This window comes from Rhodococcus sp. 14-2483-1-2 (genome assembly GCF_002259405.1).
In the GTDB taxonomy this organism is placed as follows: domain Bacteria; phylum Actinomycetota; class Actinomycetes; order Mycobacteriales; family Mycobacteriaceae; genus Rhodococcoides.
In genome coordinates, this window is the sequence record NZ_NPFW01000023.1 from 1 (window position 1) to 56,728 (window position 56,728).

General features: G+C 61.8%; 57 protein-coding genes and 1 pseudogene. 26 read left to right on the top strand and 32 right to left on the bottom strand.

The window, feature by feature from the left end:
- Positions 1-1,032 precede the first annotated feature (1,032 nt).
- The 4 genes from CH295_RS25395 to CH295_RS25410 all read left to right on the top strand — a co-directional run bounded on the left by CH295_RS25395 (position 1,033) and on the right by CH295_RS25410 (position 3,273).
- Entirely contained in the window at positions 1,033-1,290 is a 258-nt protein-coding gene (locus CH295_RS25395) for a hypothetical protein (RefSeq protein ID WP_094742244.1), read from the top strand.
- 107 nt (positions 1,291-1,397) lie between these two features.
- Positions 1,398-1,970 (top strand): hypothetical protein, encoded by a 573-nt coding sequence (locus tag CH295_RS25400; RefSeq protein ID WP_094742245.1) that lies wholly within the window; start codon positions 1,398-1,400, stop codon positions 1,968-1,970.
- Between the two features lie 234 nt (positions 1,971-2,204).
- Complete coding sequence (locus tag CH295_RS25405; protein WP_094742246.1) at positions 2,205-3,080, top strand: RNA polymerase sigma factor; 876 nt, start codon at positions 2,205-2,207, stop codon at positions 3,078-3,080.
- Positions 3,070-3,273 (top strand): hypothetical protein, encoded by a 204-nt coding sequence (locus tag CH295_RS25410; protein WP_094742247.1) that lies wholly within the window; start codon positions 3,070-3,072, stop codon positions 3,271-3,273. Before CH295_RS25405 ends, CH295_RS25410 begins: the two co-directional genes overlap by 11 nt.
- 65 nt (positions 3,274-3,338) lie before the next feature.
- On the opposite strand, the gene CH295_RS27955 is transcribed toward CH295_RS25410, so the two are convergent.
- Positions 3,339-3,494 carry a hypothetical protein gene (locus CH295_RS27955; RefSeq protein WP_170946073.1) on the bottom strand — a complete coding sequence of 52 codons (156 nt, stop codon included), beginning with the start codon at positions 3,492-3,494 and terminating at the stop codon, positions 3,339-3,341.
- A gap of 119 nt (positions 3,495-3,613) precedes the next feature.
- On the opposite strand from CH295_RS27955, the gene CH295_RS25415 reads away from it, so the two are divergent.
- From CH295_RS25415 to CH295_RS25425, 3 genes are all read left to right on the top strand, one after another.
- Positions 3,614-4,492, top strand: a complete 879-nt coding sequence (locus CH295_RS25415; protein WP_141217079.1) for a PTS sugar transporter subunit IIC — start codon at positions 3,614-3,616, stop codon at positions 4,490-4,492.
- A 178-nt stretch (positions 4,493-4,670) separates the two neighbouring features.
- The gene (locus CH295_RS25420) at positions 4,671-6,053 is read left to right on the top strand and encodes a hypothetical protein (RefSeq protein WP_141217080.1); all 1,383 of its coding nucleotides are present in this window, start codon (positions 4,671-4,673) and stop codon (positions 6,051-6,053) included.
- A 156-nt stretch (positions 6,054-6,209) separates the two neighbouring features.
- A complete protein-coding gene (locus tag CH295_RS25425; protein WP_094742250.1) occupies positions 6,210-9,104 on the top strand; it encodes an NACHT domain-containing protein in 2,895 nt (964 codons plus the stop codon).
- Positions 9,105-9,523: 419 nt separating this feature from the next.
- Here the strand turns inward: CH295_RS25425 and CH295_RS25430 are convergent, their stop codons facing one another.
- Positions 9,524-10,693, bottom strand: a complete 1,170-nt coding sequence (locus tag CH295_RS25430; protein ID WP_094742251.1) for a hypothetical protein — start codon at positions 10,691-10,693, stop codon at positions 9,524-9,526.
- 703 nt (positions 10,694-11,396) lie between these two features.
- Here CH295_RS25430 and CH295_RS25435 point away from each other — a divergent pair.
- The 4 genes from CH295_RS25435 (at position 11,397) to CH295_RS25450 (ending at position 14,959) form a co-directional block, all read left to right on the top strand.
- Positions 11,397-12,089 (top strand): TauD/TfdA family dioxygenase, encoded by a 693-nt coding sequence (locus CH295_RS25435; RefSeq protein ID WP_170946074.1) that lies wholly within the window; start codon positions 11,397-11,399, stop codon positions 12,087-12,089.
- A gap of 216 nt (positions 12,090-12,305) precedes the next feature.
- The gene (locus CH295_RS25440; RefSeq protein WP_094742253.1) at positions 12,306-13,058 is read left to right on the top strand and encodes an 8-oxoguanine DNA glycosylase OGG fold protein; all 753 of its coding nucleotides are present in this window, start codon (positions 12,306-12,308) and stop codon (positions 13,056-13,058) included.
- On the top strand, positions 13,055-13,810 hold the full coding sequence (locus CH295_RS25445) for a DUF2510 domain-containing protein (protein WP_094742254.1): 756 nt from the start codon (positions 13,055-13,057) through the stop codon (positions 13,808-13,810). Before CH295_RS25440 ends, CH295_RS25445 begins: the two co-directional genes overlap by 4 nt.
- 207 nt (positions 13,811-14,017) lie before the next feature.
- On the top strand, positions 14,018-14,959 hold the full coding sequence (locus CH295_RS25450; protein ID WP_094742255.1) for a DUF6615 family protein: 942 nt from the start codon (positions 14,018-14,020) through the stop codon (positions 14,957-14,959).
- 56 nt (positions 14,960-15,015) lie between these two features.
- Here CH295_RS25450 and CH295_RS25455 read toward each other — a convergent pair whose 3' ends face one another.
- Together CH295_RS25455 and imuA' are read right to left on the bottom strand one after the other, a co-directional pair.
- On the bottom strand, positions 15,016-15,357 hold the full coding sequence (locus CH295_RS25455) for a hypothetical protein (protein WP_094742256.1): 342 nt from the start codon (positions 15,355-15,357) through the stop codon (positions 15,016-15,018).
- Between the two features lie 576 nt (positions 15,358-15,933).
- Positions 15,934-16,398 carry a DnaE2-dependent mutagenesis accessory factor ImuA' gene (imuA', locus tag CH295_RS25465; protein ID WP_252342181.1) on the bottom strand — a complete coding sequence of 155 codons (465 nt, stop codon included), beginning with the start codon at positions 16,396-16,398 and terminating at the stop codon, positions 15,934-15,936.
- Between the two features lie 340 nt (positions 16,399-16,738).
- Here imuA' and CH295_RS25470 point away from each other — a divergent pair, with 340 nt between their 5' ends.
- A complete protein-coding gene (locus CH295_RS25470) occupies positions 16,739-18,394 on the top strand; it encodes an ABC-F family ATP-binding cassette domain-containing protein (RefSeq protein ID WP_094742258.1) in 1,656 nt (551 codons plus the stop codon).
- The gene (locus CH295_RS25475) at positions 18,391-19,653 is read left to right on the top strand and encodes an MFS transporter (protein ID WP_094742259.1); all 1,263 of its coding nucleotides are present in this window, start codon (positions 18,391-18,393) and stop codon (positions 19,651-19,653) included. The genes CH295_RS25470 and CH295_RS25475 overlap by 4 nt, the downstream gene beginning before the upstream one ends.
- A gap of 201 nt (positions 19,654-19,854) precedes the next feature.
- Here CH295_RS25475 and CH295_RS25480 read toward each other — a convergent pair whose 3' ends face one another.
- The 3 genes from CH295_RS25480 to CH295_RS25485 form a co-directional block, all read right to left on the bottom strand.
- A complete protein-coding gene (locus CH295_RS25480; RefSeq protein WP_170946075.1) occupies positions 19,855-20,709 on the bottom strand; it encodes a class I SAM-dependent methyltransferase in 855 nt (284 codons plus the stop codon).
- Positions 20,706-21,155, bottom strand: coding sequence for a hypothetical protein (locus tag CH295_RS27960; RefSeq protein WP_170946076.1), 450 nt, complete (start codon positions 21,153-21,155; stop codon positions 20,706-20,708). Before CH295_RS27960 ends, CH295_RS25480 begins: the two co-directional genes overlap by 4 nt.
- Positions 21,156-21,372: 217 nt before the next feature.
- Entirely contained in the window at positions 21,373-21,510 is a 138-nt protein-coding gene (locus CH295_RS25485; protein WP_094742261.1) for a plantazolicin family TOMM peptide, read from the bottom strand.
- Positions 21,511-21,816: 306 nt separating this feature from the next.
- Here CH295_RS25485 and CH295_RS27965 point away from each other — a divergent pair, with 306 nt between their 5' ends.
- Genes CH295_RS27965 through CH295_RS25505 form a run of 5 tightly spaced genes read left to right on the top strand, consistent with a single transcriptional unit; the run spans position 21,817 to position 26,462 of the window.
- Positions 21,817-22,578, top strand: coding sequence for an SDR family oxidoreductase (locus CH295_RS27965; protein ID WP_170946077.1), 762 nt, complete (start codon positions 21,817-21,819; stop codon positions 22,576-22,578).
- Positions 22,575-23,564, top strand: coding sequence for a TOMM precursor leader peptide-binding protein (locus CH295_RS25490; protein WP_170946078.1), 990 nt, complete (start codon positions 22,575-22,577; stop codon positions 23,562-23,564). Before CH295_RS27965 ends, CH295_RS25490 begins: the two co-directional genes overlap by 4 nt.
- Complete coding sequence (locus tag CH295_RS25495; protein WP_141217081.1) at positions 23,564-24,913, top strand: YcaO-like family protein; 1,350 nt, start codon at positions 23,564-23,566, stop codon at positions 24,911-24,913. The genes CH295_RS25490 and CH295_RS25495 overlap by 1 nt, the downstream gene beginning before the upstream one ends.
- Positions 24,914-24,927: 14 nt before the next feature.
- Positions 24,928-25,773, top strand: a complete 846-nt coding sequence (locus CH295_RS25500; protein ID WP_252342182.1) for a SagB/ThcOx family dehydrogenase — start codon at positions 24,928-24,930, stop codon at positions 25,771-25,773.
- Positions 25,770-26,462 (top strand): CPBP family glutamic-type intramembrane protease, encoded by a 693-nt coding sequence (locus tag CH295_RS25505; protein ID WP_094742264.1) that lies wholly within the window; start codon positions 25,770-25,772, stop codon positions 26,460-26,462. The genes CH295_RS25500 and CH295_RS25505 overlap by 4 nt, the downstream gene beginning before the upstream one ends.
- 223 nt (positions 26,463-26,685) lie before the next feature.
- Here the strand turns inward: CH295_RS25505 and CH295_RS25510 are convergent, their stop codons facing one another.
- The 3 genes from CH295_RS25510 to CH295_RS25520 form a co-directional block, all read right to left on the bottom strand.
- Entirely contained in the window at positions 26,686-27,120 is a 435-nt protein-coding gene (locus CH295_RS25510; RefSeq protein WP_252342183.1) for a hypothetical protein, read from the bottom strand.
- A gap of 87 nt (positions 27,121-27,207) precedes the next feature.
- On the bottom strand, positions 27,208-29,715 hold the full coding sequence (locus tag CH295_RS28325) for a tyrosine-type recombinase/integrase (RefSeq protein ID WP_252342184.1): 2,508 nt from the start codon (positions 29,713-29,715) through the stop codon (positions 27,208-27,210).
- Positions 29,712-30,461, bottom strand: coding sequence for a tyrosine-type recombinase/integrase (locus CH295_RS25520; protein ID WP_094742266.1), 750 nt, complete (start codon positions 30,459-30,461; stop codon positions 29,712-29,714). Before CH295_RS25520 ends, CH295_RS28325 begins: the two co-directional genes overlap by 4 nt.
- Before the next feature lie 487 nt (positions 30,462-30,948).
- On the opposite strand from CH295_RS25520, the gene CH295_RS25525 reads away from it, so the two are divergent.
- The gene (locus tag CH295_RS25525; RefSeq protein WP_094742550.1) at positions 30,949-31,317 is read left to right on the top strand and encodes a histone-like nucleoid-structuring protein Lsr2; all 369 of its coding nucleotides are present in this window, start codon (positions 30,949-30,951) and stop codon (positions 31,315-31,317) included.
- 211 nt (positions 31,318-31,528) lie between these two features.
- Here the strand turns inward: CH295_RS25525 and CH295_RS27970 are convergent, their stop codons facing one another.
- Complete coding sequence (locus CH295_RS27970; protein WP_170946079.1) at positions 31,529-31,666, bottom strand: hypothetical protein; 138 nt, start codon at positions 31,664-31,666, stop codon at positions 31,529-31,531.
- Positions 31,667-32,058: 392 nt separating this feature from the next.
- Here CH295_RS27970 and CH295_RS25535 point away from each other — a divergent pair, with 392 nt between their 5' ends.
- Complete coding sequence (locus CH295_RS25535) at positions 32,059-32,427, top strand: hypothetical protein (protein WP_141217082.1); 369 nt, start codon at positions 32,059-32,061, stop codon at positions 32,425-32,427.
- Positions 32,428-32,466: 39 nt separating this feature from the next.
- On the opposite strand, the gene CH295_RS25540 is transcribed toward CH295_RS25535, so the two are convergent.
- The 4 genes from CH295_RS25540 to CH295_RS25555 form a co-directional block, all read right to left on the bottom strand.
- Complete coding sequence (locus tag CH295_RS25540) at positions 32,467-33,120, bottom strand: DUF1109 domain-containing protein (protein ID WP_094742269.1); 654 nt, start codon at positions 33,118-33,120, stop codon at positions 32,467-32,469.
- Positions 33,121-33,356: 236 nt separating this feature from the next.
- The gene (locus tag CH295_RS25545; protein WP_094742270.1) at positions 33,357-34,574 is read right to left on the bottom strand and encodes an IS110 family RNA-guided transposase; all 1,218 of its coding nucleotides are present in this window, start codon (positions 34,572-34,574) and stop codon (positions 33,357-33,359) included.
- 276 nt (positions 34,575-34,850) lie between these two features.
- The gene (locus CH295_RS25550; protein WP_094742271.1) at positions 34,851-36,560 is read right to left on the bottom strand and encodes a ParB/RepB/Spo0J family partition protein; all 1,710 of its coding nucleotides are present in this window, start codon (positions 36,558-36,560) and stop codon (positions 34,851-34,853) included.
- A 100-nt stretch (positions 36,561-36,660) separates the two neighbouring features.
- On the bottom strand, positions 36,661-36,948 hold the full coding sequence (locus CH295_RS25555) for a hypothetical protein (protein ID WP_094742272.1): 288 nt from the start codon (positions 36,946-36,948) through the stop codon (positions 36,661-36,663).
- Between the two features lie 508 nt (positions 36,949-37,456).
- Between CH295_RS25555 and CH295_RS25560 the strand changes: the two genes are divergently transcribed.
- On the top strand, positions 37,457-38,221 hold the full coding sequence (locus CH295_RS25560) for a DUF4145 domain-containing protein (protein ID WP_094742273.1): 765 nt from the start codon (positions 37,457-37,459) through the stop codon (positions 38,219-38,221).
- 396 nt (positions 38,222-38,617) lie between these two features.
- On the opposite strand, the gene CH295_RS27975 is transcribed toward CH295_RS25560, so the two are convergent.
- From CH295_RS27975 to CH295_RS27980, 10 genes are all read right to left on the bottom strand, one after another.
- Positions 38,618-38,779, bottom strand: coding sequence for a hypothetical protein (locus CH295_RS27975; protein WP_170946080.1), 162 nt, complete (start codon positions 38,777-38,779; stop codon positions 38,618-38,620).
- Positions 38,776-39,108: a hypothetical protein gene (locus CH295_RS25565; protein WP_008720911.1), complete on the bottom strand. Its 333-nt coding sequence runs from the start codon at positions 39,106-39,108 to the stop codon at positions 38,776-38,778. Before CH295_RS25565 ends, CH295_RS27975 begins: the two co-directional genes overlap by 4 nt.
- A 34-nt stretch (positions 39,109-39,142) precedes the next feature.
- Positions 39,143-39,448 (bottom strand): hypothetical protein, encoded by a 306-nt coding sequence (locus CH295_RS25570; RefSeq protein ID WP_094742274.1) that lies wholly within the window; start codon positions 39,446-39,448, stop codon positions 39,143-39,145.
- A gap of 180 nt (positions 39,449-39,628) precedes the next feature.
- Positions 39,629-40,192, bottom strand: a complete 564-nt coding sequence (locus CH295_RS25575; RefSeq protein WP_008720913.1) for a hypothetical protein — start codon at positions 40,190-40,192, stop codon at positions 39,629-39,631.
- 360 nt (positions 40,193-40,552) lie between these two features.
- Positions 40,553-40,840, bottom strand: coding sequence for a hypothetical protein (locus CH295_RS25580; RefSeq protein ID WP_353955492.1), 288 nt, complete (start codon positions 40,838-40,840; stop codon positions 40,553-40,555).
- 154 nt (positions 40,841-40,994) lie between these two features.
- Entirely contained in the window at positions 40,995-41,792 is a 798-nt protein-coding gene (locus tag CH295_RS25585) for an adenylate/guanylate cyclase domain-containing protein (RefSeq protein WP_094742275.1), read from the bottom strand.
- A 154-nt stretch (positions 41,793-41,946) separates the two neighbouring features.
- Positions 41,947-44,034, bottom strand: a complete 2,088-nt coding sequence (locus CH295_RS25590) for a tyrosine-type recombinase/integrase (protein WP_252342232.1) — start codon at positions 44,032-44,034, stop codon at positions 41,947-41,949.
- A 349-nt stretch (positions 44,035-44,383) separates the two neighbouring features.
- Positions 44,384-45,415, bottom strand: coding sequence for a tyrosine-type recombinase/integrase (locus tag CH295_RS25595; RefSeq protein WP_252342185.1), 1,032 nt, complete (start codon positions 45,413-45,415; stop codon positions 44,384-44,386).
- Positions 45,416-45,428: 13 nt separating this feature from the next.
- The gene (locus tag CH295_RS28330; protein ID WP_252342186.1) at positions 45,429-46,334 is read right to left on the bottom strand and encodes an ArdC family protein; all 906 of its coding nucleotides are present in this window, start codon (positions 46,332-46,334) and stop codon (positions 45,429-45,431) included.
- A 210-nt stretch (positions 46,335-46,544) separates the two neighbouring features.
- Positions 46,545-46,709 carry a hypothetical protein gene (locus CH295_RS27980; protein WP_170946081.1) on the bottom strand — a complete coding sequence of 55 codons (165 nt, stop codon included), beginning with the start codon at positions 46,707-46,709 and terminating at the stop codon, positions 46,545-46,547.
- 240 nt (positions 46,710-46,949) lie between these two features.
- Between CH295_RS27980 and CH295_RS25605 the strand changes: the two genes are divergently transcribed.
- From CH295_RS25605 to CH295_RS25615, 3 genes are all read left to right on the top strand, one after another.
- A complete protein-coding gene (locus tag CH295_RS25605; protein WP_094742277.1) occupies positions 46,950-47,309 on the top strand; it encodes a type II toxin-antitoxin system RelE/ParE family toxin in 360 nt (119 codons plus the stop codon).
- Positions 47,310-47,425: 116 nt separating this feature from the next.
- Positions 47,426-47,707: a helix-turn-helix domain-containing protein gene (locus CH295_RS25610; protein WP_094742278.1), complete on the top strand. Its 282-nt coding sequence runs from the start codon at positions 47,426-47,428 to the stop codon at positions 47,705-47,707.
- Positions 47,708-47,847: 140 nt separating this feature from the next.
- Positions 47,848-49,398: a pentapeptide repeat-containing protein gene (locus tag CH295_RS25615; RefSeq protein WP_094742279.1), complete on the top strand. Its 1,551-nt coding sequence runs from the start codon at positions 47,848-47,850 to the stop codon at positions 49,396-49,398.
- Between the two features lie 52 nt (positions 49,399-49,450).
- Here the strand turns inward: CH295_RS25615 and CH295_RS25620 are convergent.
- From CH295_RS25620 to CH295_RS25635, 5 genes and pseudogenes are all read right to left on the bottom strand, one after another.
- Positions 49,451-49,926, bottom strand: a pseudogene (locus tag CH295_RS25620) (recombinase family protein).
- Positions 49,927-50,093: 167 nt separating this feature from the next.
- On the bottom strand, positions 50,094-50,354 hold the full coding sequence (locus CH295_RS28335) for a hypothetical protein (protein WP_252342243.1): 261 nt from the start codon (positions 50,352-50,354) through the stop codon (positions 50,094-50,096).
- On the bottom strand, positions 50,248-50,694 hold the full coding sequence (locus CH295_RS25625) for a recombinase family protein (RefSeq protein ID WP_252342187.1): 447 nt from the start codon (positions 50,692-50,694) through the stop codon (positions 50,248-50,250). Before CH295_RS25625 ends, CH295_RS28335 begins: the two co-directional genes overlap by 107 nt.
- A 257-nt stretch (positions 50,695-50,951) precedes the next feature.
- Positions 50,952-51,674: an HAD family hydrolase gene (locus CH295_RS25630; RefSeq protein WP_141217083.1), complete on the bottom strand. Its 723-nt coding sequence runs from the start codon at positions 51,672-51,674 to the stop codon at positions 50,952-50,954.
- 157 nt (positions 51,675-51,831) lie between these two features.
- The gene (locus CH295_RS25635; RefSeq protein WP_094742281.1) at positions 51,832-52,203 is read right to left on the bottom strand and encodes a VOC family protein; all 372 of its coding nucleotides are present in this window, start codon (positions 52,201-52,203) and stop codon (positions 51,832-51,834) included.
- Between the two features lie 320 nt (positions 52,204-52,523).
- Here CH295_RS25635 and CH295_RS28340 point away from each other — a divergent pair, with 320 nt between their 5' ends.
- Positions 52,524-53,543 carry an AlbA family DNA-binding domain-containing protein gene (locus CH295_RS28340; protein WP_252342188.1) on the top strand — a complete coding sequence of 340 codons (1,020 nt, stop codon included), beginning with the start codon at positions 52,524-52,526 and terminating at the stop codon, positions 53,541-53,543.
- A 108-nt stretch (positions 53,544-53,651) separates the two neighbouring features.
- Complete coding sequence (locus tag CH295_RS28345; RefSeq protein ID WP_252342189.1) at positions 53,652-54,026, top strand: hypothetical protein; 375 nt, start codon at positions 53,652-53,654, stop codon at positions 54,024-54,026.
- Positions 54,027-54,592: 566 nt separating this feature from the next.
- Here CH295_RS28345 and CH295_RS25645 read toward each other — a convergent pair.
- Together CH295_RS25645 and CH295_RS25650 are read right to left on the bottom strand one after the other, a co-directional pair.
- A complete protein-coding gene (locus CH295_RS25645) occupies positions 54,593-56,041 on the bottom strand; it encodes an LGFP repeat-containing protein (RefSeq protein ID WP_094742282.1) in 1,449 nt (482 codons plus the stop codon).
- Positions 56,038-56,649 carry a hypothetical protein gene (locus CH295_RS25650; RefSeq protein WP_141217084.1) on the bottom strand — a complete coding sequence of 204 codons (612 nt, stop codon included), beginning with the start codon at positions 56,647-56,649 and terminating at the stop codon, positions 56,038-56,040. Before CH295_RS25650 ends, CH295_RS25645 begins: the two co-directional genes overlap by 4 nt.
- Positions 56,650-56,728: the final 79 nt, after the last annotated feature.

Sequence of the window (56,728 nt, forward strand, 5' to 3'; positions counted from 1 at the left end):
ATCCCCGGCTCGCTCCGCTCACCGGAACGGGGGCGGGTCGCTGCGCTCCCCACCAGGGAGCCGCTACGCGGCTCGACGGTGCTCCAGTCATGCCGCCGACCATCGTGTCGCTGCGCTCCACTCAGATTCGAATCAGGCTGCTCTTCAGTATGATTCAACGTCACGATCGAAACGGAATCACCGACACCGAACACTCGGGGTCGCGCTGCGCGCGACGTGAACCTCACTACGGCTGCTCCCCGAACCCGTCGAATCATCATGTACTCATGCTACCCGACCACACACCACGAAGCAAGGACAAGCACCCACCAAGATATGCCCACTCTCATTACTACGCAATGGAATACGACTACCCGTCGAAGGCAGCGTGCGCAAACAATCGGAAACCGCTTCGCCATCAATCGCATTCCGATACATGTTGCACTGCAACGTTATTCACTCACCGCATCCAGTGCCGCGCATAACCATTACGGCACAACACATTTCGCAGAACACCACCACAACTGCCGCCACACCCCCACCGAACCACACCACCCAGACCCCCGTCCGGATCCCCAACAACCCCCGAGCCACCGACCACCAGACACACCACGCGGCGACGTCGAGGACGATGCGTCGCACCGTGGGTGAACCCCGACAGACACCACCACCCCTTCCGTCGACGACACACAACACACCCACAACCACCCCCGGGACCACACCACCCCAAACAAGCAGCCCCACCAGCACAAACGACATGTCCCCCCAACCACCACAACACGGATCCCCTGCGGGAGAGGGACCACGAAGCCGCGCGAGATCCGACCACCAAATACAACAAAGGCCCGCCACGATACGACCCGAACCTGTCAAACAGCCGAGTTCCCGCAGTAATCAGTGACGGAGCCGCCCGGCCCGAGAACTGAGAACCGCCATGACACGACCGAGGACACCAAAGTATTTCCTCATCGCGTGCTGTGAACACGAGCCCCAGTCGCCAGAAAAGGCGAGGCCTCGCCCGAAGAGCGAGACCCGTGACGACAGGCACCAGCCATGAATCTCCCAACGCCCAGACAGCGCCGCCGCATCGCCATTCAATCCACAACCATCGCCGCCGTCGAAGCCGGAATCGATCAGCTCGAAACCGTGGCGACCAACGCCGGCCTCCACCCCCTCGCCGTCGCACTCAACATCGCCGCCGCTACCGCCACCGCCACCGTCATTGCCGCTCTGGACGGTAAGGACGGTGACGGCACAGATCACGGCCACAGTGAGCCCGAGCAGCCCCGTGACGACGACTCAGGCACCTGAACCCCGGGACCGACGCAAAGCCGCACAGCGCCACGCCTGGCCGCTCGATATCGACCTTGGCGCGAAGAGGCGGCACGGGTGGGGCTCAGCTACCTAGTATCGACCTGATGGTCCCTCTGCTGATCCCTGTGCTCACCGCTGCGATCGCAGCGATCGCGGTACTGAGTGCGGCCGGCGTCGCTCGGAACGCCACACGCTACGCCGCCAGGCTCGGTGCGCTTCAGAAGGCTCACGACGCCAACTACGCCGCGCTCGAATCGTTCAGGCAGGCTTTCATCGAGTCCACCAATCTGGTGCAGCGCTATACCTTCCACGTGCCGTTTCAGGACAGACTCCGAACACGCGGGTCGACCCGCGAGCAGTTCGATCAGAATGCACCCTGGTACGAGCCCGCATTGCTCTCCGTTCAGAAGCTCCGCGCCCTGAGCCACACAGTGTTGCTATCGGACACAACGAACGCCCTCTACAAGAACGCCGACGACGTTTTTCGGAACGTACTGTCAGCGGAACGTCAGACAACTGCAACCGACCCGTGGCTCGCCGCTATGGCCGATCAGCCGGACCCACTCACCCGCTGCATCGAGGCACTCGGAGCCGATCAACGCGCCCTGCTCGAGGCATACCCCGTCGACGTTCCCCGCCGGCGGAAAAACGATCAGCAACGGATCTCCCCCGGTTAATCCTGAAGACGTACACCGGCAGCGGACCGGCGTCTGGCATTCCCGTGCGCTCCACCAATAGAGAGCACTTTGGTCCCGCCTGGCAACATGGCGTCCAGCACCCATTGTGTGACCTACGTCATACTTGTAAACGTTTTTTGGCAAAAGCCCCTATGTCGTTATGACCGCTTCGCAGTAGTCGGTGGGTTGAGCCGATGACGCGCAGATCAAAGCACGTACGCACTCGAGGACGCCATGTCCAAAAAGCGCGATCCCGAACTTGCAGCCAAGCTCGAAGCCCTTCTTGTCGATGCCCGCACACAGGGTTCTCGAACACCTGAAAACAAACTCGCCCCCGCAACTGCCGCCTTGGTGGATCTCCTCTGGGACCCCGCAGTCGCCACTCTTCACACTCTCGTCTCCGACGGCCGCATCGTCAGCGCCGGGCCCATTCCCGTCGCCATGACCATCGGCTGGGACGACCTGGAGTGGCTACGGTCCGACTACGCCGATCGCGACGCCCTGTGCATCGAGCTTGCGGTTGCAGGACTGACGACGTTCCTCCGAGCCGCGGTGGACAGAAAGATCTGGACCCCCTCCGGCCGGGCGTCTCTGCTTACCTACTTCGTCAACGCATGTCTCTTGCACAAGCTGCACGTAATCAACAAGTGGACGATGCCTCGCCGGATCGAACGCAGGCTCGCGACACTGGCCGATGTCGACGACCTCGATGCCCTGACCCTCGACCTGTCGGACATCCCATACGCAAGTCACGCGGCTCAAATCCTCGTCGACCGCGCCACACCGCAGGTGCGTCGACTGTTCGAGGCTCTACTGCAGGGCGAGACCATCGCAGGGGCAGCCACGGCGATGGGTATCGATCCCGCGACAGCTCGCACCCACCTGTTCCGGTTCCGGAAGAACGTCGTGGTGCCGCTCATCGCCGACGGCTTCCTCGATCCACCATCAGGAACTGCGCTCGCCAAACATATGGAGAACCAGCACGCCGACGAGCTCTCCACCTGGGGACCCACCCCTGCAGAACCCGAGCCCGACTTCGATCCATTCACCTCGAAATACGTGCCCGGCAACGTGTTCGCCTCCGACTGGGAGCCCACCGATGTCTACTGACGACCACCGCCGAGACCGGTGGACAGATGCGTTCCGCTGGTACTCACACCCGCTGACATCAGTAATCGTTCTGGCCATACTCAGCCTGCTGACCGCTGCAGCCTTCGGCCGCGAATTCGGCACCATGGCATTCTTCGCCATGCTCGAGTTCCTTCGAGAATGCGCCAACGCCTCGAATGACGACAGCCGGTGACGCCGGCTGAGGGGACTACGACATATGCCGCATGGTCGTCGCTGCGACGACCCCCGAGTCTTCGCCTAGTTCGGATCGGCGGGCTCGGGTGCGGTTCCGGAATCGTAGATCAGGTCGTCGGACCCTTCGTAGCGGTAAGCTCGCTGCCCGCTCGGCAGAGTCACCCATCCCGCCTGTCCATGATCGGGATCCGGGTCGAAACTATCGTCGCTGGTCGTCACGAGCAAGCATCTTTCCAAATCGGACCTGAGCGCCCGGCTCAGGCGGTGCGTCGACTGGCCACCTATTCCGGAGAGGCTCGGCCTCCGGCCAACGCTCTGCCGCCTCTTAGGGTGGTCGGGTGAAAGAGACGCTTGGTAGTTGGCCCCTGCGGCGTGTGGCATGCGTGGTGTGCGGCGCGCTCGCGATCTACTTCTGCCTGGTTTCCCTGCAGCGGATGGGGTGGACTCTGGACCGCGTCTTTCACGAGTTCTGGGTGGGCATGGCTCTCATCGGCCTCATGTCGGGTTCTCTCGCTATCGGGTGCACCATCAGTGACTTCTGGCGTGCACGTCCGCGTAAGAAAGATTGGGCCGCGTTCATGGCTACAGCGTTCGGGTCGACGGTCGTGCTGGCTCTGACAGCTACCCACGACGACGTAGATCTGGGTTCACTACCAGCGTGGGTCTCGGCGGGTGGCGCTCTGTTCACCGCCGGCGGCGTCCTAGTCGCCCTGCGCTCGTACCAGGCGACGCGACGTACAGCCTTGGAGGACCAGGCCAACCAAGTTCGACTCCTGCAAATTCAGGTGATGCCCGACGGTTCCGACTCGCACGGCAAACGGCAGTGGCGCACGGTATTGACCAATCGCAGCAAGGACCCGCTCTACGGCCTCGAAGTTCGGGGATTCCGCGCCCAGGTCGAAGACGATGCGGCCCCGGTGTACATGAGCGCCTTCGAGGAGACGACGTTGCCTGGACCCGACGCACCCCAGCACATCGACCAGCTCCACCCTGAACCGGCGGTCAGGCTAGGGGCCTTGCAGTACTGCCCGGTGCTCGAGGCGGGGGCCCAGTTCACCCTGAGATGGGCGTCGCGCCGTGCTGTCGAGCCAAATCCGCCGACGCCTGCTTTCGTAAACATTTGGTACTCGGTGACCGACGCCAACGGCCGCTTCTGGAACGTCGTCGACAACAACGAACCCGAGAAGGTATCCCGCCCCACACGTCGCCTCGGCTGAGCAAACACCCCTGAGCCGCAACCGCTGTCCCATCTCGATATTCCTCTCCGGCTCACCGCGACCAGATCCGCTCGACACGACATCGACGAGTAAGAGGTAACCGTCTTCTACGCAGTTCCCGTCGCGTTGGAAAGCACTACACCCGTGTGCGACTCCTCTGCCGCTGCTCCGACGTAGTGTGCCTTTCATGGCCGATATTGATGAGCTGGTATCGCAAGTATGGAACCCGGCGTCGAAGGTGTTGGCCGCCGAGGTCTGGCGGTGTTACAACGCCGGTGCAGTCCGAGCGAGCATTGTGAGTTTGTGGACGACGATCACGGTCGATCTGATCACCAAGATCGGCCACCTCGCGGATGACGGCGACTCAGGAGCCATCAAGATTCGAGCCGATATCATTGCAGCGCAACAAAAAGGCCTGCAATCGGAAGGCATTCGGCAGATGCAGGACATCGAACGGGACTTGCTCGATCACGGCGAGAAGCTGGAATTGTTCGACGGTCTGGACAAACGCGCACTCGACCGAATCCGTGACGATCGCAACGTCTGCGTGCATCCGACGCTTCGCGGAATGGAAACTCCCTATGTCCCGCAGCGGGAGGTCGCGCGCGCCCACTTGGCGGTAGCACTCGAGGTCCTGCTCCTTCACCCGCCCACCCAAGGGCTGAAGCTGATCGAGAGATACAGCGCGTTCACCTCGGGCGCGATCTTCACTCCGACACCCGAGCTGATCGTCGAGCTGTTCTACCGAAAAGTGCGAGCAGGAATACGCCGCACCATCGTCGAGATCGCCGCCAAACATTCATTTCTCGAACTCCCGACGGACACTGGACTGCCTGCGTCCGAGCTGGCAGACCGAAATGCGAAGGTGCTGACTGTCCTCGCTGACCAAGACAGGCCTCTTGTCCTGGCTGCTGCCGAGAAACTGAGGGAGCGCTATGCCGCTCTCGACGGGGACGCTCAGCTGCGCGCTCTCGCTCGGCTAGGTGATCAGGATTTCTTCTGGGACACGCTCAACCAAACAGTGACAGGGCACCTCGACACTCTCGTCGGAAAACCACCCACATCAGGTGACCATGTTCCGCTCAAGGTCACCGCTGCGGCGGTCTTGTCCTTGGTAGGCAATTCACTCGCGCGCCAGAAACTGCCGGCACTGGAGGGCGTGTTCGATTCCCTTACCGTCACTCAAAAAGTCTCCGCGATCACCACCAGACCGACGCAGTACTTCGTCCCCTCCATCGTCGCAATGCTGAAGAACGCGAGCAGCTACGCTGAAGCCACCGAAATCACGCCAGCACTGATCTCTCACTCTCGATTCCTTTCCGTGCAGCAACTAGCAGCCGTGTTGACAGAATGCTCGGCCAACGGACAGTGCTGGCATGCCTACGCAATGCCTCCAACCCTCCTCAAGGTCTACCGCGAGACCACCCACCTCGGCACCGACCGCGTCTCTGTATTCCAAGACTTTCTCGACCGAATGTCCGATGAAAATCACAAGAGCTCGGATGTCTACTACACCTATCCCCAACTCCGAGCTGCAATAGCAGAACCCGTGACCAGTTGAACTTCTCTGCACCCGCGATGGCAATGATCTCAGGACCGCACACCCGACACACGCCCGCGACGAGAGTGGCCGTGGGTCGGGTTTCTCTGCGAGCAGTTCGCTCGTGTGCCGCGCAATGGCGGCCTAAGGCGTGATTGAGCGTCTAGCCTTCGAGGCGTGACATACGACCTCACCAGGCTCGGCAACGCCCGCTTCGAGCACCTCGTCCAGGCTCTGGCCCTGCGGCACCTCGGCCCGGGTGTCGAGATCTTCGGGGACGGCCCGGACGGCGGACGTGAGGCCACTTTCCGCGGCTCGATCGACATGGACGGTAAGGGAAAGTGGGACGGGTACGGGGTCATTCAAGCGAAGTACAAATCGCAACTGACCGGTACCGCTGCGGATCAAAAATGGTTCTTCGAACAGATCACCGCCGAACTCGATCTGTGGGTCGACCAAACCAAAAAGCGTCACAAGAACCAACCCGAGTATTTCATCATCGCCACCAACGTGTCGGTATCCTCGGTCGAGGAAAACGGCGGGCAAGACCGGCTGAGGCGACTGTTCGCCATATACCGAGATCGAACCGACCCGCGCACCAAAAAGAAGAACGGCATGCCCAAGTTCAAGGACTATGACCTGTGGCATGCCGACAAGCTGGACCGGTTATTGGAAGACAATCAAGAGATCTCTCGTCGCTACGCCGATCTGATACTGCCGGGCGACGTGCTATCTCGACTGTTCGACCATGTCAGCCAGACCGACCGGAAGGTTGCCACAGCGTGGATCGGCCACATCACGAGAGCCCTCTCCTCCGACACCAAGGTAGAACTCGGCGAATCGGGTGACCTCACCAACACCCACCTCGACCTCGCCCACATCGCCGTCGACTTGCCTTCATCGCACCTGCCGGAACGACCGCCAGCCCCTCACGACTCGGCCATAAAGCTGGTACGCGAACACCTCGAATCGTTCTTCACACAGACGTCCGCGGACACAGCCCTCCGCTCCCTCGTCACACGGGCAGACCAAGTGCTCTCCCCCGCGCTCGACCCCGCGGCACGAGATCGAGTGGTGGTACTCGGCGGACCTGGTTCGGGAAAGTCCACGCTCTCACGTCTGCTATGCCAGATCTACCGCGTCGCACTAGTAAAGGAAGCTGCAGCAGGCCGCGTCACGCACGCGATCACCGACAAAGCCAGCCGGATCTCCGCCGCCTTCGCAGACGCAGACCTCCCCGAGCCGACACTGCATCGGCTACCGGTAAGGGTCGTATTGAGTGAGTTCGCCGACCAGGTAAGCAAGCCAGTCAAACCCACTCTCCTGCAACACATCGTCGACACGATCAACGACCGGGCATCGGACCCCATCACCGTTCCCGAGGCCCTCAGACTGCTCGAAACGTGGCCGCTGCTTCTCATGCTCGACGGAATGGACGAAGTCGCCTCTGCGACCAACCGTGACGAAGTCACGCAACGAATTGCAGACTTCCTCGACGAAATGGCAGCCCACCAGGCAGATGTCCTGACTGTATGCACCTCTCGCCCCATCGGATTCGAAAACGACGACCGCATCGACTACCAAGAGCTCCGGCTCACCCCCCTGACCACGAAGCAAGCCCTCGGCTACGCCTCCCGCCTGTTACAAACACGATTCGCCGAGAACCCCGATCGCCGCGACGAAGTACTAAAACGCCTAAGCAAGGCATCACACAGTCCGGACACCGCACGCCTGATGACTTCCCCACTGCAGGTGACAATCCTGAGCTTGCTGCTCGAACAAGCAACCGAAATACCCGACAGCAGATACGCGCTCTTCAAAAATTACTACGCAGTCATCCATGCACGGGAAAGCAGCAAACCACCCGGAATCGGTGACGTCATTCGCCGCTACCGAACTCAACTAGACCAACTCCACCAACAATGCGGACTCGCCATCCACGCTCGTGCAGAAAAAGCCGGCGATTCCGACTCCATCCTGCCGATATCCGACCTCGAGAGCATCACCCGACGCATCCTCGAGGCCGAGGAACAACCCAACCCCGAACAACTGATAGAGCAGATCGTCAAACTCACCCGGCAGCGACTGGTCCTCCTCGTTCCTCGCGGCGACGGGGTGGCATTCGAAGTACGAAGTCTCGCTGAATTCTTCGCCGCTACAGCCCTCATGGTGGGTGAAGACGAACTCGATACACTCGCCCGACTCATCCCCTCGGCCCACTGGCGGCACACATGGCTCCTCGCCGCAGGCTACGTCTTCTCCGACCTCACCGGCAAACGCGACTCACTTCTTCAACTCCTCACCGACGCGAACCACGAAAACAAGGTCAATCGATTCGTCATGCCGGGTGCCACCCTGGCCGTAGACGCACTCAAGGACGGGTTCGCCGCAAACACCCCCAAGTACCAAAAGCGGTTGGTACACATAGCACTTCAATTGATCAGGGGACCCCGAGGCGGCCACATCACCAACCTCGCCGAAACCCTTGCCCCGCTCATGGAGGAATCCGAAGCAATCAGACAAACGGTTTGGCAAGAAGTCGACGCGTCCCTCGCCGACAACAGCCCCGGGGCGATCCGGACATTTCTCAACGGGCTCGTCGAGGCCGACTCCGGGACAATAGGAGCGACCGCAGGCAACAAGCTCGACGCGTACATGAACCGACCGAACCCAGGACAGTCCGCCGAACCTAGCTCGGACGACGCAACCAACTTCGCGATTCGATCGGCCCTCGACCGCGTCATCGAGATCACCCTCTCAGATGATTCCGACGAACACGTAGTCGATTTCGCGGCTCGAGTCAGCCTCGGCGACAACGACGCCGACAACGCCATGGTCCAGCAGGTTCGAGAGATCATCATCGACAACTGTGGCGAAAATCAGCGCCGACGGGCAACGCTCCGCGAGATTCTCGCTGGCGCATTAGAACACGACACGGTCAACCAAAACCCTGAACCGACTCCTGCAACCCTGCTCACACCCGCGGTATCGGGTCGCCCCAGACAATCCTGGGTGGAGTGGGATCGTCCCAGCCCACGTCAGCAGACCACGGCTCCACCGCTTGATACCTGACGAAGTATGCCCCCTTGTCCCCGCTGCTCGACACGCCTGCTGGTCAAGCACTGGATTTGCGAGTCATCAACTCATGCAAGGGAACTCAGGCAGTCGAGCAAACCTTTGAGCACTCGACGGTGGCAACCTTCTACTTCTCCCCTGACGGCTCAGACACCATCCGAGGTGACGGCGAACCTCGAATGGTCGGTCACCGATAGACCGAATGCGTCCGAGCCGTCGACCGGTGCAACGAGAATCGTCCGCCCCTCATCCAAGGCCGTGATGATCCGCCCCCACTTCCTAGACTCGTAGCGGACCAGGCCGAGGCGATAGTTTCCGAGGTCACAGCCACCGGCGGTGACGAGGTTCTCAGCCCGAGGACTCGGGGCCGAGGCCGACCGAGGGCGCGCAGATTCACAGAAACCCAGTCGCTGTCACTAATACTTCTTCTCTGATCGCTCGGTAGCTCGTTGAGGCAGCACTTGCCCAACGAAGATGAGCCGATCTGACGGCTGGGTTACCAGCCCCAACGCCTCGGTAACGACATGACGTACCTGCGGATACGACTTCATGTGAGTCGACCATCGCAGATACGCGATGTCGTCGACGCGTCTGAGGCACTCCAAGACCCCGACCGACAACTGAGACGAATGCACGCGGTCCTGCCCCTGCAAATTTGTAAGGACCCATGCGGCTACGCTGCGGGCCGTTTCGTTGGGGGTGGGACGGCCAATTAGCGCGAGCTGAATACTTTCGACAAAGCGCTCGAGGCTGAACCTCACAAGCCGGCGCGCCATCGTCTTGAGCTGCAATTCTTCCGGTCCAGGTGACTCATGGTGCGGGCCGGTCGTTGGATACGGAACCTCGGGTTGAATTTCCTGCGCGGAGAGTCGACGTCCATCGGGAGCGGTAGCGATAAGACGTCCTGCCTTGATTACCTCCGAAGGCATGCTGGTTGGTGCACGTGGTCGCCACCGCTCCTCGTAGACCTTGGTGCGCTCGGGTATCGGCTGACTCAAGTCCGGGAACGTCAGGAAGATCCACTCCAGGACGTTTTTCGCGGATTTCCAGCCCGGTCGCTTTTCACCGAGAATTCTGCCTCGAGACGTGGTCGCGTACAGCACATAGGGAACGCGCATCTTCGACAGCCCTAGCTGATTCTCGGTCACATCCCTGATGTCGGTGTCCCAAATGTACGGACCTGGGTTCGGGGAATTGGGTGTATTGCCCTCAGCCCATTCCTCGGGTGAAACGATCCTGACGCGGGTGGCCATCTCATCACGCAACTGCTCCTCCACCCCCCTGGCAACTTCGCGGACCTCGGCGTCGGAAAGGAGGCCGACCACACCCTTCGAGATGTCCGCATGCAATCGGGACCGGTCGAAGTGGTGGGCCTGAAAGCGGCTGGGTCCGCTCTGGCGAACCATTACGTTGCTGAGGGACCAGTCATCGAACATCTCGGTGAAGTTGAACTTGTGCCCGTTCTTGCAGACGCGTACTCGCTTCTGCACCGCGAACGCATGTGGGGCGTCCCTTCTTGCGCGTGTCTCATGGACCTTGAGAGGCTCACTGAGGTTGAGGTGCTCTTTGCACTGCGGACAGTCCATCCACAGATTCTAGTGGCGCTACAGCCGTCACGTCCCTATTTTTTTACTGCCTCAATCATCCGTGGGACTCCTGTGAAGTCTTGTGGCTGTAGAGACGTGCGGCCGACCAGATTTAGGTAAGGCGTCACCGCCCGAAATTTATTTCCGGAGAGGTATGGACGAATTCCGCACGACTGATGCAGGGTGTAATCACGCCCTCGACAACGAGTCTCGGGCAACGAAATACGCTCACCACGTCGAGTTCACCTCGACAGCGGGGACCGACTTCATCGGTGACCGAAGGTAATGGTGGGCGGGGCCTGGTAGGACAGACCCCGCCCGCGCTCTACTGCCCGGCTGAAAGGCCAAAGCACCATTCGAGATCGCTACCAAGCAACTACGAACGAGAGCGGAACTAATCATGACCCTCCAGCCCCACCCTGCGCAACGCTCGTTGACGCCGATGGTCGCAACATTCACCGTCGATGACTCAGCCCGTCCACACATCGCCCAGCTTGCACGCCCCCTTGCCGAATCCACCGATAGCGACTGGGCCTACGCCCGCGATGCACGCCGGACTGCGTGGTTCCTCCACCACACTTTCAAAGCCGCACTCGATACATTTCAGACCGATGGCGGCGGCCTACTTATTCGCGGTCTAGATGTCACCGGGGTTCCACCGACACCCGACAGCCCTGGAGTGGCACCCACACGAAATACGGTCATGGCGGCACAGACAGCCGTCTTGCTCGCGCATCTCGCCCATCCAGTCGCATACCGCGCTGAGGGCGGCGGGGCGTTGATACAGAGTGTGCTCCCGACCCGCGCGGACCAGTGGAAGCAGACATCGACAGGGAGCGGAGAAGACCTCGAATCGCACACTGAGCAGGCATTCGGTACAGACTCTCGACCGAACTACCTCGGCCTCGGATGCCTGCGCGGCGATCCGAACGCAGCCACGTACTTGCTGTCGGTCCACGTGCTGATCCGGCATCTTCCGGCTCAAGTGCTTGCGCTCCTACGGCAGAGGAAGTTCCACACCGGTGTCGACGAATCGTTCGTGCGCGGTGGTGCGGACGACACCGCGCGAGGCCCTTTCGCCGTGATCGCGGGAACAGAGGACAACCCTGTGCTTACCTACGACGCCGACATGATGAGCTCGGAGAGTCCTCGCCACGCCGAAGCGCTCAAACACGTGCAATCGGTCTGGAAGGAACACCGCGTGGCAGTCACCCTCATGCCCGGTGACGTCCTGTTGATCTCGAACGACACCGCTATCCACGGTCGTTCAGCATTCTTCCCTCGCTGGGACGAAGGAGATCGATGGCTTGCCCGAGTGCAGGGAATTACCGATCTGGATGTTGTACGGCGGCTGTGTCAGCCCCAATCGATCATCATCGAGTCGCGCGACACATAACGCCGTACACGATGCCGAGGATGCAAGGCGAGACCGAAGCCCGGTCGACGGTGACGTCGACCGGGCTCAGTCATGCCGCAGCGAGCGGCGGCTGATCTGGGACCTCACAACCAACTCTCTCCGACGCCGTGCCGCCAGCGGCCTGTAACCAACTGCGCGAGCGGTTTGTGTCCGGGAACCACCGTGCGACCTGGCCGACTGACGTACTTTGTCCAGATGGACCGGCATCGCTCAGACATCGGTTCCGTACCGCCGATACCTGCCGATCTCGAGGATCAGCTTCGCGGCTCGTTCGTCCCGCAGAAGGCATTCCCTTACTCGGCCGTGCGTTGGTCCACGTGGCTCAACGATCTCGACGTGATCGACGAGGTTCTCGGGACGCTGCCGGCCGCGCTCGACCGTTCCATCGCGGCTGCACGAATCGACGAGCTGCTCGACGGTGAGAAGACCGCTGCAGCGTTCGTCGTCGCGATGATCTGGGGCCACGGCTCGTCTGGATACGGCCCCTTCCGCACCGCGCGAATCTTGACGGGAGCCGCCGATCCTGCCGGTGAACCACTCTCCCCCGATGTGCTCGAAAAGCTCACGCGCTCAGTCGACATTGCGCAGAACAGCGGCGCGGTGTCGGGATACCGGTACCTGAACAACGACGGGAGAATCACCGGGCTCGGGCCGGCGTTCTTCACGAAATGGTTGTACTTCGTCACCGCCCGCGGCAATCCAACTTCTCCACACGCCGCTCCCGTTCTCGACGCCCTGGTCATCGAGTGGATGCGCCGACACGTGAATGTCCGAATCCGCGCCGGCCGCACCGCGGACTACGCCGCTTACCTCGACCACCTCACCGCATGGGGCACAGCGACCGGCCACACACCGGTCGACGTCGAAGAACGAATCTTCCGCCTCATCCGTAACGACGGAACACCCCACGACAGCACCACCGAGAACAACGAACGGAAACCCAGATGACCAGCCCCACACCCCCGCCCGGATGGCACCCAGACCCGAGCGAACCCGGACTGATCCGGTACTGGGACGGAGCCCAATGGACCGAACACACACAACCCGCCGCCGAGTCGACAGCAGAAGAACCAGCTCCCCCCGGTGCCGCTGAATCCGACCAGCCCGCACGGGCAGGCGTGCCCCGCGCGGTCAAGATCATCGGCGGCATCGTCGCCGCGTTCGTCGTGATCGGCGTGCTCGGTGCCGTCTTCGGCGACGACGAGCCCGCCGACGACTCTCAGGCCGCTGCACCGTCCACGACGTCGAGCGCCGCAGCCCAACAGACGTCCACGCCCGACCCGTCGACAACCACACCGCCGGCCACCACCGTGCCGCCGACCACGACCACCACGTCAGCTGTGGCCGCTGCTCCCCCGGCTCCCGCGACGTACCTATCGGATCCCCGATGCGCCCCCGCGAATCAATCGCTGGTGGATCTGGTCTCCTCCGGCTTTTCCGAATCCGGTCTGACCCTGACCAACGGCACCGTCATCGACTCCGGCGACTACACCTACATCGGCGGAACCACCCTCGACGCCACCGGCGGGGTCGAGAATCGATCCGATGTCTGGGTCATCGCCAACGGCAGCGTGTACTCCTCGACCGGAGGAGCTCGGAACACGACGAGCTGGCCGCGAGCCAGCTCCGAGTTGGATGTTTCCCCCGGCGACCCCGACGTCCAGGCCGTCGACGCCTGCGTCGTGGACCTCACCCGATGACGCCGCCCCGGCCACCGGGCGTCGCACTCGCGGACCGGAATTCAGCCTGCCCCTCTACAGACACCCTCACCTCGATGAACAACATGTCCCATCATGAGCCAAAAGGCCCGATTCTCCCGCGGGGGCCGAGAGGATCGTTGAGATAGGCCCACCGCCGCCTTGGAGGTTGCAAAGTCGATCTCCAGGGGCCGGGCCCCACATGCAATAGTGAGCACCGTGTGGACCTTCTACGACGCCGAGCAGTACGAAGTGTTCGCGGCTCTACTCGACCAGTCGGTGATTACGCATCATCGCATCGTCACCGGTGAAGACGCCGGAATTCGACAGTCGGAAGAGACCATCACCGAGACGGTGTTGCTCGACTTGAAGATTCGCCTGCCGAACCTGCGGATCGCCACACACAACCATTTGAAGGAGTCGGACAGTGGTGCCGACTGGGAATGGTGGATAGAAGGCAACACAAGATGGTTCGGCATGCTCGTCCAAGCCAAGAAGCTTCATGCAATCAACAAGCCGCAGACTGTATTTGGATACGGATTCGGATACCCACCCAGTTCAGCGGCCGGCGACCTCCAGGTCGATCGACTGATCCACACCGCAGAAAACGAATCCGAACTCAAGCTCGCACCGGTCTACGTCCTCTACAACGGCACCGACGAACCCACCTCCCAGGTGGACTGCCCCCTCCGAGTCGTCGACTACTACGAGCGGGCCGGTGGGATCACTGCGATGTCCGCCTACACCGTCCGAGAGCTCGCCAGAAAGAACGTCACTCCGCGCGGCCTATCCCGCGCTGACCTGCCCCTCGAGCAAGCCAGCCCCCACGCGATTCTCTGGTCGTGCCTCGCCACCTGCGGGGACGCCTGCAGGTCCGTCACCGTCGCCGCTGCGCAAAGGGCGACGGGCACGCACTTCAATGACGTCGATCCGGCCAAGCGCGCGGCCGCGACGCTCGACATGCTGCTCACCCGGTTCCGCCGCTCCAACGACAACCCCAATGACATCCCACCCGAGACACCACTGCACTCACTGCCGCCGACATACGTACCCGACACCGCGAACGGGTGGAGCGACGGCGAGCCCCCCAGGTCACCATTCGCGCGCCACATGGGTGTGCTCTACAGAAACCGTCCTGACACCGACCAATGAGCAACGGGGCTACCCTGAGCAGCTACTGCTGAGCGGTGTCTCGGGCTCTGTGGGTTTCAGCAGTGCGGGACGCCGATCTGGTTGGCCACCAACGACGAATGTACGTATCCCCCTGATGCGCCGAGCGCAGGCGTCAGAACCGAAAACCATCTCCGCGAGGAGTAGTTGCCGGTAGCTTGGCCTCCGTCGACCCAGCACTGCATGTAGACGGTGGTTCCGTTGCGCAGATACCCGAACGAGCGGCACCCGGAGTTCGGGCAGTCCCGTAGGTTCGCTCCACCGGAGTTGCTGCTGATCACCGATGCCGGTGCCGCCGAGGCTTCTGCCGGCATCGCGACGGCACCCGCGAGCCCAATCAGTGCAGCGGCAAATCCAACCAGAATCCTCTTACCTGCCATCAGCCCGTCCTTTGCATCGAAGGTCGGCACCGACGAGAACGAAGTGCAACGTTTGCCGCTGACTCATCTCCGACTCAGTGCCTTACGGAGGTTTCTATCGGACTGAGGATCGCCCTGTCTGTCCTCCGTTCGGTGCATTCGTTGTGCACTTTCCGCCGTTGCACGCATTCGTGCGTGCAAGTATGCGTGCACGCTTACTTGCCGGGCCTTCGAAATACATCGGCAATGCAGTTCGATGCTGTGTCGATCATCGAACTGGTTGCGCAGCGTCAGCCGGACACCAGTGATAATCAAGTTGAAGAAATCCCTTGCCGTTTCCAATCGGTATTTGGAAGCTGAGGCAGCAAATCCATTGTCCCCTAGCAGTTTTGGCCCATGCATGGAGAAGGCCAGGGGACTTGACGTCCATCGAGAGCCCCTCCGAGCGGACTTTGAGCGGCACCCCGTCACGGAAGGATCCTCCGGACGATCCCGCGACGGTGAGCGCGACGTTGACCAGGACTCGCTGGGGTGGATCGACGATGCGCCGGGTGGGCGGCGAGAAAGTGATGGGCCAGTTTTCGTACAGGTCGGGGGTCATTGTGCGACCGCCAATCGGCGCGAGAGGTGCGTGGCTGCCGCGTCGACACTGACTGGAGTCCAGCGCAGACCCTGCTCGCCGAACGTGGGCGCGGTGAGGGTGTAGCGGCCAGTGCGCTGGGCGATGCCGCGCCCGTGCACGGTGGTCTCGAGGGTGATGGACCGGATGAGGCCTCTGCTCTGCTCGATGCCGCCGTACGCAACGGGCCTCGAGGAGATTGTCACGTCCAGGCCCGGCATGTGTCCGTCCGTGATCGCGAGAATGCCTGCGTGCGTCCGGTTTCGGGCCAGCAGGGCACGCGCTCGGGTGGGCGGCACGTCGCGTCCGTGCACGGTCGTGACGACCAGATCGAGGCCCTCGATACAGATGCTCGCGGCGTCGAGGGGGTCTGCTTGGCCGGGGTCGATCAGGTGGACTTCTCTGGGGGTACTAGCACTGTGCGGCGGGATGTTTGCGTACATCTGTCGAGTTCAGGGCGTGTCTGGACTGGAACGACAGTGTCAACAGACTGTCGGGGCAGATCGTGTATGCGATTCGAGGGCCGCGCTATCGACTTCCGGCCCGCAGGTCACCGACCAAGCAGCCGAACGTACTGACTTATTGGTTGCGTTTCGATTCATTACCCTTTACCTTCGAGGACGTGCATTTGTACTTTTCCTGAGACGGCTGAGTAAGGCCTTCCGCACTCGTGGAGTGATCCGAGTCGGCGGTGGCCGCTCGTTCCCGACCCAACGCGGTCGCCGTCTTTGGCGTGCCTGTATGCCGTCTTCCGGCTCGGTGCGCCGCCCTCGAAGGACTCGAATGCTCACCTCTCCGAATGCTCGACCAGCACGCGAACGCGCTCAACTCATCGCCTCTGACGTCTGTCTGACGCGCGGGGCCAACACAGTCTTGAACCACGTCGACCTCGTCGTTACACCCACATCCCGAATGGCCATCGTCGGCGAGAACGGACGCGGAAAATCAACCCTCCTGCACGTACTCGACGAAACCCTTACTCCAGACGCCGGCACCGTGCAGCGCATCGGCACGCTGGGCGTTGCCGAGCAGGACATGCCTGCCCATGACGGCCGAACAGTAGGGCAAGTCGTCGCCGACGCTATAGCCGAACCACTCAGTGCACTGGCGGAACTGGATGCGGCCACGGTCGCCTTGTCCGACGGATCTACCGATAGTGCCCAGCGATACGCAACAGCATTGGAACGCGCCGAGGCACTCGATGCGTGGGATGCCGAGCGGCGAGTGCATATCGCGTTGGACGCACTCGACGCCGAAACCGACCCCGAGCGGTCGCTGGACACGTTATCCGTGGGGCAGCGGTACCGGGTGCGTCTGGCGTGCCTCCTCGGCGCGGACGACGACTTCCTGCTCCTCGACGAGCCGACGAACCACCTCGACCGAAGCGGTCTCGAATTCTTGAGTGCACAGCTCCGGGCGCGGCGCGGGGGCGTCGTGATGGTCACCCACGACCGCGCACTGCTCGCCGAAGTGGCGGACACGATCGTCGATCTCGACCCCTCAGCAGACGGTCGAATCCGGTTGCACGGCAACGGCTATACCGGATATCGCGAAGGCCGCCTCGCCGAGCGGACGGCATGGGAACAGCAATACAACCAGCAACAAGCCGAGCACGCCCGACTGAAAGACAGTCTCAGCGCCGCGCAGAACCGCCTGCAGTCCGGGTGGCGACCAGAGAAAGGAACGAACAAGCACGGTCGCGCGACCCGCGCAGGTGGACTCGTACAGAGCGTTCATCGCCGACAGGAGCAGCTCGATGCACACGCGGTGACGGTGCCGGAACCACCCCAACAGTTCACATTCCCAGAACTCCAACCGAATACCGGTTCGGTGTTACTCAGTGCGGATCGGATCACTGTCGCCGACCGCATGACTTCGGAGGTGTCCTGCGTCCTCTCTCGCGGCGACCGGCTCGTTGTGACCGGCCCGAACGGGGCCGGAAAATCGACCTTACTGAGCGTGCTCGCCGGCGAGCTGCACCCCACATTTGGCGATGTGCGCAGGCCGAAGGGTCTGCGTCTCGGTTTCCTGCGCCAGGAAACCGATCTGCCGGTGCACCGACGTGCCAGCGAGGCGTACTCCGCGCACCTCGATGCGCTGATCGCGGCGGGGATCCTCGATTCGTCGGAAGCAGTCGGGCTCTCGCACCTCGGCCTACTTCGTGCGCGTGAATCGAGCAAGCGGATCGGTGAACTGTCGATGGGGCAGCAACGTCGCCTCGATCTGGCGATAGTGCTTGCGACAAAACCCCATGTCTTGCTCCTCGACGAACCGACCAACCACCTCTCGGTGGCCCTGGTCGACGAACTCACCGAAGCGCTGTCCGCCACCCGGGCCGCGGTAGTTGTCTCCACCCACGATCGACAGCTTCTCGCCGACGTCCACGACTGGCCCGCACTCCAACTGGCCACAGCGCCAGTAAAGGAAGCATCGGCATGAGCGACCGCAAGACAGATGGACTGAGAGCACTCGCTCCGCTGCGCACACGGGACTACCGACTCCTTTTCGCGGCTGTCGGAATCGAAGTGTTCGGTACCGGCATGTGGACGATCGTCATGGTGTTTCAGGTCCTCGCGCTCAACGACAGCCCTCTGGCTCTGTCCGCGGTCGCGACTGGCCTCAGCCTCGGACTGTTCGCATTCTCCGTGTTCGGCGGCGTGGTCGCCGACCGCTTCTCCAAACGCCGCATCATCATCGTCGTTCAGGGATGCACCGCCGCCGTGATGTCGGTCGTGGCGGCCTTGTCACTCACCGACACCATCGAGCTCTGGCATGTCGCGGCGGCATCGTTCGCGATGGGAGCTGGGAGCGCGTTCTTCTATCCCGCGTACAGCGCCTATCTGCCTCAGGTACTCCCGCCGCAGCAGCTTCTCGCCGCGAACGGTCTCGAAGGTGCGCTGCGTCCATCGATGGGGCAGGGGCTCGGCCCCGCACTCGGCGGGGCTGCCGTGGGTGCGTTCTTTCCCGCGGTCGGGGCGGTGATCGTCGCATCGTCGTACGCGATCGCATTCGTCATCACCTTGTTCCTCAGCCGGCGCGAAGAAGTCGGGGGAACACCGACCGCGGAACCGACCAACGTGTGGGGCGATCTCAAGGCAGGTGTGCGCTACGTGACGGGCACAAGGTGGCTGCTGTGGACATTGCTGTTCGGGTCATCGCTCGCGTTGATCATTCAGGGTCCGATCGAAGTTCTACTTCCTTTCCTCACCCGCGACCGCTTCGAGGACGCCGAAGCTACATTCGGGTTCCTGTTGGCTGCGTACGGGATTGGTGGCGCGATCGGATCGTTGGTGGTGTCGACGCTCCGGCTTCCGCGCCGCTACATGACGTTCATGATCGCCTGTTGGGGCGGCGGGGCACTCCCACTGGCACTGCTCGGTGTCGCGAACAACCTGGCCCTGATGCTCGCGTCGTTGTTCGTCGTCGGCGCCGCGACCGGTGCAGGAGTGGTCATCTGGGGCACGTTGCTTCAACGCCTCGTTCCTCCCGAGATGATCGGACGGGTCGCGAGCCTCGACTTCTTCGTCTCGATCGCGTTCATGCCCGTCTCGATCGCAATCGCCGGACCTCTCTCGCTCATCGTTCCGATACCAGCGATCTTCGTCGCCGCGGGACTCATCCCACCCCTACTAGCAGCAGTCGCACTGGTCGTCGGGCGGATGCGTGTAACCGAATTACAACGCCCACTCGACGCCTAGATTGTGCAACGTGTCATGCACCGCGCCGAGTTCTGACGTGATGACATCTCTTCCTGTAAGCCCCATCGTCAAGACTTCTTGACGATGGGGCTTCGGGCTGACCTCAAAGCGAACCGGCTGGGACGTCAATACGTAGCCGGTGTTCTGCATGGGCCGCCACCATTATCTGCTCCGGGTTGCTCGCCGGACTGCCCCGCTAGCTTATTGCTGAGGCCCAGAACGATCTACCGTAACGCCGGCGTCGAGGTTCCGGATTATGTGCACGTACAACAGATCAGCGTCCGATGACCTGTCCGCCTCCAGCAAAGCAGCGCGCACATCGGCGTTACCTCGCCAGATTCGCACAGCCTCCTGCGATCCGATCGGGTAGCCCATGATGCCGCCGGATCCAACCCTGACCGAAGTTCCCTCGACACTCTGGGTGACGTCGTGTACGAGCGCCGTGGCTTCGCCGAAGGTAAAGGAGGCAGCAGCTTGGTCCGCCAAGTAGTTGGCGACCGAAAGCTCCGAACCGCTTGAGTCGGCGGTGGCGGCTGTCGATATTCGATCGGTGTCACCAGCGACCGGATCGACGATGTAGCAGAGTCCGCCGGGTCGCAACATCTGAGCGGCGTTCTTCAGACCTAGATGGGGATCGTCCCACAGGGCGAGGTTCAGTTGAACGACAATGGCGTCGAATTGACAGTCCGCAAGCGGTGAAGTGTTCAGCGTTTCTGCTGTCGCACTTACCAGACGGGAGGAGGGGGTGTTCTGCTGCGCTTCTTCGATGGCATCTGCGCTGGGGTCGATTCCCGTCAGAGTTGCGTCAGGGAATCGGGACCGCGCGAGCGCGAGGAACCCGCCGTCTCCGCATCCGATGTCCAGGATGCTTGTCGGTGGACGACCGTCGAAGTGCTCTAGCAAGGCACCGACCGTGTACTGGGAGCACCAGCGGGTGAATTGGCGGTCGTGTTCTGCACTGACGGTTCGGCGGGGTAGCTCTGTGAACCAGCGAGCAGCGATTGCCGGATTGCGTACCGGAACCGTCCCGAAGCGACTCGACGTGGCCGGTGTCATGTGCGCGCGGAGTCCGCGACACGGTCCGATTCGGCTGCCGCCCTTCGCGACGCTCGCCACGGCCCGATGAACGCCCAACACACGACGAGAAAGAGGAGTACGCCCATCCAGTACTGCAGCCAGAAAGCGTTGTCCATCCCTGCCAATGCGATACCGAAACCGAGAACGACGGCAGCGATTGCGGATGCGACCAAGGCTCGTCGCCACTCGGCCCATTGGTAAGAGACCTCTTCGGTCTTACTTCGGGCGGTTTTCGTGGGCTTGGGGCCGTGTCCCCATCTGTACGCGGCCCGCTGGTCTGCCCACCGAATAACACTGGGTCCGAACATGATCGAGAAGCCTATGTAGAACGCGGACAGTCCATGGGTGAAGTGCGGATCCGCTCCTCGTTGGAGATCGATCATGGTGATCGCGATCAGGACAACGTCGATGAGAGGGGTGCTCACGAGCAGCACGGTCGACAGGGTCTTCCGGCGGGCAACGTATCGAGTGAGTAGTCCAAGGACCAACATCACCCAGAACAAGACCTCACATACGATGATGGGAATCAGCACCGTCTAACACGCTCCTACCGTTGCTATTTCGACGTATCGGGTTACGCGGCGCACGCCCGCCGCAGCCTGCACATGCGCCGCGGGGCCCTCGCGGCGCACGTGGATCGTTCTATCCGGTGCAGCAGCAGCAGGGTGCGGTCGTACAGGTGCACCGTGCAGCGGTCGGTTCGAAGACCTTCACCCCGGTGGTGAATCGCTCGACTCCGAGTTCGGCGACGTCGGGGAGTGCAGCAATGAGACGAGACATGTTGCCTACCTTTGTTTGTCACGCCGTTGGATAACCGTTCTCGTCATCCAACGCAACCGGACCTTCCGGTCGGTACCGACAGTAGCGGGCTTCTCCGGCGAGCGGAATAGGTAAAGGGCAATTAATGAATCGTTCACCGAGGAGTTATGAAACTGGTACATTAAAAACCGACCGAGCGCCTTAGTATCGGTTCCAGGGGTGGTGCGGATTATGCGACCCCTTGATGTGTGCATGCCGTCAAACACGTTCAACACGTATCGAACTCGCCGCACGGCCGGATCGAGGACCTATGTCGAGAGGTGAACGATGACGTACGACTACATCGGATCGAGAGGCTCCCTGGCCGCGCAGTTCGATCGCCTGAGCAGATCGGACCCTCGTCCGGAACGGCCAGCAACAATTATCGATGCCTGCACGCCGAACCAAGAGCAGTTGCGCGAAGCCGCGTTGCAGTCTCTCGGCCGTGCCAACACCGGACATGTCGTCCTCATCACGCCGTTGCATACGCGTAACGGCGGACCTGGACCTCGAATTGCCTACAGAACAACAATTCTCGATCTCGAGGAAGCACTGGTCGACGTCGCTTCCGACTCGTTGACGATCGTCAGGGCCTCTCGACTCATCGAAGATTTTGCTCCGGACTTGGACTGGGCGACCCGATTCGGGGTCCTGTGCCATGTAGAGGGCCTGATTTCCCAACCAATGCTCACCGCGTCGGACGCCGCAACTGCGGTGGCCTCCGCACTCGATCGGACACCTCGCCGGGCACCACACCACTGGACAGTGTGGGGGCCAACCGTGGCAACATCCGAGCTTGCCAGACGATGCTCGACCAACGAGATACCAGTGACGTTGCAGTCGATGTCACCTGGCGAATTGGTATCGGTCATGACGGACAGCGGGGTCCCGGCACTTGCTGCCGAGCGGATTGTCGACGCTCAGCGTTTGGCTGCCCAAGGCGGTCTGGGCACCAACGACATCACAGAGCTCCTGGAGCACGAACCGGCCGAACCACTCACCGTCCTCGAAACAGTATTGGCCCACGACCAGAAGGATCAGCTCATATGACGACGAATCTGCACCGCACTCGCCTCGCAGCAGGATCGCGGGCGGTCGCATCCGAGGATCAATTGATGATCGTCGGTGCCGACGCCACCACTCTGCTGCCGACAAACGCGTTGACGACGTTCATGACAGAGTTGATTGCGTCCGGTGGGGATCTGGATCTGCGGTCAGAAGAGTTCGCGAACATCGATGAGCGGCAACGCCACTCTCTGACGGAGGTGCGAACACTGCTGCTCGACGCCGGTTTTCTCGAACCCATCCCCTCAACCCCCACCGCGGCACGCCCGTGTGTGACGTCTTTGTTTGCTCGCGGTGGCGGGCAGGTCGACAAAGAGGAGATCGACCGGCGATTACGGGAGTCGACCGTAGCGATCGTCGGTGACCACATTCCGCCGGGGTTCGACAGCACCATGGACGAGTACGGGGTTGCTCTTCGACGCGTAGGCCGGGACTTCGATGCCACCACCGGCAGCACCCTGACGCTCGTCGCGGCCTACGATGAGTACGATTCGATTCTGACACAATGGAATACGCACTTGGTTTCACAAGAAGCCGAAGCAGTATGGCTGTGCGCAGTTCCACCGGCCGGCAACAGCTTCAGCGTGGGGCCGTGGTTCTATTCCGGTCGATCGGCGTGTCACACCTGCTACCGGATGCGCCGAGCCAGCACCGACCACAACAGCGAGCTCCGTCCTCTGGTCGCACACGGATCGTCCCTGCCAACAGGAATTGACGCCTTCGGTACCGACCCAGCCTTCAACCAGATGCAGGCAAACCTGCTCGCAGACGCGATTGTTCGTCACATCGCTCTCGACGGTGTGTTCGGGCAAGCGGAACCCGGGCACTTCGCTACATACGAGTACACGTTGACCGGTCTAACCGTGGAAAACCACCGAATCCTCCGAGTACCGCGCTGCCCGGATTGCTCTCGAGCCCATGGAACCGGCCATCCGCAAGTGTGGTTCCACCAGGAAGCGGAGCACAGCTGATGTCCACGGTCACGGCGTGGTCCGACCCCAACGAGTCTCTCGACCTCATCAAAGCGTTCACTTCTCCCCTGGTCGGTATCGTTCCTCGCATCTTCCACAAGGTTCACGATCTGGACGACTCCTACACCTACGCCATCGGATCGGAAACCGCTGCAAGCACCGAACTCATCGGCGCACCTGCCAACCAGTTCAACGGCGGCGGCGACACCGACGAGACCATCACCCGACTCGCCGCCGTCGGCGAGTCCGTGGAACGGTACAGCGCCGCCTGGATACCCGTCGATGCTCTCGAATTCGGAAGCACCGAGGATCTCTCACGTCGAGGTTTGACGACCGTAGATCTGGCCACTCTGCCGCTGTTCTCCGATGAGCAGTACGCCCAGACCGGGTTTCGCTTCGAACGACCGACCAGCGAAACAGCACTGCATTGGCGGGAAAGCTCCGATCTCGCAACAGGACGAATCGTCCACGTTCCCGCACAGTTGGTTCACCTGTCCGCGGGGTTTCCCACACCTGAATCCCATATCGGTTATGCAACCAGCAGCGGGTTGGCCTTCCACGCAACACCGATCGAGGCTGTGCTCGGCGGCACTTTCGAGTTGTTCGAGCGCGATGCATTCGTCCAGACCTGGTACGGCCAGCTATCACTGCCGCTGATCGATACTTCTACCGATCCAGCGCTGACTCGATTCTTGAGGCGGTACTGCGAGCGGTCGGGGACCGAATCTGAACTCGTCGACATGACCGAGCTCACCGGTGTCCCGACCGTTCTGGCTGTGACCCGCAATCGGGCCTCCGACGTCGCACCGATCGCGCTCGGTGCCGCATCTGCGCCCACCCTCGCGCGCGCGGCCGCCTCCGCGGCCGTCGAGAGCCTCCAGACTCGAAATTGGGTCAAGGCCGAGCAACGCGACGGCACGACGCTGCAGCCGAACCCGAGCACGTACGACACAGACGTAGTCGATTTCGTCGATCACATCTGCCTTTACGCACACCCCGACATGATCCGACACACAGAGTTCCTGACCGCAAGCACGCACAGACGCGACGTCCGAGACAGTCCCGTTCTGCCCAGCAACAACCCAGCTGAGCTGCTCGATGCCTTGTTGGAGGTAGCCGGCGCATCCGGAATCGACCTCATGACAGTCAACATGACCAGTCCCGACGTCGCGGAGGGAGGCGGGCACGTGTTTCGGACATTCAGTCCACAGTTGCAACCACTCGATGTCGGTTTTCGGCGCCGTTACCTCGGCGGACAACGACTACGCAGCCACGCTCACAGCCTCGGGCTCCGCGATACAAAGGTAACGACAGCCTCGATCAACCCGCACCCGCATCCCTTCCCGTGAAAGATGACATCTCAATGACTATCGATGACACGATGTCGGGGGACAACCTCGCCCACAGCGTCAATTTGCGGGACCTCATCTACAACGACGGTGTCCCTGCCTATGACGACCCTGCTGAGAACTACTTCGAGGCCTCGAAGCTCACCCGCCCCGGCTTGCCATGGGAGACGCCGGGAATACCCATGCTTCTCAACTCTCCTGATCTACAGTCGATTTCGCGTCGAGCTGGACGCAGATACGCCAGCAGGCCTTTCATCGGGTTCGAGTGCCCGCCGCCGCTTCACGGTACGTTGCACGACGCGCTCTACCGCCGGCGAAGCGCACCTTCGTTCTCGGCGCTTGCGGTTTCTGCCGATGAGCTGCACAGCGTCCTGCACCATTCGTACGGTTCGTACGCAATTAACGCGCACGAGAAACGGCGCAACACGCCATCCGGTGGAGCGCTCTACCCACTCGACATTTTTGTTTTGACACACCGAGTCAACGGACTGACCGACAACACTCTTTATCATTACGATCCATTCCGAAATGGATTCGCCCTGATCGACGAGCACCCCGATATCGACAAGCTCCACAAATCGACCATGATTCCTGACGTCGCGGAGCAAGCAGCGGTGACGCTGATCATTTCCGCGACGATGTGGCGTTCACGCTTCAAGTACTCCCAGCGTTCGCTCCGGTTCATCTTGATGGAAGCCGGTCACCTCGCTCAGAATCTGCTGCTCACCGCGACAAGCCTCGACCTGGCAACCCGCTTATTCGGTGGATTCGTCGACGACGAAGTCACCGACATTCTTGTCGACCACAACGGCGTCGACGATGCACCGGTCTACATGATCATGTTGGGCCAACCTGGGTGAATCTGATCTACGCCTCGGCAATACCGCTGGCACATGTGGGACTGACCTCGCTACTACCGACGATCATGCGGACCACCCGCCCGTACTCGAAGCTGTGGCGCCAACTCACCAAACCTGCGGGCGGGGTGTACGACACCGCTACGGTCTTATTCAGTGGCGCTGTGATCGCGATCTTGCTCCTCGACCGCGATGCGAGAGAATGCCTTTTCCACCTCCTGCACGTTGCACACCTTTTACTCATTCCGGCTGCACTCCTGGCCGGGGTGGGTTTCTACGTTTCGACCGTTGTGGTGACGAACCGAACGGTGCGAACCTTCACCCTGACGCGACAGTCACAGTCAGCAGGCGCGTACGGATGGTGCGTCATTGTCGCAGCGGCCGAAGAGGTGATCTGGCGGGTCCTCCCTCTAATCGTCTTGGCCACAGGCGACTACAGCCAGTGGCAGGTAGCGGCGATGGTCGGTTTGTCCATTCTTGGATTTGTACTGCTTCATAACCCTCTGACCCGCGATTCGAGGGAACGAATTCTCGTGTGGATGTCGATGACTGCGTTCGCAACTATCACGTTCACCTTTGCGGCAGCGTCGGCAATAACGGCGTGCATCGTGTTTCACGTCGCCTACAACCTCACTCAGTTGACTACGAGTTTGCGTGGTCAGGGCGCTGCAAACCCGACACGCCCCAGCTAGATCTAGGAGCACTTCCCGACCGAGCCAGCAGTCCTCAACATGTCTATATCTGGCGACGCGGGCAATGGATCGACCGGGAAAGGTAAGCCCGCGATGACTGATCGGGTTCAAGTATGCAGTCAACGCGGTCGCGATCACGCTCGAAGGACGCATAACCCCGAACGGAAACTAACGGACACCGAGGTCGGATCCGCCGTTAATCGGACACTTCCCCGTTCGGTGATCAGTCGCGGTTGATGTTCGAGAACAGTTCTCGGTTGGCGTGACGTGCGGCGTCGAGTTCTTGGTCGCGTTCGTCGAGTAGGCCGGTGAGATCGACGGTTTGTTGTTCGAGTGCCGTGATCTGTTGTTGTAGTCGTTCGATGTCGACGGGTGCTCCGAGTCCCGATTCGCGCCACGCTTGCTGGCCGAGCATCTCGGACAGTTTGCGTTCGAGGAGTGCGTTGCGGGCGACCAAGGCCCCGATACGGTGTTGTGCGTTGGCGAGGTCGGCGGCGAGCGACTCGCGTGTGACCGCCGCTGGATTCATGTTCGGTGGCGGAAGTGCGGATTGGGCGAGGTGGATCTGTGCGAGGAGATCGGTGTGCCGGTACAAGAAGGTGCGATCGACCTGCGCGGCACGGGCAATGCCCGAGACGGTGATGCTTGTGCCGTTCACTGATGCCAGTCTCAGCGCATCTATGACGCGGCCCCGTCGACGATCTGAATCGGCGCGTCGTCCATCGATCAGAGGATCTGACATCGGTTACGTGCTCCGGTCGGGGCGGACGTCAGGTACTGGCTGCCGAACCCGAGGTGTTTCGAGCCCCACCACGGCTGACCTTCCCTTTCGCACTGTCGACACAGACTCTTCGACCAGCGCCCGATCGGATTCCGACAAATCGTCGACCTCTGTTTTGATCTGGACGATCAACCGCCGTATTCGAGCAATCTCGGTATCGGAGGGCAGGGCTTCGGCTTTCGCCCACTCATCGGCACCGAACGTTCCGCGGATCCGTTCCCGGCTGCGGAGAAGCGAGGCCAAATATCCTTCGAGGTCAGGGAGGTAGGATACGTCGGTCGCAAAGTGGGTGCATCCCACACACCGAAATCGGATCGGGCAGTCATGGCCACCGGCCGCGACGTTGCTCGGTTCGCTGCAACTACCGTACGGAACTGCGACCTGCCCGACCGCGAGACGAACGTGCTCGGAGTCGAGCAGAGCTGCTGCTGCGCGCCAAATCTTGTTCCCATGCCGGTCGAAGTGCAACGTTGCCAGTCGATCGACCGCCTCTCTCCGGCGATCCTCGCCGACACGGTAGTAGAGCTGAGTGGTGCCGATGAAGCGGTGCCCCATCAACTCGCACAGAACATCGACACCAACTCCGGCATCGGCATGGCGTTGAGCGTAAGTATGCCGATAGGCATACAGAAATACTTGAGAGCGGTTGAACGGCAACAGTTTCGTCACTCTTACCCCTCCTTCTTCGACCGTCATCGGGACCGTGACGTCGGGCAGGGTGAGAAGCCACTCGCGGTGACGCGAGCCGAGGTAGTTGTCGTTGAGTGCTCTGGTGCCGTGGGGGTTGCGGGTGGGTGCTGCGATCAGTTTCAGCGCCGCGGTGGGCTCGTTCGGGTACCGCAGTTGGACGCGTTCACGCTGGCCGATGATGATTGCTGCCGTTGCTTCGCTGATCGGGAGCCGGCAGCCGTGTCGGTCTTCTTTGAAGTTGGTGTAGACGAGCACGGGTTTGCCCTGTGCGTCTCGCTCGAGACAGTCCAGGGTCAGACGACAGATTTCGTCCGGTCGACGCCCGGTGTCGATGATGAGTTCGACGGCGACCCGAATCTCGCGTGTGCTGACTTCTTCGAGTCCGTCGAGGTGTTCGCAGATGTGGCGCATGACTTCGACGGGCAGATCCCTGCATTCCTTGACGACATCCGGTGGCATGGGAACGTCTTCGGGATAGAGAATGAAGTCGTCCGGCAACCTGCACATCGGTTCGCCTTCTCGGGTCAGGCCCAGAGCGTGCATGTTCGCGAGCAGGCGACGTGTCGACTGGATAGTCACCGCCCGGGTAGCGGGGGTGATCGTTCCTGCGGTGCACAGGAAGGTCAGACGGTTCATGAAGCCGCAGATATCGCTGCGGGACAGCAGATGTGGTTCGAGTCCTCGGTCACCGGGTCGCTGCAGTTTGAGGCTTTCCGAGAGCCTTACCAGTATTCTGATTTCGTTCTGTACGATTTGTTTCGCGTTGAGGGATCGTCGCTTGGGTAGATCGTTGTAGGCCCAGATTTTGGTGCATTCTCGCAACCAGGGCTGGACGATGTCTCCGAACTTGAGCACTCCGTCGTATCCGAATACTGTTGCATCCCAGTTGTCTTTGAGTCGTTCCGTCTCTGGACTGAGCTGCGCTCTGCGGACTTCTTTGACTATGTGCCTGCACGCGGTTCCGGTCTTGCTCGACAGACCCGATTGATCGAGTTGCTCGATCGAGGTGCATTCGTCTGCCAGCATCTTCGCCACCAGTGGCCGGATCCAGTCCGGGTAGGTTTGCGCGCCCCACGCGGTGCGCTGTTGGATTCCCAACAGGAGTTCGGCGACGATCCGATCCGGCAGGCCTCGCAGACTGCATTCGTTGATTGTGGGAATCGCGGCCGAGGTGCGGCGAAAGTGGGGTTCGTCGAGACCGGCCGCCCCTGTCGGGCTCGCGAACACGAGCTTGTTCCAGTGCATGCGGTGGATGCCGCAGTAGATGTTCTCGATGTCGCGGTCTCGGGTGCATGCCGGTACTTGGCACGGGCCCAACGAGTCGAAGGGCTCTGTGTCCGAGCTGCCGAGAAACACGTCCATTGGGACATCCAGTATCCGTGTGCGCTGGTCGTGATGTTTGCGGCACAGCAACGCAAATCGTGAGACCCAGGGCCTGTCGCAGGCCGGTACGGCGCAGCGCCCCGCTCCTCGTGCCACCCAGGGGCGTCCAGCTTGCGCGAACTCGATGACTGTCTGTTCACTGCTGGAGTTCCAACGATCGAGACAGTAAGGGCAGAGGCGCAGTCGGCTGGTGGCTTTGATGCCGCATCCGGTCACTTTGCATCGTTTCGGTCCCAGCAGAGGGTGGTCGGCAGGGAAGTACGCCACTCTCCATTCGTGTGACCAGCCCATCAGGTCGAGGAAGTCCTGCGTGATCAACGACCATAGATGTGCCGCGACGTCTGCATCCTCGGCAGCAGCCGTGTCGGCATGCGCGGGCAGCGGGTAAGCGCTGGTCATGAGTGGTCTCCGATGAGCGATGACGGTGTCGGGACTCGGTCGACGGCTGCGCGTAGTCGCTCGTTCGAGGGATGCAGATACGGTTGCGACGACGTGGGGGATGCATGCCCGAGCAGGCCCTGGATTTCGTCGAGTACAGCACCCGAGTCGGCGAGGTTGCTGGCGAACCCATGTCGACACTGATGCGGGCTGATCGGGCGGTCCAGATTCGCTCGGACACAGAGGGCTGCGAATAGTTCGTTGATCGCGCCCAGCGTCATCGGTGCGCCCAGCGGATCTCGAAACAGGTTGACCAGCAAGAAGTCGCAGCTTCGAGATTGCGGACTGCCTGCGCGTTCGAGGTAGTACAGGTCGAGGGCATGGAGCACCAGAAAGTCGAGTGGCACGGTCCGGGAATGCCGCGACTTCGCTACTGCCCCATTGGCGTTCTCCCGGCGGACCACATGGACGTGTGCGCCGAGAATCAGGCAGTGGTGCACTGCGTTGTCCGGCAGCAGGTGCAGATCGCTTCGCCTCAAGCCGGTCAGCTCGCCGCGGCGCAATCCTGCGCGGGAGAGCAGCAGGACGATCAGACGGTCTCGGGCAGATCGGCATACTCGGAACATCGACACGATCTCGTGATCGGTTGCTCGATCGACCGGCGTCGTCGGCTGACGCAGACTGTGTCGGGCTCGAAGGCGATATTGCAGGTGTCCGCTCTCCCCTTGCGCGGCCAATGGCCGCGCGCGGATCCCCAGCGGGGGCATTTGCGGCTGCGCCGATGAGGCCGGTGATGATCTGGTGATCGTTGAGCAGTTCGCAGTTGTTCATGTCAGGGACACCTTCCAAATGTTCGGATGAGACGTCCCCGATCGACATGACGAGGGTGGCCTGTCAACCCCGAAGAGCGGAGCTTGCGGAGCGTGGGTTGACTGGTCGGGGTCCCCGGCATGTCAGACTCGGGCGACTCGTACGACCAAAAATGGTGACCCGTATGGGGCGGCCCCGAAGGGGACGTGCGGACGCGTCCCACGCGTTCGAATACTGTTGCACTGCAACGCCTACGGCTGCCGCAAAACGTCCATCCGCGCACCCGGCGGGATTGCTTTCACTGTGCCCATAGGTCCGACTGCGGGAAATCGAATGCAGCTCAATTACCGTGTCGATGAAGAATGCGGATATCGACGCTGGTTATCCTCGAGACGACGAATGCGGTTGCGCATTGCGAATGTGTCGATGAAAGGTTTTCCGGCTGTGGCCAAACGAGTGACAACCCAATTGGTGGACGATATCGACGGGTCGGTCATCGACGACGAGTCCGGCGAGACGATCGAATTCGCGATCAACGGCGTCGAGTACTCGATCGACTTGAAAGCGAAGAACGCGAACGAGTTTCACAAGAAGCTCGACTACTACGTCGGGCATGCGACGCGGGTCGGTGGCCGCAAGCGTAAGCCCTCCCCCGCTGCCGCGTCGAACGCGACAGCGGCCGGCGGATCGGTCAAGCGTGATCCGGAGCAGACGCGGGCGATCCGGCAGTGGGCGTTCGACCAAGGTTACGAGATCAGCGAACGTGGCCGGATTCCGGCCGACATCGAAGAGGCGTACAACGCCGCTCACTGATGTCGGTGAGCCGCCTGCGTCGACGTGAGCGGGTGCCGATGGTGGTGCGCCGAGCGGGGGAGCTCGAGTGCTTCTATCTTCTTCGCAACTGCGATCTGTGGCCGCGTTACCCCTAGCAAGTGCGGAGAATTTCTGCCGACCTGGGGTTTTCCAGGGAATTTTGGACAGACCTCTCCCCCAGAAGGTCGATGGGCGTTTTTCGCTTGCTCTACTACCGGCGCTTTGCCTTGGCCAGTCGGACAGCACGCTTGTTTGCGCTGTCCGACACCAAGGGCAAAAGCCGCGTCAGGGACAGGATCGTCCCGGTGACGCCGACCAGCAGATGAGCGGCGATCTGGAGATACTCCATGACGCCACCTCCGCTTCTGGGGTGGGATGCCCATGGATGCCATGGGCCGGGCCTGCCGCGATAGCGACAGGGGCTTCGTGTTCGTGCTGCGGGCACGAAAAAAGCCCGACTCGCTTCAACGCGAAATCAGGCTTTGGGCAGAGTTGTTCAGGTTGCAGTTCAGTGTTGCATGCAGGTCAGAGGGTTGTGGCATTGAGGTGCGGCGTGTCGGCGGCACCCAGTGGGGAGTGCTTGAGTTCTGAGAACTGGGACCGCCGGTTTTGGGCGCAGACTATCGCCAAGGGAGACAGTACCTGTGGATAACCTCCGCGCGCTGCGTCCGGCCCGCATAGATGTGTCGCAGGCACCCAGTTGATCAGAACCTGTCGGTGCCTGCCGCTACGGTGTCGCGTGTGAGCAAGAGCGACGATCTGGGGGTAACTCCTGTACCCGATCGTGTGCTCGACGACCTCGCCGATGTTCTGGTGGACAGGATCGATCAGTTACTCGACCGCCTGACCGCCAAAGCCATGACAGAACCCACATCGGGATCACGCCAGTGGGAATCGGCATGGAACGAACGAGACACTGCGGCGGGACGTGCCCGCGCCGACGAAAGATCTCGCGTGCGGAGTGAACTGACACGTCGCATGGTCGCGAATCTCGGCCCGAAGCATGCTGTCGCCCATCGAGTCCCAGGACGACATCGGCAGGGGGTCAGGACCCGCACCACGGGTGCCGGTCGTAGTCGTGTCGACAACGCACAGCTGGCTTTCTTCTGACGATTCCCGACGTACCCTTCCACTTCAGAATGCGGCAGATCAGTCTCGGTACACCGACTCGTATCGGTACCAAGGCCCATCGAGATGGGTCGAGGAGAAATCGACATTGCCGAGGCCGGCCGGTTCATGCTCAGGCGAGTACACCCACCCACTCGTGAAGCTAAAGAAAACGGTCGAATTGTCGACGAAGTAGACCTCTCCCGACGGGCCGCCGCCTCGCGCGCGTTTTATGTCGAAAGGACCGATCTCGAACTCGTCGCGGGACGTGCCGGGGTTGTTTCGGATGTCGACGGCGATGGCCTCGAACTCGCTGCGCTTGTCGAGGAATGTCGTGCTTGGCCCCCACACCACGAACGCGAAGGCGGCAAGGACGAGCACGGGCGCCGGGAGTATCCACCAGGACCAACGTCGGTCGCGACCGAGGACGTAGAGGGTTCGGATCGCCCATACCAGGCCAGTGACGGCCAAACCCACAAGTACGAGCAGGTGGGCCAGCAGTGGGTCGGCCCAGGTGTGAGCGCCGAACGGTGACGGCCACCAGTTTCGTTTGACGCAGACCCATACGGCAACGGCGGCCGTCACAAAGGTCAGCAGTATTGGACCGGGTGGCTTCGACCGCGGTGGCTTCGACCGTGTCTGCTCGCCCGTGAGCTGCTGATGCACCCAACCGTCGAGCGATGTCTTCCTTGCCATCGAGTCAGGGTATCGGTCACAGCGCTGCGGTCACCTTCGCCGCGGGCAGAGTCGGGGGTTCGAGACCCGTTCAAACTCGCACCGGCGGCACGGCCGATCTCGGTGTTGTCCGTCAGTACGCTAACCTTCTTCACCACTCCACACCGCAACGACACCTGTGCTGGTCATTGCCTCAGCGTAGTGGGCTGCATGAAAACGTTGTTCGCAGACAGCTTTTACGCGATCTGGGCAAGGCGCTACGCCGCAGCGGCAGCCACTCGACCCGGCCGGGCTTCCCGGCGTTCGTACTCGCATCCCGTCTTCAACATTGTGTAGAGCACATTCGTTCGACGCCTGGCCAGACACACCAACGCCGATCGATGGTCTTTGCCTTCTGCTCGTTTGCGGTCGTAGTACACACGGGACACTGGTTCACGCAGCGAAGCAAACGCCGAAAGATACAGTGCACGTTTGAGTCTGGTGTTTCCTCCACGTTGTCGATGCTCACCTCGGATCGATGTCCCCGAGCGATGCGTGCGAGGTGCGACGCCCGCATAGGCAGCGAGGTTGCCGGCGCTGTCGAACCGCTCGACGTCGACGATCTCGACCAGGATGGTGGCGGCGATCCGAACGCCGACACCCGGCATCGAGGTCAGGATCGGCCCAGCCGGGTGTTTGTTCAGTTCCGACTCGAATTGCTCCTCGAGTTCGGCGCGGGCACGACGTACCTCCCTCAGCTGCCGCGCAAGGGTTTTCAGTACGAAGTCCGATTTCTCCGCCCCCGGAACGATCACGGTCTGCTCAGCAAGCGCAGCGATGATCGAGTCCGCGATCTGGTCCCCGATGCGCGGTGCCGACCGCTTCGCCACCCGCCGCAGTGCCGCTGGGGTTGCTGCGGCGAAACCGGTCGGGCCCCCGAACTCGGCAAGCAGTGTCAGCGCCACGGGCCGGTACAGGTGTTTGCCAATAGCCCGCTCAAGGGCCGGGTGCACCGAGAGCAGCACCGACCGGATGCGGCTCGAAAGACGGTTCTCCTCGGTCGCCAAGTCCGAATCGAACCCGGCGAGCATCCTCAGACCTTCGACAATGTCGTCGTTCTGAGTGACTGGCAGCAGTGTGTCGGGCAGGGTGCGGGCGGCGTCGGCGATGATGAACGCATCGCGGGCATCAGTTTTCGCCTGCCCCGGATACAGCGCCGCTATCCGCCGCATTCGCAAGCCAGGCAGGTAGGCGACGTCGATGCCACTGTCTCGGGCTACCGCGATCGGTAGTGCGCCGATGTTGCGGGGCTGATCGACCACCATCAACACCGAGCCGTGTGCCGCGAGTTCAGCGAACAATGCGCGGAGCATTGCCTCGTCCTGGGGCAGGTCTCGGCTGAGGACGCGTCGTCCGTCTGCGGTGAGCGCGATCGCGTGATGGGCGCTCTTGCCGACGTCGATACCGCAGTAGATGTCGTAACGCCTCTTGTCCATTCACCCTCCGCATCAACATGTTTCGCGGCGGTCGTGGCATCGGTTCCCGGCACTCACGTTATGCAGGCCGTTCTCCCTCAATCGGCCACGCCTCTATCAGCGGTGATCCGACGCCCTCTGCTCCGGCGGCAACACTCGAGTAGACGTGCGTTCCGTCCGGGCTGCCGGAGCCATACCGGAGCAGACGACCCACCCCCGCAGGTCACGAGGGTGGAAAGAAGATAACGGGGCTGCCGCAGGCCCCCTCGACCCGGGCCGGGGACGAGGCCACCGGTGCTAGTCGGTGACGCTCTCCTCGCTGAGCGCGTCGTATGCCTGTTCCGGTGTCATCGTCCCGGCTGCGACCTGCTCGACCGGAGTCAGCTCGTAGCCCTGCTCGGCCAACAGTCCCAGGTAGTTGTCCTGGTTGGAGCCTCCCACTCGCTTCCACCAGTCCTTACCAGTCCCGCTCATCCGCGCTTCGTAGGCGGCGAGGATCTGCGCGAGCGCGATCACCTGCGCGCGTGAGTCGCTCGCCTTGTCGATCACCGGTGCCAGCGCATCACGTGCGGCCCGCTCCTTCCAGTCGCCGTAAAGGGTGGTCGTCGGCTCGGCCACGGTCACTCCGAGCAGCTCCGCGAGGTACTGCGACGCCTTGTTCTGGGTGAGCAGTCCCGGCTCGTCGACCAGGGTGTCCGTGATCCACTTCGCGGCCCCCTTCGGCAGGGTCTTGCGAGTGAGGAACTTCGACACGAACTCCTTGCGGACCACGGTCGCGGCGAGCGATGCGACGTTGAGCGCCTTGGTCCGTCGACGGGCTGCCCGCTCTGCTTCCTTCGCTGCTGCCTCGGCGGCGAGCCGCTTTTGCTCGGCCGCCCGAGCGACTGCCTCGGCGTCGGCGGGGTCGACATCGGCGGCGGGTTCGGCCAGCGCGGCTGCGAGGATCGGCCCCGGCTTCACACCGGCGCCGTCGGGGTCGGCGGTGAAGTACTCCGGCACCCACACCTCGGCGGCGGTGATGTCCTTGTGGTGGTGCAGCCCCTCATCGGGTGTCGCTTCCGGGTCGCCCTCGGTGTCCCAGTCGATGCTGTCCTCCTCGATCACTGCGCCTGTCGCGGTGAGGGTGAACTGGTCTTCCTTCGACAGCCACACCGCCCAGTGCCCCGCTGCGGCCTCGATCACGGCGTCGGTCACGGCGTCACCGTCGACGGTGACCAGATCGTCTGCACGCAGGTACGGGCCGCCGTAGGCCGGTTCTTGCTCGAGGATGGTCAGCCCTCGCTCGACATACGGTGCGCCTGCTGCGGCGCGGGCCTTGCGGACGGCACGGTCCTCGAGGAGCCGCTGCGCGGTCCACCGGAAGTCGTACCGCGCAACTCCCAGTAGCTTCTCGACGGCGGCGGTGTCGCCCTCTGCGTCGAACACGGCCACGATCGCGGCCTGATCGAGGGTGAGCTGCCCCGCGTCGAGGGCACCGATCGCCGTCTGCGAGCGGCCCGCTGCCCCTGCCGCTTTGACGGTCTCACGCTTGACCTGGACGGCCCTGGCGATCTTGGGCACCGACAGACCGAGTTCGAGCATGTCGGTCACTGCCTTCGCCCGCTGACCTTCGGTGAGGCCGATTCTGCGGTCGTTGGCGACGACCTGCTGGGTGAGGCGTTCGATCTCCCGGTCCTTGGCCTTGCTGGCGGCGGTCCTGATCAGCACCGGCACGCTCTCGACCCCGGCTTCGATCGCGGCGAGGGTCCGCTGCTGGCCGTCGATGACGGTCACGGTCTCGCCGTCGCGGACTGCGGAGATCGTTTGCAGCACTCCGTGTTCGATGATGGAGGCAACCAGGTTTCGGAATGCCGGTGATTCGGTGTCGACCTCGTTGCGGACGTTCGGCCCGACCTCGAGGGCGGTGGGGTGCAGGCGGGCGAACTCCTCGCCCGCCCCCACGACCGGCGTGGTGCCGGTCGTGGGGGCTTGTGTTGCGGCGGTGGTGGTTTCGATGCTCGCGGTCATGGTGGTGTCTCTCCCTGGTAGATTCTTCGGTTGGAGACACCGGGCAGGTAGGCACTGTCCGGTGTTTTCTTGTTTTCCGGGGCCGGTCTGGCCTCGGGGGTTACTGCTGAGCGGTGGCTACCTGGTGGTGGCCTGCGAGCCGTGCAGCGTGGATTTCGGCCTCGCTGGCTCCGTTGTCGCGGGCGATGCAGGCCCAGAACGCGGCCCGCTCGAGGTGCGCATCGACGGTGGTCGAGTTCGCGTCCGCAGCAGCTCGGTTGACCTGCTCGGTGTAGGCGGTGACCTGTGCGAGTGCGTGGGTCTTGACCTGCTCCGGGACCTGGCCGATTGCGGTCATGATCGCGGTGCGCAGTCCCACCGTCCTCGGTCCTGTGATGGTGTCGTGCATGTCGCTACTTCCCTTCCTCAACTGGTGGCCTGGCCCTTTGCCCTGCCACGTTTTTTCGCCGTTTCTGGCGTGAGGAGAGAAGTCAGCGCACGGGGACGACGGGGCAACCCCTCGTCTCGGACAGTTTTCGTGGGAGCGCAGCGACTGCTCTACGAAAAGTGTTCGGAGCCTTGGCCGTAGCGCAGCGGAGCGAGGGGTTGAGGCGGCGGTCACGGGTGATGGATGCTCGCCGGTAGCCAGAACCGCTGTGAAAAAACGTCTTTGCTCTTCCACGGTGCGGAGCGCAGCGGAGCTCCATTCAGGGGACGCCCGCAGGGTGGCCGGCACCGCCGGCAGGCGGAATGCGAGACCGCGCGTCGACGCCGGCGGCGTAGCCACCTCCCACCTGCGGAAGTCGGCAGGGTGATTGTGCGGGAGCGACGGATCTCGACCCCGCTCGGTGTCACGGCAGTCGGTCTGTTCTGCTTATGCTCGGCTGGTTTTCGCGCGTTGACGGAGGGTGCATTCGATGGTGAAACGACATGCTCGGGAACTATCGGCTGCATTCCAGGATGGGTTCTGGCCGTCTATCGAATGTCCGGAGTGCCAGAGCGGGGTGTTGGCTGTTCCGAAAAAGGTGGACAAGCCTGCCGAGGACGATATTTCACTCAAGTACCGCTGGGAACTGCGCTCCTATGATGACGATATGGACATCACGGGGGTGTTCACCGTTCATTTAAGGTGTACTCGGGCGAGTTGCGCGGCCGTGGTCGCTGTGTTCGGGGAGATGTTTGTCGACGTCAATGAAAACTACGTTCCTTGGGACGATTCTCGGCAGCTCGAGTCGTTCTACCGGGTACGCAACTTCTATCCCCCCGTTCTGGTCGCGGAGTGCACGGACGCCGTTCCGGACGAGGTGGTTCAGCAATTGCGTCGGGTCGGGGCTTTGGTCTGGATGGATGCACCCGCTGCAATGACAGCCGTGCGAAGCGCAGTAGAAGCCTTGATGACCGCGCAAGGAGTGTCTGCGACGACGCGCAGCGGTAAGTTTCGGAGCCTCGACGATCGGCTCGACGAGTTCGCCGGAGCCGAGCCGGGTTTGGAGCTTTTTTTGCGGGCGGCGAAGTGGGTCGGCAATGAAGGGACGCACGTTGCATCGACGGTGACGGCGACCGATGTTCTGGACATGGTCGAGTACGTCGAGATCGCTCTCAGTGCACTGTATGCACCTGACCATGCTGCTGCTGTCGCCCGGGCTGGCCGCATTCTTGCGGCGAAACGCCTGGTGCCGTAGCCGGATGTCGGCGGCCATCGTCGACTATTCGTCCGCGGCTCGGGCTCGCCAGTTCTGACAGTGCGATCGCGCGGGCAGCTTGTTCGGCGATTTCGGCGGGTAGTGGGGGTCCGTCGATGGTTCGGATTCGCATAGTCGTCGATTGTGTCGTGGGGTACCGACAGGTTCTGTTGCAGTTGCGCTGCAACGTTTTACGGACGTTCCCGCAGCATCTCGCCGTCTCGGATCTCGTGCTGGTGGGTTTCTGCAGGACGGAAGCCACATCGGAGTTTCGGTTCGGTGGCCGCCCGCGGGGTGTCGCCCTTCCGCGCGGTCGAGGCGTCACTGCTCGGCGTCCGCGATATGACGAAGGCCCGCTCCCTGGTGGGGGCGGGCCATGTCGGGTTCGTGAGTTGGTCAGTCTTTGGGGGGTTTGGTGTCTTTGCCGGCGGCGACGTCGCGGATCCAGTCGGGGACGTCGACGTTGTCGTATTCGGCGGTTTCGACGTAGGCGCGGGCGGCCGCTGCTGCCACGCGGGGGCGTGGTCGCCGGGTGGGTCGGCGTTCGGTGGTGGTCATCGCGGGTCCTCCGTGGTGTCGGTCTGAGGTTCAGTGTCCTCGGTGTCGGGGTCTTGCGCCAGTGCTCGGCGCATGGCGTGTTCGCTGACGGTGCGGATGACGTCTCGTTCGGTGGGGGTGATGAGTTTGGATTTGCTGACGGTGCTGTACATCGTCCAGCCAAGTTCGGCGGCGGCGTCGTCGTCGCTGGTGGTGAGCTCGAGGCACCAGCTGATGCGCTGCCAGGCTTGAGCTCGGTTCTCGCTGCTGGTGCGTTGGCGCAGGGTGGCGGTGACGCCGATGGTGGCGAGGATGCCGACGATGAGGGTGACCCATGCTTGTGCGGGCACGTGGGTGGTTCCTTTCCTGGGGGTTGCGGTCGGCTCACATGTAGAGCAGGTGTGGTGGTGCGGTGCCGTCGAAGCGTTCGAGGCTGTCGAGGACGCCGTTGTAGTTGGCGGGTCGGCAGCGGCCGAGGCCGACGATGAGGGCGCAGGTGCCGTCGAGGGTGACGAGGTAGGACGGTGCACAGCCGTTGTCGGGTGAGGTGTGCTCGGCGGCATCGAGGAGGGCGTAGCGGACGGCGTCTGCGGCGGCTCTCTTGGCGTCGTCGAGGGTGGTTTCGGCTCCGCTGTCGGTGAGGAGCTCGGGACTGTTCTCGGGGCGGGTAGTGACGGTCCAGGTGATCATCGGCGGTGGCTTCCCTTTCTGAACTCAAAGCGGGTGGCTGCTTGCTGCTCAGCGTCGCACGGGGAGCGCAGCGAGTCGTGCGACGCGAACCCGGATTTCGGTGGTCTGTGGAGCGGGGTCGGGGCCTGTGGATGAACGCGCTCGACCCCGCGGGTGCGGGGCCGAGCTGTGTTATTGCGGTCAGTCGTCGAACGAGTCGAGGATTTTGGACGGATCGCGGCGGTAGCGGCCTCCGTCGAGGAAGACGCCGACTGCGGCACGGTGGACGCGGCGGAACTCGTCCATGAGGGTGTCGTAGCCGACGCGGTCGGTGACGCGCCAGGTGATCGGCCCCATGTGCAGGTCCACCCAGTGCACGGTGCGGCGTTGCTCGGGGATGTAGCGGGCGCCGGGGATCACCGTGTGTTCGGGGCCGCCGAGCCAGAGGATCGAGATTGCGGGTGCGCCGAACTCTGCGCCTGGCTGCTGCGGGTACGGGGCGCGTCCGTCGGCTCCGGCGAGGGCCGATCGGACGGTGGCGAATCCGGCGATGACGTCGCAGACCGCTTCGGCGCTGCGGAAGGTCATCATGAGGTGCCCGAACGCGACGACCATTTGCGCGTGCTCGGTGCCTGCGGCGGTGATGCTGATGGTCGCGTTCTGGGGTCCGGTGATGATGACCGTGGTGTGGGTGACGATGGCGGGGGTCTGGGCGTTTCCTGCTGCGGTGCTCGTGCGTGCGGGGCGGGTGGTGTTCTTCGGCATGTCGGGTCTCCTTCGCTGGCGCGGACCGGCTCCCCCGGCCCTTCGCTCGTGCCAATTTCTTTCGCCGTCATCTGGCTTGGGGAGAGAAGGCGGCGGCATGGAACGGTGTCCTGCCCCTGGGACGGAAAGTTTTCAGCCGCAGGCGCTTTGAAAAGTTTCTGGAGCCCGAAGGGCCGGAGCATCGCGGAGTCAGGGGTGGGTAAGACGGGCCAGGGTGACGCATGCTCGGAGAGAGCCAGATGTGCGAAAGAGATTGCTCTTTTCACAGGACGGAGCGCAGCGGAGTTCGATTCGGTGGACACCGCAGGTGGCCTGATCCGCCGGCCGGAACATTTCGGCCGGCGGACCCTCCCGGTGCACCTATGCGGCTTCCCCGGTCCCGGTGTCCTCGCCGTCGTTCGACTCGGCGGCGGCGGGATAGAGGGCGTCGGCCAGCTCGTGGACGGCGGTCAGTACCGCTTTCGCAGTGGCGGTGACCTGCTCGAGGTCTCCTGCTGCCCATCCAGCGATGTAGCCGACGCTGTAGGCGCTGGTGTCGAGTCCGAGCATCCCGGCCAGGACATAGGCGACGGATTCGGCTTCGACCTCCATCCGGCCGCGGTGCAGGTCCTTTCGGGCTTCGGGGCCGATGAGGTCGGGTGCGTGCATGATCGCGTGCGCTGCCTCTTTTCTGCACCAACGGCCGACGAACAAGAATTCCTGAACCCAACATTGACAGGAAAATGACCGCAAGTCGGTCACATAGACCCACCTGGATGCGCCTTCAAGCGCTCAGTGGCCTAAGTATATTTCGACTTAAATCTTAGAAAGTAGACGATTCTATACGTTCCGAACCGCATAAGTTGCACCGAGATTTGGAATAGACTTGGCCAGAGCTTTGCGAGGCGTCGTGCGCAATTTTATCAATAATGACTTTTTGCCACGCGTCAGTTGAATTCACTTGCGAACCATGAGAGCCGCGAGTGGAATGCGTACAATTCTGCATTAAATTGGGCATTGTTTTTATTACCCTCCATACCGAGTCCGTCACTATCAACTCACCCGGCTTCGCCTGCTGCGAGGCTTTTGCAGCGTAGTTGACCGGATTGCCCGCCCAGACTGGCTGTTGCTGACTCCGCTCCTCCGGTGTGCCCACGTTCTTAACCAGCACGTGCCCCGAGGAGAGCCCCACCTTGTATCCCGTATTCGCGGCATTGGCCCATCTCTTGGTCAGTCTCGGCACCAGAGTATTCTCGCTAAACGATTTAACCATCATTCCCGAGCACAGTGCACGCGCGTAGCGCTTCGGACCCCAAAATATTCCGAGCACCCCGTCGCCTTGGACTTGCACGTAGTCAACATCAAAACCGTCCATGATTTGAGTGACACTTCCGCTTGCCGCACTGTAGATCGCAGCCATATCTTCTGTATTTTTTCCTAAATTTAATTGTGTTGAGTTTTTTAAGTCGGCGAAAATCGCTACAACATCGTCTAACCTATACCAGGTTTCCTCCGCAGCGTCTGGCAAGGCATCCGCGTCAAGCTCGCCAGGTCTAGCCCTCATAACGGATGGTCTTTTATTTAACACGCCGTTCGCTTGGGATGAGACCTCCTCGAGCATCCGAAAAATCTTGTCTTGTTTAATTTCTTTCCTCTTCCACTTTATGTACGGTGCATGTGAGCCACTCTTTCCTAGCGGATACTATTTCACAAAGTCGTCAGCTATCCGGGTGGCACCGCTAGTCCCAAGATGTGCGGAGATGGTGGCGCGCGCTTTAGCGCCGACTGGGCATACCAAGGTTTGTAGCCGTGCGTTGCATCTGGATCAGCTTCTGCTGTGCAGCGGCGAGGCTGACGGTCAAGCCGTCGACATCACCGAGCCAGCCGCGTTCGGTGGCCTCGGCGAGACGTTCCCGAAGGCTCGTGATGATGTTTTCGAGTCGGGTTCGTTGGGTGGGGTCCGGGCGGAGCATCGGGCAGCGGATGCAGGCATGTTCATGTTGGCAACCAGTGCCGTAGGCACGCCCACAAGTGCCGAGTTCGAGCTTGCGCGAAGCGAAATGGCCCAGGAACTCGTCCCATTCGCTGTCGGTTGGTTCGCGGTATTCCTCGGACGGACGGGTCGCGCGGCGTCGTGTGAGGAACGCACGGTGGTGATCGATGACGTCCTGGTCGTAGACGGCGACGTAGGTTTGCGTGGTATCCAGCGATTCGTGGCCGAGAATCTTGGCGGTGATGTGCACTGGCAATCCCTGAGAGACAGCCTCGGTGGCGAAAATGCGACGAAAGTCGTGTGGGCTGAAGTGTGCAGCTGTGCCGTCAGCGTTCGTGATGCCGGCTACTTCGACGAGTTCGTCGAGCAAACTCTTGATTCGCATATGCGTGATGCCGATGTTGACAAGCCCCCAACGCCGTTGGAAGAGGAACGGCAGAGGCGGGCTGTGCAGACGTTCCGCGTGGTCGTATCGCGATAGCAGTGGGATCTGTTCGTGCCCATCGCGGACATGGGCGATGATCTCGGCGAACACGCTGGCCAGCTCTGGACTGATCACCAGCAACCGTTCTTTGTCGGTCTTCGACGGGGTGATCTGAAGCATCGGTATAACTTCTCCGGTGGCGGGCAAGGTGTAGGAAACGAAGGATCTATGCGTAATTTCGAGCATCTCCTCGATGCGCACCCCGGTGTGACGGAACACCTCGACCGACGCCCACGCCCAGAACGCTCTTTCCGCTTCCAACGTCAGATTTCGACGTCCCGCCGTGTGATGTCTTCGTGCACTGCCCACGTCCTTGTCCGCGACGTGATTGGTGACGTAGACAACCCCTGGCCGGCCGGTTCCGCCCAAGGCTGGATCGCTAGAAAGCACAGCCCGGCGCAGCGTCTGTCCGTTTACGGTGAACGCTCCCCCTGGTGCAACGCGTTTCGCCGCCTCCAGTAGCGCTGCCGAAGCGACGCGCCTGGCATGAGCAACTTCGCTCAGGCGCGGCAGGAGCGGTGCAAGCTCGCGGGTGCGTTGATGCATCCTCGATCTTCGGTGCTGTGCAGCCTTCTTCATTCCAGCCAGGTCACGTGAGTCAACTGGGGAGGGCGCGGCCCATCGGGCCCACCTGGCTGGGTCTTCGAGAGCCCAGTGCGACAGATCGGCGTAGAACGCTCGGACCGCCATCAAGATGGAGTATGGGTCCTGCCGCTTTTCGCCCCGCCGTCGGTTGCCGTATCGAACCTCGGTGAGACGCTGCTTCCATGCTCGCGCCACTCGATCGGACAGGTGAAGCGAATCGATTCCCGGCTCGTGCAGTTCGATGTCACGCCAGAACAGCAAGATCAGCTTGGAGGCGAGCGGTCCGATCGTGGAGTAGTCCAGGCCTGCGGATCGCTCGGTCAGGTAGTCCACGAACAACTCTCGGATAGGCCCGTAGGAGATGTCGTAGCCGTCGACCATTTCGGTGATGGTGAGTTGTCCTCGTCGCGACGCCGCATGAATGGACGGCGGGCTGTCGACGGACAGAAGGCCTGCCCGGCGGAGCAGCGTGTACCAGTGCGAGTGCAGGCGCGAAGAGAACCCGGTTTGGGCCCGGTAGGCCTCGACGCAGTCCGTCAAAGTTACCGCTTCGAGGTCGCCCCCGTTACGCATCAGCATTCGGGCAAGTTGTATTAGCGCGGACCTCTCGTCGGTCATCGTGGCTCGCTCGTCGTTGCGGCACAGGTCAATGATTGCGGCGAAGCCTTCTGGGTCGCGAACCTGCGTGAATCGTGTGTAGAGCGTGGGCGACGGAGTGCCATATAGCCACGGGTAGTCCGGGCGGACCACGTCGAGAAGAATCAACCGCCCTGCTGCGCCTGTCGCTGCCCCTCGATCCATGGTCGGCACACCCGAAATTGTTTGCGCAAGAACAGGGTCAGACCACTGTTTCCCAGCAGTATCGGTACCGGAGGCTCGCCATCGCTGCTGCCAGGATTCGCCCTCGAACTGTTGCAGCCACACGAGCAGCCCCGTTACCTCGCGTACCCGTCTACGCAGTTCTTTCGTTGAGGCACCTTCGTCCAGGCGTTCCACAGCTGCGATAACTTCTTCGATCGATTGCTGCGATGCAGTCCAGATCACGGGCCGTTCGATGAACGGCGTGGGAGGTTTCGGGGTGACGAAATGGTAGAAGCCCGAGCTCTTCTGTGATGGCCTGGCACCACGTGGCAACGACGAAGCGGTGCGTTCAGCCACGACGGCCACCACTAAGAAGAACGTCCAGGACGTCACGGGTGTAGCCCGCTGCCGGCGGCATCTCTGTGGGCCGATCTCTGCGCGTGCGGTGGTGCTCAAGAACCCTGGCCACCACCTCGTCGGTGCGGCTACGGAGATAGATCTGCGTTGTCGTCAAATGCGCATGACCGAGTACCCACTGCACATCGGTCAGCGAGAGATTCGGATCTTCGATCATGCGCTGTGCTGCGGTGTGGCGCAGGTCGTGCAGAGTCCACGACGTACCGAGCGAAAGGTTGGCGCGTTGAAGCATGCGTCGCGTCGCGGAATATGTCAGTGGCCGTACCGGCCTTCGCCTGGTCAACCACAGCGCACGCTCGCCGTCGGGCCGATCGAGTTGCTGCTCGTAGAGCCTGAGCCACACAAACGAATCGGCTGAGGCCGGAAGCCATTGCAATCGACCAGAACCTTTCCGGTGCACACCAATCCGTTGCTCACCCGGGTCGATGTGGTCAACGCTCACCCCGAGCAGTTCCGATGCCCGTGCCCCAGTGGAGACGTAGAACGCGAGCAACGCGCGGTCGCGGTGCGAACCGAGAGCTGCGAACAATGCATCGAACATCCCGTCGGGAAGGCTGCGCGGCAACCGATCGAGGATCTTTTGTCGCAGCGGTGCACGTCGACCCGCGGTGAACGGTGCCATCGGGTTGTGATGCGCCTGCACTTGCCGGCCCGCTCTGTGCGCCGCGCTCGGGATTAGGTTGACCAATGGGCCCTGACCAGCAGCTGCGCGGTCGACGTAGAACGCCTTTACGACCGCCAGCGCATGGTTGATCGTTGTAGGCGCATATCCTGACGGCCTACCTACGGGCCCAACCACCCGCATCCACAGCACGAAGTCACGGGCTTCCACGGGCGTTGCTCGATCCCAGGAAACTCCGATTGCCGCCAGGAACCGCCACCACCGCAGCAAGGCCAACCCGTACGACCGAAGTGAATTCGGGCTAGCACCCGATGCCAGCATCGTGGCGAAGAAGTCGCTCACCTCGGGTATCGGTTCATCCGCTGCGTCCCGGAGAACGACGCCAGGCACACCCTCTACAGAGTCGATGCTTCCAACTGCGACGACGATCAATGCCGTCACATCCCGCAGCGGGTACTGCTGGGACTCGTTCGTTCGGTCGTCCATTCCTCTGCTGTTCCCCTCCGTAGGTCCGGTTCTTGCTACGACCTGAGCACAGCCTGGAAGCAATGTCGTCTACAGCAACCGGACACGGCGCGGCGCAACCGCCGCCGTGTGAAGAAACACAGCTCGACGTGTGTGTTGGTGCGGTCAACAGTTCGTGGATCATCGTTTTCGCGGCCGCTGCGGGTTCGAGGGATGCGTCGACGACGATCCGGTGGGAGCCGTCGGTGGTGGTGTAGCCGTTGGCGCTGCTGGTGATCGCCTCGCGGGTGACGGTCCATCCGCGCCCGGTCATGATCGCGGCCACGCGGTCGTAGATCGCGTCCGGATCGGCGCCGGTGAGCAGCTGGGCGATTTCCTCGGGCTGGGGGTGTCCCTCGATCGGGTCGGTTTGGGAGTGGTCGAACACCGACAGAATCGGGAACGTGGGCACCTTGCGGGTCTCTTCGTCGTCGGTGTCGGGGTCGGTCTCGGTGACGATGCGGGAGCTGTAGCCGTAGATCCGGATCGCCTTCTGACCTTTGCGGACCTGCCGTCCGCGCTGTTGCCAGGCGCGGAATCCGGCGACCTGAGTGGCCTCGGGCTTCTGGGCGAGGATCAACAGGACGTTGTTGAAGCTGTAGGAGTGGAACGACGCTACGTGGTCGAGGTACGCGCGCCAGGCCTCCGAGCTGGTCAGCTCGGCTACCTTGTCGGTGATCGAGGCGTGCAGTGATGCCGCCAACTCGCGCCGCGCTTCGGCCTTGTCCGCTGCGCTGGTCTTGGTCCGTAATGCCATGACTGGCCCCTCTCCCTCGTAACCGGTCCCCCGGCCTGCTGTTGCCAATTTCTTGTCGCCGTCATCTGGCGTGAGGAGAGACAGCAGCGCACGGGAACGACGGGGCAACCCCGCGGCCGGACAGTTTTCGTGGGAGCGCAGCGACTGCTCGACGAAAAGTGTTCGGAGCCATGGGCCGTAGCGCAGCGGAGCGTGGGGTTGAGCCGGCGGTCACGGGTGATGCAGTATCGCCGGGAGCCAGATGTGCGACAAGAAATCGATGTCTTTCACGGTGCGGAGCGCAGCGGAGTTCGGTTCGGGGGACGCCCGCAGGGTGGCCGGCACCACCGGCAGGCGGGATGCATTACGCGTGTAGACGCCGGGCGGGGTGGCCACCTCTCAGTCGTGGAGCTCGCAGCGTGATGGTGCGGGAGCGACGGGACGTGGCCACGCTCGGTGTCGCGGTAGCGCGATGGTCATAGTTAGCGCCTTGAGCTCATGTGTATAGCTTTTACGCTATACTCCCAGGTAGGGAGATCAGTGCCGTCCTGGCACGCTCAGACGGGCAGAATCCCGACCAAAAATAGGCACGAACGACTGTTCGTGGGATTGACAGCAGCTAGGAGTTATATAAGTATGGCTATAGAAATTGAAGAAGAAGAACCGAAGAAGGTCTACTACGTCGGATCGTGCGAGAAGGACATCAAGAAGTTCCCGACCGACGTAGCCGATGACATCGCCTCTGCGATCGACATGGTCGCGCATGGCGAAGAGCCGGACGACTTCAAACCGATGAAATCGGTAGGAGCAGGCGTCTACGAAATCCGTGAAAGAGACGGAGATACCTGGTACAGGGTGTTCTACGTGGCAAAGCTCGGAGACACCGTGTACGTACTGCACGCGTTCCGGAAGAACCAGAACAAGACGCCGCCCAAGGACCTAGCAACAGGGCAGCAACGGTACAAACTTGCAGTGCAACTCGCTGCAGGAGAGTAACGAGCACCGCAGCACCACAACCCAGAGGAACCCGTGAGGCTGCTCGGTCACCTCGGCCGAGCAGCATCACCACCCAGCGCAACTATCTACACCGACCCGACCAAGAGGACCCCCACATGCCCGAGTACGCAAGCGCATTCGACTCACTCGGCCGAACACCCGCCGAGACGGAGCAGCTCAAACTACGAGCCACCCTCATGCGAGCACTCCGCACACACATCAGCAAACAAGGATGGACCCAAACCGAGGCCGCAGAACACTTCGGCGTCGGACAGCCCCGAATCTCCGACCTCATGCGAGGCAAAGTATCGAAGTTCTCCGTAGACAAACTCGCGGAGATGATCGGTGCCGTAGGTCTACACATAGAAGCGCGGGTACTGGTACCAGAAGCCGCGTAACTCGTGGAACAGCAGGGCCCTCACCGGCATTCGGTGAGGGCCCTTTTTTGGGCCCCGCTCTTCGGGTCTTCGACTGTCGCGGTTCACCAGCGATATGGCACGAGGGTGAACCGACCCGGCTTCCGATAGTCTTCAGCGTCATGGCGGACGAGCGGGCTCTCGAAGCGTTACTGGCAGGCAGCGCGGCGTGGTCGCAATTTCTGGTCGCTGTGCGCGGGCAAGACATCGACCTCACCGGCGCGAACCTCACCGACACGAACCTCACCCGCGTGAACCTGACCCGCGCGAACCTCACTCGCGCGAACCTGACCCGCGCGAACCTCTCCGGAGCGATCCTCACCAACACGGACCTCACCGGAGCGATCCTCACCAACACGGACCTCACCGACACGGACCTCACCCGCACACACCTCACCGACATAGACCTCACCGGCGCGATTCTGACCCGCGCGATTCTGACCCGCGCGTCCCTCACCAATACGAACCTCACCAACACGAACCTCACCGCAGCAAACCTCTTTGGAGCGAGGCTCGCCGACGCGAACCTCACCGGCGCGAACCTCACCGGCGCGAACCTCACTCGCGCGAACCTGACCCGCGCGAACCTCACCCGCGCGAACCTCGCTGCCGCCAACCTTGCCGACGCCAACCTCACCGGCGCGATCCTCACCGGCGCGAACCTCTTCGGAGCAGACCTCACCGGCGCGTACCTAACCGACACGGACGTCTTCGGAGCGAACCTGACTCGCGCGATTCTGTCCCGCGCGTACCTCGCCGGCTCGAACCTCACCGGCGCGATACTTGACGGTGCGGTTCTTGGCGGCGCGCGGGTGTCCAGCTACACCCGTAATACACAGGGTTTGGATGTCGGTGGGTTTCTCATCGGAAATCGGCCGTTAGGTACCAGCGGGACTGATGTGCCCGATTCTGGAACGGTGCGCATTGGGATTCCGGTTCTTCCCGGTGGCATGGACCCCGGCGAGTTGGCTCGCTTGTCGGATGCGCTCACTGTGATCGCGGAACTGTCGCAACGCGTCGGCGCAGAACTTGGACGACGTTTGCTCCGTGATGACGATCGGGGTGGCGGGACCAGTGTCCTTACTGCAACCGCTGGGGACGAGTTCGGGCCGATTGTCGTGCGGCGCATCCAGTATGGGAGTCCCTATTTCCAGGAATTCTGGGACGCTGCGGGGCCGTATATCGCGGCGGGCGGGGCGGGGATGGCGACGGCGACGGCGACGGCGACGGTGGTGGCGAAGCGTGCGCGGGACGGTGCCGAGGATGCGGGACGTGTCTGGTCGCTGATGCTGACGTTGGCGCGGCGCAGTGAGCGGGATGAGTATTTCGCGGCAAGGGATGCGCGAAGAAAGGCGAATACCGCTGAAGAGCTCGCGCGGAAAGCTCGTGCCGATGCTGACACCGCAGAGCACGAGAGTCGGCAGGACAAAGCAAGGGCTACAAGCGATTCAGCGCCAGAAGCAGTCGAGCCGGAGGTGGACATACTTCGACTGGCTGCGACCCCGACGAGAACCGAGCTCGAGCAGCGTTTGCACCAGTCGGAGCTATCGACACTTGCGTCGAGAGCGGAGTTAGACCGGATCGTAGGCATCCTGGCACCGCTTCTGGGGTACCCGGTGGAAGTGACTCGCCGAAGCGAACCGGGGCCGGACCGAGCACGCGATGTGAGCTAATCACCTAACCCCCAAGCGAACTGAGGTGACGGTAGAGGGTTGCTCGGCCAATTCAGAGGACGGATGCGATTTCAGTTTTGGGTGTTCCGTCGTCGAGCATGCGGCGGATATGACGAGCTTTGTCGGCGTCGATTTTGGCTGGCTGGCCACCGCTGCGGCCGCGGGCTCGTGCTGCGGCGAGGCCGGCCATGGTGCGTTCTTTGACGAGATCTCGCTCGAATTCGGCGAGTGAGCCAAAGATGTTGTAGGTCAGACGACCTCCGACGGTTGAGGTGTCGATCCCTTCGGTCAGACTGCGCAGTGTTGCACCTTTGATTTCGATGAGGTTGACGGTTTCGATGAGGCCGAGTCTGTCGAGTCGCCATACAGCGACGACGTCGCCGGCGCGGATGCTGTCGAGGAGCAGCTGCAGCTGGGGCGGTCCTTGTCCGCCCCGGACGCGACCTCTTCCCAGATCCGGAAACAGCCGGCGGCCGTCAGTGCGTCTCTCTGTAGATCCAGCGACTGATCGGTGGTCGAGACCCTCATATATCCCAAAACGGCGCTCACGAGGATGACTGTCTCAGAAACGGCCGACAAGGCACAGGCGACGCGTCAGAGCTTGAGACAGGTTTCTGAGACACATCACGATTGAGTCTCGAATGTTGACCTGTCAGTTTCAGAAGTCGACTGCACTGTTTCAAGAGTGGACTGCACTAATCACCTCTCGCGACCACTAGGGCGTCTCGTTCTTCCCGCGCGAGGGTGAGGTTGCTGTAGAGGGCGGATCGTTTCAATCCGGTGTTCTTGCAGAGTGTTTCGATCTTGAACTGCCGTGTTTCGTATACCTGGAGTAGGTATGCCCGCTCTTCAGGGGTCAGGGTGTGCGGCCGGCCTTTCATCTTGCCGGCCGCTGCTGCGGCCGCGATCGCGTCGCGGGTGCGGGCTCGGATCAGGTCGGACTCGAATTCGGCCATGAGGCCGAGCATGCCGATGAACATTTTTGCCCATGGGATCAGCTGGGTCGTAGACCTTGCCGTCGATCAACAGTGCCACTCCCCTGGCGGCGAGGCGGTTCACGGTTTCGTGGAGGTCTCCGGCTGATCGGGAGAGTCTGTCGAGTTTGGTGACGCAGAATTCGTCGCCTTCGCGGCTGGCGTTGATGGCGTTCTCGAGTCCGGGGCGTTTTGCTTGACGGCCGCTGACAGCGTGGTCGATATAGACCCGGTCGCGTTCGACACCGATCCTGGCGAGCAGTCCAATTTGGACGGAGGTGTCCTGTCTGGCGGTGCTGCACCGCGCGTACCCGATTTTCATGCCTCTCCGGCCTGCTGGACTCGATCTGTCCAGTAGAGACTACGGGAAGCCGGACCAATCAAGTGGACACTTCCAGCGGACGGTTTGGCCGAGAGAACGTCGCGGTCAATCACTCTTAGTCGCCCGTTCACAGTCGTCCGGTATGACGGACGGTCAAAACGCACACCAAAACCCGCAGGAGAGCGTTCAGGGTGATTTCGGAACATGGGGCTTCAAGGGAATGGAACCCGGCATTGCAAAGTCTGGGAAAGGGAAAGTCAGCGAGCGGTGTTGGTCTCGATCGAGCGTCGGACTGCGGCGAGCACCTCGGCGGGTTCCGCTGCTACTAAGGTGGGGTTCCAACTCTCCATCCATTGCCGCCCGTGACTGACCCATGCAGTCAGGCAGCCAGTTTGGCGAGCCCCCGCAATATCTGCTTCCACATGATCGCCAACCATCCACGAGGTTCCACCGTGCCCCGCAAGGTTCTTCGCGATCTCGAATATTCGGGCGTCCGGCTTCTTGAACTCGAAGTCGCCCGAAATGACGGTGCCGCGAATGACGTCGACGAGACCGGTGCGCTCAAGCTTCAGTCGTTGCTGGCGCGAGTCGCCGTTCGTGACTACGATGAGCGGCACTCCCATGTCCACCAAGGCAACCAACTCCGAGCGGACACCGGGGTAGAGATCAATGTAATCAACGTGTTCGTAGAGCAACTGGTCCACGAGGTTGTCGTGTGTAGACGCAGCGAGGTTGAAGCGCTCGATGAGCATGCGCGCCAGCTGGTCACGCGGGGTGTAACCGTGGGCGTCGGCTCGGACGAGCCAATCGACGTCAGCGGCATCACCACCCCACTCGTCGTCAAACAGGTTTGGTGCCCAATTCGTGAAGGCCCCATCTCGATCGACGAGAGTGTTGTCGAGGTCGAGGAGTAGCGGCATGACAGAGAAGTCTATAAACCGCGCGGGACCTTGACGCCTGTCCATTTTGTCGATGGTCAAAATGCACACTTAAACCCGCAGGGGCGCTCTGAGCCTGTCAGCCTTGTAAGTGGGCTGATTTGTTCCTCGGCCCGGCAGGAGCAACGCTGCGATAGCACGGCGCGAGGGCGACAACCGTTGTTCTCGTATACGAGCAGCGGGCTCGGCAGCACCAAAGTTAGACGTATGGCCGTGTCAGCAGCTCGACCAAGTGCCCGCCAGGGTCGAGAACGTACAGAGCGCGGCCACCGTCTTCTTGACGAATCTCGTTGTGGGAGCGTTGCGGATCGCCCCAGTATTCGGTTCGAGCTTCGACCAGCGCCGCGAGGGATCGATCGAAATGCTCGTCGTCGACGAGAAAAGCAAAGTGCAGTGAATCAAACGTTGTCGGAGCTTTGGCGAATTGCAGGAGCACGCCGTTAGACATGATCAGATTCGCGAAAGGCCCCCAGGAGGGAGCATCGACAATCTCCAATAGGTTCCGGTAGTACGCCGCCGAAACTTCGGCGTCGTTGGCGGGAATGATGATGTGGTTGAAGGTGGCAGTCATCGAGCTTCCAATCGTCGAGGGTGAGGGGCCGTGATCGATCAGCTCGACGGCGGAGCCCGAGGGCATGCGGTGTGAACCGCAGAAGTCATGGTGGCCAGGGGTGGCTTCAGCATCTGGTGCTGTCGTATCTCGCGGCTAGTCACGCGAGAACGAAGGGTGCAACGAAATCATCGTCGGCTCCCAAAATGTCCGACGCCTCCATACCTGACAGGGACTGCCAACGGCACGCGACGTTGCATCAACGGTAGCCCACACAATCGGGCTCGTCCAAGTGAAACAACCCGGCTCGTCGACGCGCATCGGTACCGTCCGTCGTACCGATGGTCAAAACGCACCCACAAACCCGCAGGAAGAACCTCAGGCCGATTCCTCGGCGGCAACCGAAGATCGCTTATAAAAGGATCGGAGCTGAGGACGTTTCGCTGGCGGGCCGTCTTTATGCCACCCCGCTCGTGCAGGAGTCAGACCACCGGCTCGTCAGCGCTCTGACTCGTATGGCGATGAAATCAGCAAGCCTCGGACGCCGGCTTCCGTCAGCGGTGTCGTCGCTCGTCCCTATGCTTTCGAGCATGACCTTCACCGCGCTGCACCGTGTCTTGGGTTTGCCGCCGGGACCGTTGACCGATGCCATGCTCGACGAAGCGGTAGGCGCGGGTGCCGCAGAGACCGACGATCTGGACTGGAAGTCAGAGCTGCCGCCGATGAAGGGCCTACCACAGACTGACTTCCCGAAAGATGTTGCTGCGATGGCAAACAGCGGTGGCGGCGTCATCGTGTTCGGTGTTCGTGAGACGCAGAAGGCCGCAACCGAACGAGTCGATGTGGGCGAGCTCGACGAGGCCTATGAGCGCTCCTTGAGGAGCGCGGCGATCACCGCTATCTCGCCACCGGTGTTCGGGCTGAACGTGCACCGCCTCGGAACGGACCTGCGGGCTGTCGTAGTGGAAGTGCCCGCGAGCATCGACGGTCCGCACCTTATATACAAGCACGACTACTTCGGCGCTCCGATCAGAAACGACTCCGACACCGTCTGGATGAAAGAGCGGCAGATCGAGGCGATGTACCGGGCTCGCTTCGAAGAACGCCGACACGCCACGGAGGCCCTGGACGCGCTCTACAGCGAGGCGGCCGCGGGTCGGAACTCCAGTGAGCGTGCCTGGCTGATCGCGGTAGCTCATCCACGGATCCCTCGCTTTCGCGACAGGTTGACTCGCGAGGAAGCCAAAGCCGTGGTGGCCAAGGCCGAGGGACTGGCCTTGACTTATGCCGATCGCGACGGCGGCGTTCACCCGATGGAGAACGTCGAACGCGCCAACCTGCGTCCAGGATTGCGTCGCTGAGTGGCTGTCAACACGGCAACAGGTGAACGCTCGGCGTGGAGAGAAGCGTGGATCAGCATCCATCATGATGGTTCCGTAACAGTCGCTGCCGCTGCCGGCGCACATCGCATGAGTATGGATGGTTACCGCGGGGGTTGGGAGGTCGAGTCCTCCGCCGTCGAGTGCGCCGTTGCCGATCTGATGGCGTTGGCGAGAAAGACCGCGGAGATGACCGACAACGACGAGTACGACGTACGCCTGGGGATCGAGTGGTCTGGTGAGCAGCTACTGACGATTCTGACCAAGGACGGGATGGGATACAGCTATGACGGCGTTTCGACTCCTCTGCACCGCTACACGCCGGTGGAGACCACCGTCAATGCGGCAGAGCCCGAGGCGGACTTCCACAGGCACGTTCACGACTTCGCTCTGGACTGCGTGAATCAGGGCGGCATCTCGAACATGCTGCTCATCCGTCCGTCTGCCCGCGACAAGCCGGCGTAACGCACATTATGTAAGGGCGACCCGAGGGGTTCTCAGCAGTCGAGTCCGGCGTCGTGGTCGGATCAAGACTGGCTGATAGGGCTCCGATTGGCGACACCTACCAGGATCGCTACAGAGGTCGCCCACAGCAAAACAGCGCATAGCGCGGCAAGACCCGCTCCGCTGTTGAACGCCATATACATGAGCGCACCCAGAATCCACGGTGCCTTCACGAATCCGCACCCAAGGACAACTACTGCACACCATCTCGCGACGATTCGCCCGCCGCGGGCTCGAAGTGGAACGAGTATCGCGATAGCCACGGCCACTGCGACGAGGGTGAGCAGGGGACCCTGATGCCACTTAAGGAAGTTTTCGGACCACGATTCAGCATTCGCCCCTCCTTGGTCCTGGGATGTAGGAGATGCCAGGACGCCACAGATGATTGCTGACGCGGCCAGGATCAGCACGGTCAGACGCTGACGCGCATCCATATATCTCCTTGAGTTGTTGCCCCGGTCCCGCCTGCGGGGCAGGACCGGGGCTCTGTTGTCGATCTTTCTATGTCCAGCATCTACCCAGTCGGGCTAGATGACTGAGCCGCCTCGCCAGTTCGAGGACGCCCGGTCCACGGACTGTAGGCCACATTGATCGTCGTACAGCAGGCAGGCGGGACTCTGCTTGACCCATTGTCCGACTGTCCTCCAGCCACCGTTTCCGGGTGTCACCCAGTCCCTGATGTACGCCTCGGCGTTGGGCATCTGTCTACGATCGCCATCCATCCAGAAGGCTCCGGTCGATGCCGAGAACCCTGCGTTGAAGTCGGTCGAGATTCCATCCTTCACGAGCGGGGCATCGCAGAAGGGCTGCGTTGACAACAAGTCGACACTGAACCTGACGACATCCGGGTAGTCGTTCGCGGCACGTGCCACGTTGGACATGTGCATGTCGGCGTTGCTCGCTGTCTTGTAGGTGTCTGTGTTCGTGTTTCCAGGTCCTATTCGGACGATGGTCTGTTTGGTTGGTTCGATCACCGCTGGACCTGGGGTGACGTATTTCGCACCCCGATTTGCCTGGTTGACGTACACGTTCACGTCAGCGCGTACTTTGCTCGACCCTTCGGCATTCCACGAGCGATTGTTGCCGTTGTAGTACTCGGCAGCGATCGTGTCGTCGCCAGCCCACCGTACGTCGCATCGCACGGCGACCGAAGCTTCCGGAATGAAGTCCTGCCATCTGAAGGTGGACATCTTGATCAACCCGACGGGTCGGTTGTCGAAGAAGAAGTCGATGGGCCCACCCTGGAAAATCTGACGTTTTCCACCAACTATGTCGATCTCATCGGTGACGGGGTAGCCGTAGTTCCCACCTTCTGCCCCTGCTGCAGCCCATATGTCGCCAATCCGCCCACCAACGATGTGCGCACCGGTCGCTGCGGTCCAGTAAATGGATGCCCGCTCGAAACCGTTGGCTTTTCCGCCGTAGCGCCCGAGCTGAATTTCGTCGGACTTCGGGTAGCCGATACCGTTCTCGGCACCTGTGTCGAACCACTTTTGGCGGATCGCTCCGTACACGATGTGGGCATCGGTTGCTTGCGACCAGTAGATCGATCCGCCCTCGAACGCGTTGAATGCGCCACCAGAAAGCCGGATTTCACGTGTTGTCGGGTATTTGAGCGGGCTTCGTTCCCAATCCTTCTCGGCGTATTTGGCCAAAATTCTACCTCCGACGGTGTTGGCATGACCGTTCGATACCAACGCGTGCCAGTAGATGTTTCCACCGTCGAATCGCTGCACGCGACCGTCGTTGTTGCCGACTATTTCGCCGGATCGGGCCAGGCCGTAGTTGAACCCTGCCTGTCGGTTCTGTTGGTATTCCTCGAGGATCTTTCCATCTACCCGGAACCCATTGTTGTTCTCCCAGGCGTTCGCCACGCCGAGAGAGACCGAGAAGAAGACCAACACCATGCTCAGGACAACAGCCATCTGTCCACCGCGTCGCAGACGTCTGATCAGGGAGACGAGGTGGTTTTTCATTCCAGGACCACCTCGGCTGCATTCGATCCCGGCGCGAACGACCACGTCGCATAGACGGGAGCCTGCGAGACGCTCTGCAGGTCGATGACCAGACGATCCTGATCGACTGTGATCGCCGCCGGGACCTGTTCACCGGAAGCGGTGCGAACACGAAGGTTGTCTATGTAGCCGACCGGGCGTTGTTGATCGTCGAGGACGGTGTACTGCTCGTTCGATGTTTTCGCGAGAGTTATTCCGCCGTTCAACTGGATCGATCGCTCGAGACGCTGCACCTGAGCAGGGATTACGAGCGCTTGGCGTACCTGCCCTACGCTGGTGGCCTGGAACGCGTCGGCGGAGCCATCGCCGGATGTGTACAGGATGGTGTGCGCCGATGTCGTCGGTGTATCGATATTCGACGATTCGGGGACGTTGTAGTAGAGCAGTCCGCCGATTTGGTTGGTAGCCAACACTGCCGCCTTCAACTCTGCCTTGGGCAAGTACAGAGGCAGTGCGTCGCCTGCCACCAACTCGTCTGTCCCGGTGAGGCTTTCGATAACCGATGTTGCCTGTTGCGCTTCGTCAGGGGTGAGTCGATCAGGCGTAACTCCTTCGACGCCAGAAGGCACCGTGGATGGTGTGGGTTGCAACGTGGAGGACTCAACTGGACTGCTCGTGCTTGAGACCGGAGCCGGGACCTCCGAAGTC

Excerpts from the sequence above, each read along its gene's own strand:
- CH295_RS25395 (WP_094742244.1), top strand. The coding sequence starts at position 1,033 with ATGAATCTCCCAACGCCCAGACAGCGCCGCCGCATCGCCATTCAATCC.
- CH295_RS25400 (WP_094742245.1), top strand. The coding sequence starts at position 1,398 with ATGGTCCCTCTGCTGATCCCTGTGCTCACCGCTGCGATCGCAGCGATC.
- CH295_RS25405 (WP_094742246.1), top strand. The coding sequence starts at position 2,205 with ATGTCCAAAAAGCGCGATCCCGAACTTGCAGCCAAGCTCGAAGCCCTT.
- CH295_RS25410 (WP_094742247.1), top strand. The coding sequence starts at position 3,070 with ATGTCTACTGACGACCACCGCCGAGACCGGTGGACAGATGCGTTCCGC.
- CH295_RS25430 (WP_094742251.1), bottom strand. The coding sequence starts at position 10,693 with ATGGACTGTCCGCAGTGCAAAGAGCACCTCAACCTCAGTGAGCCTCTC.
- CH295_RS25435 (WP_170946074.1), top strand. The coding sequence starts at position 11,397 with ATGGCGGCACAGACAGCCGTCTTGCTCGCGCATCTCGCCCATCCAGTC.
- CH295_RS25440 (WP_094742253.1), top strand. The coding sequence starts at position 12,306 with ATGGACCGGCATCGCTCAGACATCGGTTCCGTACCGCCGATACCTGCC.
- CH295_RS25445 (WP_094742254.1), top strand. The coding sequence starts at position 13,055 with ATGACCAGCCCCACACCCCCGCCCGGATGGCACCCAGACCCGAGCGAA.
- CH295_RS25455 (WP_094742256.1), bottom strand. The coding sequence starts at position 15,357 with ATGGCAGGTAAGAGGATTCTGGTTGGATTTGCCGCTGCACTGATTGGG.
- imuA' (WP_252342181.1), bottom strand. The coding sequence starts at position 16,398 with ATGTACGCAAACATCCCGCCGCACAGTGCTAGTACCCCCAGAGAAGTC.
- CH295_RS25470 (WP_094742258.1), top strand. The coding sequence starts at position 16,739 with ATGCTCACCTCTCCGAATGCTCGACCAGCACGCGAACGCGCTCAACTC.
- CH295_RS25475 (WP_094742259.1), top strand. The coding sequence starts at position 18,391 with ATGAGCGACCGCAAGACAGATGGACTGAGAGCACTCGCTCCGCTGCGC.
- CH295_RS25480 (WP_170946075.1), bottom strand. The coding sequence starts at position 20,709 with ATGACACCGGCCACGTCGAGTCGCTTCGGGACGGTTCCGGTACGCAAT.
- CH295_RS25485 (WP_094742261.1), bottom strand. The coding sequence starts at position 21,510 with ATGTCTCGTCTCATTGCTGCACTCCCCGACGTCGCCGAACTCGGAGTC.
- CH295_RS27965 (WP_170946077.1), top strand. The coding sequence starts at position 21,817 with ATGACGTACGACTACATCGGATCGAGAGGCTCCCTGGCCGCGCAGTTC.
- CH295_RS25490 (WP_170946078.1), top strand. The coding sequence starts at position 22,575 with ATGACGACGAATCTGCACCGCACTCGCCTCGCAGCAGGATCGCGGGCG.
- CH295_RS25495 (WP_141217081.1), top strand. The coding sequence starts at position 23,564 with ATGTCCACGGTCACGGCGTGGTCCGACCCCAACGAGTCTCTCGACCTC.
- CH295_RS25500 (WP_252342182.1), top strand. The coding sequence starts at position 24,928 with ATGACTATCGATGACACGATGTCGGGGGACAACCTCGCCCACAGCGTC.
- CH295_RS28325 (WP_252342184.1), bottom strand. The coding sequence starts at position 29,715 with ATGACCAGCGCTTACCCGCTGCCCGCGCATGCCGACACGGCTGCTGCC.
- CH295_RS25520 (WP_094742266.1), bottom strand. The coding sequence starts at position 30,461 with ATGCCCCCGCTGGGGATCCGCGCGCGGCCATTGGCCGCGCAAGGGGAG.
- CH295_RS27970 (WP_170946079.1), bottom strand. The coding sequence starts at position 31,666 with ATGGAGTATCTCCAGATCGCCGCTCATCTGCTGGTCGGCGTCACCGGG.
- CH295_RS25540 (WP_094742269.1), bottom strand. The coding sequence starts at position 33,120 with ATGGCAAGGAAGACATCGCTCGACGGTTGGGTGCATCAGCAGCTCACG.
- CH295_RS25545 (WP_094742270.1), bottom strand. The coding sequence starts at position 34,574 with ATGGACAAGAGGCGTTACGACATCTACTGCGGTATCGACGTCGGCAAG.
- CH295_RS25550 (WP_094742271.1), bottom strand. The coding sequence starts at position 36,560 with ATGACCGCGAGCATCGAAACCACCACCGCCGCAACACAAGCCCCCACG.
- CH295_RS25555 (WP_094742272.1), bottom strand. The coding sequence starts at position 36,948 with ATGCACGACACCATCACAGGACCGAGGACGGTGGGACTGCGCACCGCG.
- CH295_RS25560 (WP_094742273.1), top strand. The coding sequence starts at position 37,457 with ATGGTGAAACGACATGCTCGGGAACTATCGGCTGCATTCCAGGATGGG.
- CH295_RS27975 (WP_170946080.1), bottom strand. The coding sequence starts at position 38,779 with ATGACCACCACCGAACGCCGACCCACCCGGCGACCACGCCCCCGCGTG.
- CH295_RS25570 (WP_094742274.1), bottom strand. The coding sequence starts at position 39,448 with ATGATCACCTGGACCGTCACTACCCGCCCCGAGAACAGTCCCGAGCTC.
- CH295_RS25575 (WP_008720913.1), bottom strand. The coding sequence starts at position 40,192 with ATGCCGAAGAACACCACCCGCCCCGCACGCACGAGCACCGCAGCAGGA.
- CH295_RS25580 (WP_353955492.1), bottom strand. The coding sequence starts at position 40,840 with ATGCACGCACCCGACCTCATCGGCCCCGAAGCCCGAAAGGACCTGCAC.
- CH295_RS25585 (WP_094742275.1), bottom strand. The coding sequence starts at position 41,792 with ATGCTCGAGGAGGTCTCATCCCAAGCGAACGGCGTGTTAAATAAAAGA.
- CH295_RS25590 (WP_252342232.1), bottom strand. The coding sequence starts at position 44,034 with ATGGATCGAGGGGCAGCGACAGGCGCAGCAGGGCGGTTGATTCTTCTC.
- CH295_RS28330 (WP_252342186.1), bottom strand. The coding sequence starts at position 46,334 with ATGGCATTACGGACCAAGACCAGCGCAGCGGACAAGGCCGAAGCGCGG.
- CH295_RS25605 (WP_094742277.1), top strand. The coding sequence starts at position 46,950 with ATGGCTATAGAAATTGAAGAAGAAGAACCGAAGAAGGTCTACTACGTC.
- CH295_RS25610 (WP_094742278.1), top strand. The coding sequence starts at position 47,426 with ATGCCCGAGTACGCAAGCGCATTCGACTCACTCGGCCGAACACCCGCC.
- CH295_RS25615 (WP_094742279.1), top strand. The coding sequence starts at position 47,848 with ATGGCGGACGAGCGGGCTCTCGAAGCGTTACTGGCAGGCAGCGCGGCG.
- CH295_RS28335 (WP_252342243.1), bottom strand. The coding sequence starts at position 50,354 with ATGGCCGAATTCGAGTCCGACCTGATCCGAGCCCGCACCCGCGACGCG.
- CH295_RS25625 (WP_252342187.1), bottom strand. The coding sequence starts at position 50,694 with ATGAAAATCGGGTACGCGCGGTGCAGCACCGCCAGACAGGACACCTCC.
- CH295_RS25635 (WP_094742281.1), bottom strand. The coding sequence starts at position 52,203 with ATGACTGCCACCTTCAACCACATCATCATTCCCGCCAACGACGCCGAA.
- CH295_RS28340 (WP_252342188.1), top strand. The coding sequence starts at position 52,524 with ATGGTCAAAACGCACCCACAAACCCGCAGGAAGAACCTCAGGCCGATT.
- CH295_RS28345 (WP_252342189.1), top strand. The coding sequence starts at position 53,652 with ATGAGTATGGATGGTTACCGCGGGGGTTGGGAGGTCGAGTCCTCCGCC.
- CH295_RS25645 (WP_094742282.1), bottom strand. The coding sequence starts at position 56,041 with ATGAAAAACCACCTCGTCTCCCTGATCAGACGTCTGCGACGCGGTGGA.